This window comes from Streptococcus didelphis DSM 15616 (genome assembly GCF_000380005.1).
In the GTDB taxonomy this organism is placed as follows: Bacteria; Bacillota; Bacilli; order Lactobacillales; family Streptococcaceae; genus Streptococcus; species Streptococcus didelphis.
Window position 1 is genome coordinate 1 of sequence record NZ_KB904201.1, and the last position, 57671, is coordinate 57671.

At 37.1% G+C, this 57671-nt stretch carries 64 protein-coding genes (1 of these 64 running past the window's edge); 3 read left to right on the forward strand and 61 right to left on the reverse strand.

Annotation, left to right across the window (positions count from 1 at the left end; translation table 11 throughout):
* Positions 1 to 634 precede the first annotated feature (634 nt).
* From rplQ to udp, 40 genes are all read right to left on the reverse strand, one after another.
* On the reverse strand, positions 635 to 1021 hold the full coding sequence (gene rplQ, locus A3GU_RS0108900) for a 50S ribosomal protein L17 (RefSeq protein ID WP_003104597.1): 387 nt from the start codon (positions 1019 to 1021) through the stop codon (positions 635 to 637).
* A 14-nt stretch (positions 1022 to 1035) separates the two neighbouring features.
* A complete protein-coding gene (locus A3GU_RS0108905) occupies positions 1036 to 1974 on the reverse strand; it encodes a DNA-directed RNA polymerase subunit alpha (RefSeq protein WP_018367184.1) in 939 nt (312 codons plus the stop codon).
* A 46-nt stretch (positions 1975 to 2020) separates the two neighbouring features.
* The gene (gene rpsK / locus A3GU_RS0108910; protein ID WP_001118387.1) at positions 2021 to 2404 is read right to left on the reverse strand and encodes a 30S ribosomal protein S11; all 384 of its coding nucleotides are present in this window, start codon (positions 2402 to 2404) and stop codon (positions 2021 to 2023) included.
* Between the two features lie 17 nt (positions 2405 to 2421).
* Positions 2422 to 2787, reverse strand: a complete 366-nt coding sequence (gene rpsM / locus A3GU_RS0108915) for a 30S ribosomal protein S13 (protein WP_018367185.1) — start codon at positions 2785 to 2787, stop codon at positions 2422 to 2424.
* 17 nt (positions 2788 to 2804) lie between these two features.
* Positions 2805 to 2921: a 50S ribosomal protein L36 gene (rpmJ, locus tag A3GU_RS10140; protein WP_000868345.1), complete on the reverse strand. Its 117-nt coding sequence runs from the start codon at positions 2919 to 2921 to the stop codon at positions 2805 to 2807.
* Between the two features lie 24 nt (positions 2922 to 2945).
* Entirely contained in the window at positions 2946 to 3164 is a 219-nt protein-coding gene (infA, locus tag A3GU_RS0108920; protein WP_001040189.1) for a translation initiation factor IF-1, read from the reverse strand.
* A 120-nt stretch (positions 3165 to 3284) separates the two neighbouring features.
* On the reverse strand, positions 3285 to 3923 hold the full coding sequence (locus A3GU_RS0108925) for an adenylate kinase (protein ID WP_018367186.1): 639 nt from the start codon (positions 3921 to 3923) through the stop codon (positions 3285 to 3287).
* 139 nt (positions 3924 to 4062) lie between these two features.
* The gene (gene secY, locus A3GU_RS0108930) at positions 4063 to 5367 is read right to left on the reverse strand and encodes a preprotein translocase subunit SecY (RefSeq protein ID WP_018367187.1); all 1305 of its coding nucleotides are present in this window, start codon (positions 5365 to 5367) and stop codon (positions 4063 to 4065) included.
* A 16-nt stretch (positions 5368 to 5383) separates the two neighbouring features.
* A complete protein-coding gene (rplO, locus tag A3GU_RS0108935) occupies positions 5384 to 5824 on the reverse strand; it encodes a 50S ribosomal protein L15 (RefSeq protein ID WP_018367188.1) in 441 nt (146 codons plus the stop codon).
* A gap of 123 nt (positions 5825 to 5947) precedes the next feature.
* Complete coding sequence (rpmD, locus tag A3GU_RS0108940; RefSeq protein WP_018367189.1) at positions 5948 to 6130, reverse strand: 50S ribosomal protein L30; 183 nt, start codon at positions 6128 to 6130, stop codon at positions 5948 to 5950.
* A 14-nt stretch (positions 6131 to 6144) separates the two neighbouring features.
* Complete coding sequence (rpsE, locus tag A3GU_RS0108945; RefSeq protein WP_018367190.1) at positions 6145 to 6639, reverse strand: 30S ribosomal protein S5; 495 nt, start codon at positions 6637 to 6639, stop codon at positions 6145 to 6147.
* Positions 6640 to 6657: 18 nt separating this feature from the next.
* Positions 6658 to 7014 carry a 50S ribosomal protein L18 gene (rplR, locus tag A3GU_RS0108950; RefSeq protein WP_026216505.1) on the reverse strand — a complete coding sequence of 119 codons (357 nt, stop codon included), beginning with the start codon at positions 7012 to 7014 and terminating at the stop codon, positions 6658 to 6660.
* A 96-nt stretch (positions 7015 to 7110) separates the two neighbouring features.
* Positions 7111 to 7647, reverse strand: a complete 537-nt coding sequence (rplF, locus tag A3GU_RS0108955; protein ID WP_018367192.1) for a 50S ribosomal protein L6 — start codon at positions 7645 to 7647, stop codon at positions 7111 to 7113.
* Between the two features lie 281 nt (positions 7648 to 7928).
* Positions 7929 to 8327 (reverse strand): 30S ribosomal protein S8, encoded by a 399-nt coding sequence (gene rpsH / locus A3GU_RS0108960; protein ID WP_018367193.1) that lies wholly within the window; start codon positions 8325 to 8327, stop codon positions 7929 to 7931.
* 206 nt (positions 8328 to 8533) lie between these two features.
* On the reverse strand, positions 8534 to 8719 hold the full coding sequence (locus A3GU_RS0108965; protein WP_018367194.1) for a type Z 30S ribosomal protein S14: 186 nt from the start codon (positions 8717 to 8719) through the stop codon (positions 8534 to 8536).
* Between the two features lie 15 nt (positions 8720 to 8734).
* Entirely contained in the window at positions 8735 to 9277 is a 543-nt protein-coding gene (gene rplE / locus A3GU_RS0108970) for a 50S ribosomal protein L5 (RefSeq protein WP_018367195.1), read from the reverse strand.
* A gap of 23 nt (positions 9278 to 9300) precedes the next feature.
* Positions 9301 to 9606, reverse strand: a complete 306-nt coding sequence (rplX, locus tag A3GU_RS0108975; protein WP_018367196.1) for a 50S ribosomal protein L24 — start codon at positions 9604 to 9606, stop codon at positions 9301 to 9303.
* A gap of 88 nt (positions 9607 to 9694) precedes the next feature.
* A complete protein-coding gene (rplN, locus tag A3GU_RS0108980; protein WP_000615920.1) occupies positions 9695 to 10063 on the reverse strand; it encodes a 50S ribosomal protein L14 in 369 nt (122 codons plus the stop codon).
* Positions 10064 to 10087: 24 nt separating this feature from the next.
* Positions 10088 to 10348, reverse strand: coding sequence for a 30S ribosomal protein S17 (gene rpsQ / locus A3GU_RS0108985; protein WP_018367197.1), 261 nt, complete (start codon positions 10346 to 10348; stop codon positions 10088 to 10090).
* A gap of 27 nt (positions 10349 to 10375) precedes the next feature.
* A complete protein-coding gene (rpmC, locus tag A3GU_RS0108990; protein WP_018367198.1) occupies positions 10376 to 10582 on the reverse strand; it encodes a 50S ribosomal protein L29 in 207 nt (68 codons plus the stop codon).
* Positions 10583 to 10591: 9 nt separating this feature from the next.
* Positions 10592 to 11005, reverse strand: coding sequence for a 50S ribosomal protein L16 (gene rplP, locus A3GU_RS0108995; protein WP_003086024.1), 414 nt, complete (start codon positions 11003 to 11005; stop codon positions 10592 to 10594).
* Positions 11006 to 11008: 3 nt separating this feature from the next.
* Positions 11009 to 11662: a 30S ribosomal protein S3 gene (rpsC, locus tag A3GU_RS0109000; RefSeq protein WP_018367199.1), complete on the reverse strand. Its 654-nt coding sequence runs from the start codon at positions 11660 to 11662 to the stop codon at positions 11009 to 11011.
* Between the two features lie 12 nt (positions 11663 to 11674).
* Positions 11675 to 12019, reverse strand: a complete 345-nt coding sequence (gene rplV / locus A3GU_RS0109005) for a 50S ribosomal protein L22 (protein ID WP_018367200.1) — start codon at positions 12017 to 12019, stop codon at positions 11675 to 11677.
* A gap of 15 nt (positions 12020 to 12034) precedes the next feature.
* The gene (gene rpsS, locus A3GU_RS0109010) at positions 12035 to 12313 is read right to left on the reverse strand and encodes a 30S ribosomal protein S19 (RefSeq protein ID WP_008087547.1); all 279 of its coding nucleotides are present in this window, start codon (positions 12311 to 12313) and stop codon (positions 12035 to 12037) included.
* 93 nt (positions 12314 to 12406) lie between these two features.
* Positions 12407 to 13240, reverse strand: coding sequence for a 50S ribosomal protein L2 (rplB, locus tag A3GU_RS0109015; protein WP_018367201.1), 834 nt, complete (start codon positions 13238 to 13240; stop codon positions 12407 to 12409).
* Positions 13241 to 13257: 17 nt separating this feature from the next.
* Entirely contained in the window at positions 13258 to 13554 is a 297-nt protein-coding gene (locus A3GU_RS0109020; RefSeq protein WP_018367202.1) for a 50S ribosomal protein L23, read from the reverse strand.
* Complete coding sequence (rplD, locus tag A3GU_RS0109025) at positions 13554 to 14177, reverse strand: 50S ribosomal protein L4 (RefSeq protein ID WP_018367203.1); 624 nt, start codon at positions 14175 to 14177, stop codon at positions 13554 to 13556. The genes A3GU_RS0109020 and rplD overlap by 1 nt, the downstream gene beginning before the upstream one ends.
* A gap of 23 nt (positions 14178 to 14200) precedes the next feature.
* Entirely contained in the window at positions 14201 to 14827 is a 627-nt protein-coding gene (gene rplC, locus A3GU_RS0109030; RefSeq protein ID WP_018367204.1) for a 50S ribosomal protein L3, read from the reverse strand.
* 245 nt (positions 14828 to 15072) lie between these two features.
* Positions 15073 to 15381 carry a 30S ribosomal protein S10 gene (gene rpsJ, locus A3GU_RS0109035; RefSeq protein WP_003046044.1) on the reverse strand — a complete coding sequence of 103 codons (309 nt, stop codon included), beginning with the start codon at positions 15379 to 15381 and terminating at the stop codon, positions 15073 to 15075.
* Between the two features lie 202 nt (positions 15382 to 15583).
* A complete protein-coding gene (locus A3GU_RS0109040; RefSeq protein WP_018367205.1) occupies positions 15584 to 16870 on the reverse strand; it encodes an MATE family efflux transporter in 1287 nt (428 codons plus the stop codon).
* 268 nt (positions 16871 to 17138) lie between these two features.
* A complete protein-coding gene (adhP, locus tag A3GU_RS0109045) occupies positions 17139 to 18155 on the reverse strand; it encodes an alcohol dehydrogenase AdhP (RefSeq protein ID WP_018367206.1) in 1017 nt (338 codons plus the stop codon).
* A 200-nt stretch (positions 18156 to 18355) separates the two neighbouring features.
* Complete coding sequence (locus A3GU_RS0109050) at positions 18356 to 19408, reverse strand: zinc-dependent alcohol dehydrogenase family protein (protein WP_018367207.1); 1053 nt, start codon at positions 19406 to 19408, stop codon at positions 18356 to 18358.
* A 285-nt stretch (positions 19409 to 19693) separates the two neighbouring features.
* Positions 19694 to 22336, reverse strand: coding sequence for a bifunctional acetaldehyde-CoA/alcohol dehydrogenase (gene adhE / locus A3GU_RS0109055; RefSeq protein WP_018367208.1), 2643 nt, complete (start codon positions 22334 to 22336; stop codon positions 19694 to 19696).
* Between the two features lie 301 nt (positions 22337 to 22637).
* Positions 22638 to 24416 (reverse strand): acyltransferase family protein, encoded by a 1779-nt coding sequence (locus A3GU_RS0109060; protein ID WP_018367209.1) that lies wholly within the window; start codon positions 24414 to 24416, stop codon positions 22638 to 22640.
* Positions 24413 to 24814 (reverse strand): MORN repeat-containing protein, encoded by a 402-nt coding sequence (locus A3GU_RS0109065; RefSeq protein ID WP_018367210.1) that lies wholly within the window; start codon positions 24812 to 24814, stop codon positions 24413 to 24415. Before A3GU_RS0109065 ends, A3GU_RS0109060 begins: the two co-directional genes overlap by 4 nt.
* Positions 24815 to 24856: 42 nt before the next feature.
* A complete protein-coding gene (locus A3GU_RS0109070; RefSeq protein WP_018367211.1) occupies positions 24857 to 25282 on the reverse strand; it encodes a low molecular weight protein-tyrosine-phosphatase in 426 nt (141 codons plus the stop codon).
* Between the two features lie 264 nt (positions 25283 to 25546).
* The gene (locus tag A3GU_RS0109075) at positions 25547 to 27241 is read right to left on the reverse strand and encodes a phospho-sugar mutase (RefSeq protein ID WP_018367212.1); all 1695 of its coding nucleotides are present in this window, start codon (positions 27239 to 27241) and stop codon (positions 25547 to 25549) included.
* Positions 27242 to 27302: 61 nt separating this feature from the next.
* A complete protein-coding gene (gene deoC / locus A3GU_RS0109080) occupies positions 27303 to 27974 on the reverse strand; it encodes a deoxyribose-phosphate aldolase (RefSeq protein WP_026216506.1) in 672 nt (223 codons plus the stop codon).
* Between the two features lie 30 nt (positions 27975 to 28004).
* On the reverse strand, positions 28005 to 29207 hold the full coding sequence (locus A3GU_RS0109085) for a NupC/NupG family nucleoside CNT transporter (protein WP_018367214.1): 1203 nt from the start codon (positions 29205 to 29207) through the stop codon (positions 28005 to 28007).
* A gap of 9 nt (positions 29208 to 29216) precedes the next feature.
* Positions 29217 to 30005 carry a uridine phosphorylase gene (udp, locus tag A3GU_RS0109090; protein WP_018367215.1) on the reverse strand — a complete coding sequence of 263 codons (789 nt, stop codon included), beginning with the start codon at positions 30003 to 30005 and terminating at the stop codon, positions 29217 to 29219.
* A gap of 246 nt (positions 30006 to 30251) precedes the next feature.
* Between udp and A3GU_RS0109095 the strand changes: the two genes are divergently transcribed.
* Positions 30252 to 31010 (forward strand): GntR family transcriptional regulator, encoded by a 759-nt coding sequence (locus tag A3GU_RS0109095; RefSeq protein WP_018367216.1) that lies wholly within the window; start codon positions 30252 to 30254, stop codon positions 31008 to 31010.
* A gap of 121 nt (positions 31011 to 31131) precedes the next feature.
* On the opposite strand, the gene ruvB is transcribed toward A3GU_RS0109095, so the two are convergent.
* The 7 genes from ruvB to purD all read right to left on the reverse strand — a co-directional run bounded on the left by ruvB (position 31132) and on the right by purD (position 38591).
* Positions 31132 to 32133 (reverse strand): Holliday junction branch migration DNA helicase RuvB, encoded by a 1002-nt coding sequence (ruvB, locus tag A3GU_RS0109100; RefSeq protein ID WP_026216507.1) that lies wholly within the window; start codon positions 32131 to 32133, stop codon positions 31132 to 31134.
* A 253-nt stretch (positions 32134 to 32386) separates the two neighbouring features.
* Positions 32387 to 33289 (reverse strand): helix-turn-helix domain-containing protein, encoded by a 903-nt coding sequence (locus A3GU_RS0109110; RefSeq protein ID WP_018367219.1) that lies wholly within the window; start codon positions 33287 to 33289, stop codon positions 32387 to 32389.
* Between the two features lie 99 nt (positions 33290 to 33388).
* Positions 33389 to 34681: an adenylosuccinate lyase gene (gene purB / locus A3GU_RS0109115; protein ID WP_026216508.1), complete on the reverse strand. Its 1293-nt coding sequence runs from the start codon at positions 34679 to 34681 to the stop codon at positions 33389 to 33391.
* A gap of 160 nt (positions 34682 to 34841) precedes the next feature.
* Positions 34842 to 35711, reverse strand: coding sequence for a hypothetical protein (locus A3GU_RS0109120; protein WP_018367221.1), 870 nt, complete (start codon positions 35709 to 35711; stop codon positions 34842 to 34844).
* A gap of 2 nt (positions 35712 to 35713) precedes the next feature.
* Positions 35714 to 36787: a 5-(carboxyamino)imidazole ribonucleotide synthase gene (purK, locus tag A3GU_RS0109125; RefSeq protein ID WP_018367222.1), complete on the reverse strand. Its 1074-nt coding sequence runs from the start codon at positions 36785 to 36787 to the stop codon at positions 35714 to 35716.
* Complete coding sequence (gene purE / locus A3GU_RS0109130; RefSeq protein ID WP_018367223.1) at positions 36774 to 37262, reverse strand: 5-(carboxyamino)imidazole ribonucleotide mutase; 489 nt, start codon at positions 37260 to 37262, stop codon at positions 36774 to 36776. The genes purK and purE overlap by 14 nt, the downstream gene beginning before the upstream one ends.
* A gap of 66 nt (positions 37263 to 37328) precedes the next feature.
* Entirely contained in the window at positions 37329 to 38591 is a 1263-nt protein-coding gene (gene purD, locus A3GU_RS0109135; protein ID WP_018367224.1) for a phosphoribosylamine--glycine ligase, read from the reverse strand.
* 233 nt (positions 38592 to 38824) lie between these two features.
* Here purD and A3GU_RS0109140 point away from each other — a divergent pair, with 233 nt between their 5' ends.
* Complete coding sequence (locus tag A3GU_RS0109140; RefSeq protein WP_018367225.1) at positions 38825 to 39439, forward strand: hypothetical protein; 615 nt, start codon at positions 38825 to 38827, stop codon at positions 39437 to 39439.
* A gap of 435 nt (positions 39440 to 39874) precedes the next feature.
* Complete coding sequence (gene scrM / locus A3GU_RS0109150) at positions 39875 to 40978, forward strand: peptidoglycan hydrolase ScrM (RefSeq protein WP_018367227.1); 1104 nt, start codon at positions 39875 to 39877, stop codon at positions 40976 to 40978.
* Positions 40979 to 41199: 221 nt separating this feature from the next.
* Here scrM and purH read toward each other — a convergent pair whose 3' ends face one another.
* The 14 genes from purH to A3GU_RS0109220 all read right to left on the reverse strand — a co-directional run.
* Positions 41200 to 42750 carry a bifunctional phosphoribosylaminoimidazolecarboxamide formyltransferase/IMP cyclohydrolase gene (purH, locus tag A3GU_RS0109155; RefSeq protein ID WP_018367228.1) on the reverse strand — a complete coding sequence of 517 codons (1551 nt, stop codon included), beginning with the start codon at positions 42748 to 42750 and terminating at the stop codon, positions 41200 to 41202.
* A gap of 132 nt (positions 42751 to 42882) precedes the next feature.
* A complete protein-coding gene (gene purN, locus A3GU_RS0109160) occupies positions 42883 to 43437 on the reverse strand; it encodes a phosphoribosylglycinamide formyltransferase (protein ID WP_018367229.1) in 555 nt (184 codons plus the stop codon).
* Complete coding sequence (gene purM / locus A3GU_RS0109165) at positions 43434 to 44456, reverse strand: phosphoribosylformylglycinamidine cyclo-ligase (protein WP_018367230.1); 1023 nt, start codon at positions 44454 to 44456, stop codon at positions 43434 to 43436. The genes purN and purM overlap by 4 nt, the downstream gene beginning before the upstream one ends.
* A gap of 62 nt (positions 44457 to 44518) precedes the next feature.
* Entirely contained in the window at positions 44519 to 45973 is a 1455-nt protein-coding gene (gene purF / locus A3GU_RS0109170) for an amidophosphoribosyltransferase (protein ID WP_018367231.1), read from the reverse strand.
* Between the two features lie 30 nt (positions 45974 to 46003).
* Positions 46004 to 49735 (reverse strand): phosphoribosylformylglycinamidine synthase, encoded by a 3732-nt coding sequence (locus A3GU_RS0109175; protein ID WP_018367232.1) that lies wholly within the window; start codon positions 49733 to 49735, stop codon positions 46004 to 46006.
* 63 nt (positions 49736 to 49798) lie between these two features.
* Entirely contained in the window at positions 49799 to 50509 is a 711-nt protein-coding gene (gene purC / locus A3GU_RS0109180; RefSeq protein ID WP_018367233.1) for a phosphoribosylaminoimidazolesuccinocarboxamide synthase, read from the reverse strand.
* Positions 50510 to 50661: 152 nt separating this feature from the next.
* Complete coding sequence (locus A3GU_RS0109185; protein ID WP_018367234.1) at positions 50662 to 50904, reverse strand: acyl carrier protein; 243 nt, start codon at positions 50902 to 50904, stop codon at positions 50662 to 50664.
* Entirely contained in the window at positions 50897 to 51901 is a 1005-nt protein-coding gene (plsX, locus tag A3GU_RS0109190) for a phosphate acyltransferase PlsX (protein WP_018367235.1), read from the reverse strand. Before plsX ends, A3GU_RS0109185 begins: the two co-directional genes overlap by 8 nt.
* A 125-nt stretch (positions 51902 to 52026) precedes the next feature.
* Positions 52027 to 52797 carry a DNA repair protein RecO gene (gene recO / locus A3GU_RS0109195; RefSeq protein WP_018367236.1) on the reverse strand — a complete coding sequence of 257 codons (771 nt, stop codon included), beginning with the start codon at positions 52795 to 52797 and terminating at the stop codon, positions 52027 to 52029.
* Positions 52787 to 53965, reverse strand: coding sequence for a pyridoxal phosphate-dependent aminotransferase (locus tag A3GU_RS0109200; protein WP_018367237.1), 1179 nt, complete (start codon positions 53963 to 53965; stop codon positions 52787 to 52789). The genes recO and A3GU_RS0109200 overlap by 11 nt, the downstream gene beginning before the upstream one ends.
* 172 nt (positions 53966 to 54137) lie before the next feature.
* Positions 54138 to 55097 (reverse strand): ribose-phosphate diphosphokinase, encoded by a 960-nt coding sequence (locus A3GU_RS0109205; RefSeq protein ID WP_018367238.1) that lies wholly within the window; start codon positions 55095 to 55097, stop codon positions 54138 to 54140.
* Between the two features lie 130 nt (positions 55098 to 55227).
* On the reverse strand, positions 55228 to 56460 hold the full coding sequence (pcsB, locus tag A3GU_RS0109210; RefSeq protein ID WP_018367239.1) for a peptidoglycan hydrolase PcsB: 1233 nt from the start codon (positions 56458 to 56460) through the stop codon (positions 55228 to 55230).
* Between the two features lie 95 nt (positions 56461 to 56555).
* Entirely contained in the window at positions 56556 to 57053 is a 498-nt protein-coding gene (mreD, locus tag A3GU_RS09950; RefSeq protein WP_018367240.1) for a rod shape-determining protein MreD, read from the reverse strand.
* Positions 57054 to 57055: 2 nt separating this feature from the next.
* Positions 57056 to 57671, reverse strand: the 3' portion of a protein-coding gene (locus tag A3GU_RS0109220) for a rod shape-determining protein MreC (RefSeq protein WP_018367241.1). Its footprint extends 203 nt past the window's final position; only the last 616 of its 819 coding nucleotides appear in the window; its start codon lies beyond the right edge, outside the window — the gene reads right to left on this strand; the stop codon is at positions 57056 to 57058.

The following is a 57671-nucleotide window of genomic DNA, read 5'->3' on the forward strand; positions in this document are numbered from 1 at the left end:
GTTCGTCTTATTCAGTTCTCAAAGGTCTTCTTCTCTTACGAGACAACTTCTTTATTCTAGCAAATCTTCTGTGACTTGTCAACAGCTTTTTTTTGCTTTATCATCTGTAAAGGAGGAATTCCTTTTCCGACAACTTTATCAGTATAGCGACTTTTTGATCCTTTGTCAATACTTTTTTTGAATTAAATTTCTCAAAACCTAAAATTTATTTAAAATAGGGAAATAAACCATCACAATAGACTCTGTAAAATAAAGGATACCAGTAAATGATAATTTTTCCTCCGTAAGTTGTGTAACTAATACTGGTTCGTATGAGTCAATACCTTTTAAAGCACTCTATTTCTTCATAAAATGCTTTTAGAGCAATTTTATAGATAGGAAGACAAGATAAAGCCTAACTTTTTGATTTCTAAGCTTAAAATGGCCTTTAAGCGATTTTTCTCTTTCTGTATAATGGCAACAAAACGCCTGCTTACGAAGTAATTCTAATCATAGAACTATTTCGTAAACAAGCGTTACTACTAACAATATGATGAGTGTTCCCGCTAGGAAGGATCCTAGCGGTAGACCAGAGCTAGACTAAGAATAACTATAGTTATTCCATCATCATAACACTCAACAAAATTGATAAAAATTAAACTAATTCAATAATTGCCATTGGAGCAGCATCTCCACGGCGTGGTTCTGTTTTAAGAATACGTGTGTATCCACCATTACGTTCAGCATAACGAGGTGCAATTTCAGAGAAAAGTTTTTGAAGAGCTGAAGTTGATGTGTATTTATCAGTAGCTTCATCATAGTTTTCTGATGCAATTTCATTACGTACATAAGCAGCTGCTTGACGACGAGCATGAAGATCACCACGTTTACCTAGTGTAATCATTTTTTCAACTGTTTTACGGATTTCTTTTGCACGTGCTTCAGTAGTTACAATAGATTCGTTGATCAAAAGATCTGTCGTTAAATCACGAAGCATTGCTTTACGTTGTGAGCTAGTGCGTCCTAGTTTACGGTAAGCCATTTTGTCCTCCTATATTATTTATCGTTTTTTAGTCCGAGACCTAGATCAGCAAGTTTTACCTTAACTTCTTCAAGGCTCTTACGTCCTAAGTTACGGACTTTCATCATTTCAGGCTCAGATTTTTCTGTTAAATCAAATACAGTATTAATTCCTGCACGTTTTAAGCAGTTATAAGAGCGTACAGATAAATCAAGTTCCTCAATTGTGCGATCAAGTACTTTTTCATCATTAACTTTCTCTGTCTCTTTCATAACATCTGTTGCCTTAGCAACTTCAGTCAAGTCTGTAAAGAGATTTAAATGTTCGATGAGAACTCGAGCAGATAGACCTAATGCATCTTCAGGAATGATTGTCCCATTTGTCATGATTTCAATGGTTAATTTATCAAAGCCATCGTTACTACCAACACGGGCAGGTTCAACTTGATAATTAACTTTTTTTACTGGCGTATAGATAGAATCAATCGCCAATGTTCCAACAGGTGCATCATCTTTTTTATTACCTTCAGCAGGAACATAGCCACGTTTTTTAGCAACTGTCATAGTCGCTCTTAATGAATGACCTTCTGCGATAGTAAAGAGATAATGATCTGGGTTAACAAGTTCAATGTCGCTATCAGTTAGGATATCTCCAGCTGTAACCTCTGCTGGTCCTTCTACGTCTAGTTCGATCATCTTTTCGTCTTCTACGTAAGATTTTACTGCAAGTCCCTTTAAGTTAAGGATAATTTGCATAACATCTTCACGTACACCTGGGATTGTATCAAATTCGTGTAGTACTCCATCAATCTTAATTGATGTTACTGCCGCACCTGGAAGTGATGACAAGAGTACGCGACGAAGTGAATTACCTAGAGTTGTACCGTAACCACGTTCTAGTGGTTCGATTACAAATCTACCGTAATCTTTATTTTCATCAATTTTTGTTATTATTGGTTTTTCAAACTCAATCATTTTTTCACCCCTCGAAACGAAACTTGTGTACTATTAGTAATTACGATTATACACGACGACGTTTTGGAGGACGAGCACCGTTATGTGGTACAGGAGTCACGTCACGAATTGCAGTTACTTCAAGACCTGCAGCAGCAAGTGCACGAATAGCTGATTCACGACCTGAACCAGGACCTTTTACAGTAACTTCAACAGTTTTTAGTCCGTGTTCTTGTGCAGATTTCGCAGCAGCTTCAGCAGCCATTTGGGCAGCAAAAGGTGTTGATTTACGAGATCCTTTGAAACCAAGAGCACCAGCTGATGACCATGCAAGAGCATTACCGTGAACATCTGTAATCATAACAATAGTGTTATTAAATGTAGCGTGAATATGGGCAACACCAGATTCGATGTTCTTTTTCACACGACGTTTACGTGTTGGTTTAGCCAATTTTTTTACCTCCTATATTATTTTTTCTTACCTGCAATCGCAGTAGCTTTACCTTTGCGAGTACGAGCATTGTTTTTTGTGTTTTGTCCACGGACAGGAAGTCCACGACGGTGACGAATTCCACGGTATGAACCGATTTCCATCAAACGTTTAATGTTCAAGTTTACTTCGCGACGAAGGTCACCTTCAACTTTGATTGAATCGATTTCACGACGGATTGCATCTTCTTGATCTGATGTTAAATCTTTAACACGGATATCTTCTGAGATACCAGCAGCTTTTAAGATTTTTTGTGATGTTGCAAGACCAATTCCGTAAACATAAGTAAGTGAAATTACTACGCGTTTATCATTTGGAATATCAACTCCAGCTATACGAGCCATTTTTTCTCCTTTCTATATTATCCTTGACGTTGTTTGTGTTTTGGATTTGTTGGACAAATCACCATAACACGACCGTTACGACGAATTACTTTACAGTATTCGCAAATTGGTTTAACCGATGGTCTTACCTTCATGTTTAATCCCTCCAATTATTTCGATTATTTAAAGCGGTATGTGATGCGTCCACGTGTTAAGTCATATGGGCTCATTTCTACTGTTACACGATCACCTACTAAAATACGAATGTAATTTTTACGGATTTTTCCTGAAACAGTTGCTAGAATTTGATGTCCATTTTCTAATTCAACAGTAAACATTGCATTTGGCATAGTTTCAACAACCTTACCTTCAATTTCAATCACGTCTTCTTTTGCCACGCAAAAGTACCCCCTAAATTTCGATTTGATGTCCTCTGAATACAGAGGTAACAATTATAAGTCAGACTAGCCTATTATAGCATGTCAATTCAAGTTTCGCAAGCTATTTCTTTATTTTTGTTATAGCTTTACGATAGCTTCTTTAATTTCAGCAAAAACATCTGAAATGTCTTGGTTGCCTTCAATATCACGAACAAGTCCAAGATTACGATAATGTTCTAAGATTGGTTGACCTTGAGCAATGTTAACATCTAAACGACGTTTAACAGTTTCAGGTTTATCATCTTCTCTTTGATAATATTCGTTCTCATCATAATTACCCTTTGGTGGGTTAAATAACTTGTGGAAGGTTTCCCCTGTTTTTTTATTGATAATACGACCACTTAGGCGTTCCACTAGAGAGTCTGGTTGAACATCAATATTGATAACACCATCCAATTTTTGACCTAATTCTTTTAGGGCAGCATCTAGAGCATGGGCTTGATCAATAGTTCTTGGATAGCCATCAAGTAAGAAGCCTTTTTCTTTAACATCAGCTTGCGCTAAGCGTTCTTTGACAATACCATTAGTTACTTCATCAGGTACTAAATCCCCTTTATCAATATATGATTTGGCTAAAAGGCCCATTTCTGTTTTATTAGCCATGGCAGCGCGGAACATATCTCCGGTAGAAATATGAATAACATTGAATTCTTCAACGATTTTTGCGGCCTGTGTCCCTTTTCCTGCACCTGGAAGGCCCATAATTAGTAGGTTCATGTTCGTCTCCTCTTTGACTTTCGTAGATAAAATGAAGCATCTCATTTTTTGATTTTTGTTCTCAACTGATAATAAGAGATGTAAAATTCTTATTATCACCAAAAAACAAAATAGTAGGTTGACACTGTCAACCTATATTCTATTCTGCTGTATTTATAAATCCAATATATTTTCTCTTTAGAAGGTAACCTTCAAGTTGTTTCATTCCTTCAATACCTGTTGAAATCAAGATAAGCAAGCTTGTTCCACCTAAGGCAATACCTGAGGATAGATTAAGAACTTGTTGTGCTGCAATAGGTGCAAGAGATATGAAGGCTAAGAAAATTGACCCAACGGTTGCTAATTTTTTTAGTACCGATGACATATATTGTTCTGTTTCTCGTCCTGGTCTAACGCTTGGAATGTAAGAAGAATTCTTCTGTAAATTTTCAGCTGTTTTCTCAGGATTTACCTGTACAAATGTATAGAAGAAAGAGAACAAGATAATGAGGATAGCGTAAACTACCATTCCGGTTGGAGTTTGATAGTTGAAGACTTCCTGTAATTTTTGTAACCAGGGAATATCTCGACCATTTTGAACAAAAGGTATGATCGTACTTGGGATTGTCGTAATCGAGCTGGCAAAGATAACTGGAATAACTCCAGCTGGATTAACTTTTAAAGGAAGGTATGAACTTGTTGGTGCTCCTTGAACAAGTTTTGTATATTGAATTGGGATTTTGTATTCCGCTTGTTGAACAAATGTTGTAAAGAATACAACTGCCAAGACAGCTAAGATTAAGATACCTACGATGATATAAGAAGTTTGTTTATCGCCGGATGTAATGTTAACAAAATAATCTTCGTGAATTGTTGCAATTGCATTTGGAATAGATGAAATGATACCTGCAAAGATAATCATTGATACGCCATTTCCAAAACCTTTATCTGTGATTTGCTCACCAAGCCAGGTCACAATAACACTTCCTGTTGTAAGCAAAGCGCCGATAAGCAGATAAGTTTTTACATTAGGTGTCTTAACTAAGGCAACACTAGATAATGTATTAAATCCTGCTGTTATTCCTATTGATTGAACAAATGCAAGCCCAAGTGAGATATAACGTGTCGCTTGATTTAACTTACGACGACCAACCTCACCTTGTTTGCCCCATTCAACAAATTTTGGCAGAATATCCATTTGTAACAACTGAACAACAATGGAAGCAGTAATGTAGGGACTAACTCCCATAGAGAAAACTGAGAAGTTTCTCATAGCATTACCACTAACCAGATTCAGCATGTTTAGAAAGGGAAGTTCACTTAATTGCTCTAAGCTTTTTGCATTTACTCCAGGAACTGTGATATGAGTCCCGATTCGAAATACTAGAATAATAAAGATTGTATAGAAAATTTTATTTCTGACATTCTTTATTTTCAGTGCATCTTTAAGTATTTTTAAGAACATAATGAGTTACCCCTCATTAGATGACTTCGATTGAACCACCTTTAGCAGTAATTGCTGCTTCAGCAGATTTTGAGAATTTAGCTGCTTTAACAGTCAACTTTTTAGTCAATTCGCCGTTACCAAGAATTTTAACGCCTGATTTTTCAGCACGAACAATACCAGCGTCTTTAAGAACAACTGGTGTTACTTCTGTACCATCTTCAAAAACGTTTAATTGTTCAAGGTTTACAAGAGCGTACTCTTTAGCGTTGATGTTTGAGAATCCACGTTTTGGCATGCGACGGAACAATGGTGTTTGTCCACCTTCAAAACCTAAACGAACGCCACCACCACTACGTGATTTTTGACCTTTTTGTCCGCGTCCAGATGTTTTACCATTACCTGATGATGAACCACGTCCTACGCGATTACGTACTTTACGTGAGCCTTCAGCAGCTTTTAATTCATGAAGTTTCATTTTTTCTCCTTTTTTGTAAAATGCTAGCGCCTCTATGAGGGGAAAGGGCTCCCCATAGAAACTCGCCTATACATATTATCGATTTTAAGCCGCAAAGTTTTTCCCTTGCGACTTAATAAGTTTTTATTTAACGTCTTCTACAGTAACTAAATGTGAAATTGCTGTAACCATACCACGGATAGCAGCATTATCTTCTTTAACAACTGAAGAATTCAATTTACCAAGTCCAAGAGCTGTAACAGTTTTACGTTGCTCTGGCTTACGTCCGATTGGAGACTTAGTCAAAGTAATTTTAATTTGAGCCATTATAATCCCCTTTCTTATACTAAGTCAGAAACTGAAACGCCACGGAGTGCGGCAACTTCTTCTGCACGTTTAAGTTGTTTTAGTCCTTCAACAGTTGCACGAACAATGTTGATTGGTGTATTAGAACCTAGAGATTTTGAAGTAATATCAGCAATACCTGCTAATTCCACAACGGCACGAACTGCACCACCTGCGGCAACTCCAGAACCTTCTACTGCTGGTTTCAACAATACTTTTGCTCCACCAAAGTTTGTGAAAACTTCATGAGGAATTGTTGTCCCAACCATTGGTACTTCAATCATGCTCTTCTTAGCAGCTTCTACTGCTTTACGAATAGCTTCTGGTACTTCTTGAGCTTTACCAGTTCCGAATCCAACACGACCATTACCATCACCTACAACTACAAGAGCAGCAAAACGAAGACGACGTCCACCTTTTACAACTTTTGTAACACGATTAATTGCAACTACGCGTTCTTCAAGTTCAACTGCATTATCTTTAAATGCCATTATTTTGTGTCCTCCCTATTAGAATTTCAATCCGTTTTCACGAGCTGCATCAGCCAAAGCTTTTACACGTCCGTGATAGAGATATCCACCGCGGTCAAACACCACTTCAGAAATACCTTTAGCCACTGCACGTTCAGCAACAAGTTTACCGACTACAACGGCTTGTTCAGTTTTAGTTCCTTTAGAAACGTCTTTATCAAGAGTTGATGCGCTTGCGAGCGTTACACCCGCTACGTCATCAATTACTTGAGCGTAGATGCCTGTATTAGAACGGAAAATGTTCAAACGTGGGCGTTCTGCAGTTCCAGAGAGTTTACCGCGTACACGACGATGGCGTTTTTGGCGGATTTTATTTTTATCTGGTTTTGAAATCACAATTTTCACCTCTTAATTTTTTAAGTTTATTGAGCAAAAACTAGAAAATAGGTTGAGAGAGTCTCATAGAAAAATCCAATCAACTCTAAGCAACTATTATTTACCAGTTTTACCTTCTTTACGGCGTACAAATTCACCAACGTAACGAATACCTTTACCTTTATATGGTTCTGGTGAACGGAGGCTACGGATGTAAGCAGCAGTTTGGCCAACAACCTCTTTGTTAATACCTTCAACAGCGATAGAAGTTGGATTAGCAACAGTGAAAGTAATTCCTTCTGGAGCTTCCACTTCATCTTGGTGAGATTTACCAACTGAAAGAACTAATTTAGTTCCTTGTAATTGGGCACGGTAACCAACACCGCGCATTTCAAGTTCTTTTTTGAAACCTTCAGAAACACCAACAACCATATTGTTTAGGTTGGCACGACTTGTACCATGGATTGTTTTCATTTCTTTTGAATCGTTTGGACGGCTAAGAGTAATCTCAGTTCCTTCAATTTTGATTTCAATGTTTTTATTGAACTCACGAGTGAGTTCGCCTTTAGGGCCTTTTACAGTAACAACACCATTATTGTTACTAATTTCAACACCTGCAGGCATAGTAATTACTTTATTACCAATACGTGACATGTTTTTTCTCCTGTTAAATTATCAAGCCGCTAGGCGACTAGTTTTCACGGGGTGAACTAAGATACTAAGGGCGAAAAAGGCAAAGTGAAAATAGGAAAGTTTACTATGAAACCAAGGTTTCTAGAAAAATTTTTCTTTTTCACACAGACTTTAGCCCGTGTTCAATTAGTTCATTTACGTTTGCTAGATGATTGTGTTCATATTCGAACACAGCTGAAGAACTACCATCTAAAATAGTTTATCTATTTTAGATTGTTCTTTACGGCTTTTGTATCATAATTTTACCAAACGTAAGCTAGTACTTCTCCACCAACATTTTTTTGGCGAGCTTCTTTATCAGTGATTATACCTTCTGAAGTTGAAATAATAGCAATTCCAAGTCCGTTAAGAACTTTAGGAACATCTTCACGTTTTGTGTAAACACGAAGTCCCGGTTTTGAAATACGTTTTAAGTTAGTAATAACACGTTCGCCATTTTGACCATATTTAAGGAATACACGAATGATACCTTGCTTATCGTCTTCAATAACTTCAACATTTTTTACAAAACCTTCACGTTTAAGGATTTCTGCAATCCCTTTTTTGATGTTTGATGCAGGTACTTCTAACATTTCGTGTTTTACTTGATTAGCATTACGAATACGTGTTAAAAAGTCTGCAATTGGGTCAGTCATAACCATTTTATATTTTCTCCTCTTACTAGTAGTTTGATTACATCACTTGCTAGTTAATGTTACCCGACTGGGCAGCTTGTTCAACTAAGCCAAAAGCTTGTTTGAACACGAGTTGCGGCCTATGTGGCAAAGCTAAACCCTCCTGGAACGTAAGCGTTCTTCGTCAGAGTTTCTAATTTTCACTTTGTCCGCTACGCTCTTTTTATCATTTTTTACCAAGAAGCCTTAACAACACCTGGAATTTGACCCTTGTAAGCCAACTCACGGAAGCAAACACGGCAAAGTTTGAATTTGCGGTAAACTGAATGTGGACGTCCACATTTTTCACAGCGTGTATAAGCTTGCGTAGAGAATTTCGCAGGACGTTTGTTCTTAGCAATCATAGATTTTTTAGCCAATTTATTTACCCCCTATTATTTTGCAAAAGGCATTCCAAGGCCTTTAAGCAATTCACGTGATTCTTCGTCAGTATTTGCAGTAGTGACGATTACAATATCAAGACCACGTACTTTATCAACATCATCGAAGTTGATTTCTGGGAAGATAAGTTGTTCTTTCACACCAAGTGTGTAGTTTCCACGTCCATCAAATGATTTTGTTGGAACACCATGGAAGTCACGAACACGAGGAAGTGAAACGCTAACTAATTTGTCTAAGAATTCGTACATACGTTCGCCACGAAGTGTGACTTTCGCACCGATCGCAACACCTTCACGAAGACGGAAGCCAGCGATAGATTTCTTAGCTTTAGTAATAAGTGGTTTTTGTCCTGAAATAAGCTCTAATTCTGCAGCAGCTTTTTCAAGATTTTTTGCGTTTGATACTGCATCACCAACACCCATGTTAAGAACAATTTTCTCAACTTTTGGCACTGCCATAACTGTTGTATAACTGAATTTCTCTGACAATGCAGGAATTACTTCGTTAGTATATTTTTCTTTTAAACGATTTGCCATTATGCTTCTCCTTTCCTTCGTGATTAATCAAGCACTTCGCCTGATTTTTTGCTGTAACGAACTTTTTTCCCGTCAACAACTTTGTAACCAACACGTCCTGCTACACCATTTTTATCAAGTACTTGTACGTTTGATACATGGATTGGAGCTTCTTTTTCTACGATAGCCCCTTGAGGGTTTTCATTGTTAGGTTTTTGGTGTTTTTTCATCATAGCAACACCTTCAACTACAACTTTGTTAACTTTTGGAAGTGCTTTAAGAACAACAGCTTCAGTGCCTTTGTCCTTACCAGCAATTACGCGAACTTTGTCGCCTTTTTTTACAAACATTCTGGGTTTCTCCTATTAATTTCTTACGCCCTTATGGGCACCCTAGTATTAAAGCTAGGGGACTTAGTTTGTTTAATTTTTTTAAAAATTAAAGTACTTCTGGTGCCAGTGAAACGATCTTCATGTAGCCACCTTCACGTAATTCACGTGCAACTGGTCCGAAGATACGAGTTCCGCGAGGTGTTTTATCATCACGGATAATTACTGCGGCATTATCGTCAAATTTGATGTATGAACCGTCTGGACGACGTGCACCAGTTTTTGTACGAACGATAACTGCTTTCACAACATCACCTTTTTTAACTGCCCCACCAGGAGTAGCTTGTTTTACAGAAGCAACGATTACGTCACCGATGTTAGCGAATTTACGTCCTGAACCACCAAGAACTTTGATAGTCAAGATCTCACGAGCACCGCTATTATCAGCAACTTTCAAGCGAGTTTCTTGTTGAATCATTTCAATTTTCTCCTTTTAGTTTGATTAGATAATAACAGCTTTTTCCAATACTTCTACAAGACGGAAGCGTTTTGTAGCTGATAGTGGACGTGTTTCCATGATACGTACGATATCGCCTTCTTTAGCAATATTTTCTTCATCATGCGCTTTATATTTTTTAGAATAGTTGATACGTTTACCATAGACTGGGTGGTTACGTTTAGTTTCAACTACAACTGTGATTGTTTTTTCCATCTTGTCAGATACGACACGTCCAACAAGGGTTCTACGTTGATTACGTTCCATTATTAGAATTTCTCCTTTCCCAATCTATTATTTCATTTCAGATTGCACAGTTTTAACGCGTGCAATTTGTTTTTTAACTTCGTTTAAACGAGCGCTTTGATCAAGTTGACCTGCTGCGGCTTGAAAACGAAGGTCGAAAAGTTCTTTTTTGAGTTCGTTTTCTTTTTTAGCAAGCTCTTCTTGAGACAAGCCACGAAGCTCAGCAACAAACTTTTTGATTTCTTCAAGTTTCATGTCTTCTCCTTATTCTGCTTCACGTTTTACGAATTTTACTTTAACTGGTAATTTGTGCCCAGCAAGGCGAAATGCTTCACGTGCAACTTCTTCAGAAACACCAGCAATTTCAAACATTACTTTACCACGTTTAACAGGTGATACCCAACCTTCAGGTGCACCTTTACCAGAACCCATACGTACCCCAATAGCTTTAGCTGTATAAGATTTATGAGGGAATATTTTAATCCAAACTTTACCACCACGCTTCATATAACGAGTCATAGCGATACGAGCAGCTTCGATTTGACGGTTTGTAATCCATGAGCTAGTTGTAGCTTGAAGACCATATTCGCCGAATGATACTTCTTTTCCACCTTTTGCTTCACCACGCATTTTCCCACGGAACTCACGACGGTGTTTAACACGTTTAGGTACTAACATATGTTATTTGCCTCCTTTAGTGTTTTTACGAGTTGGAAGAACTTCACCACGATAGATCCAAACTTTAACACCAAGTTTCCCATATGTAGTGTCTGCTTCTTCCCAAGCGTAATCAATATCCGCACGAAGTGTATGAAGAGGAACAGTTCCTTCTGAGTATCCTTCAGCACGAGCGATATCCGCACCATTCAAACGACCAGAAACTTGAGTTTTGATACCTTTAGCTCCTGCACGCATAGTACGTTGAATTGCTTGTTTTTGAGCACGACGGAAAGCAACACGTTGCTCAAGTTGACGAGCAATGTTTTCACCAACAAGGTGTGCATCAAGATCTGGTGATTTGATTTCAATAATGTTGATGTGTACTTGTTTTCCGGTTAATTTGTTAAGTTGAGCACGAAGTGCGTCAACATTTGCTCCACCTTTACCGATAACCATACCTGGTTTAGCAGTATGAAGTGAAACAATAACTTTATTAATAGCACGTTCAATTTCAATTGTTGAAACTGAAGCTTCTGCTAATTCTTTTTGAATGAATTTACGGATTGAAAGATCTTCATGAAGGTAATCCGCGTATTCTTTTTCAGCATACCATTTCGCATCCCAGTCACGGATGATTCCGACACGCATACCAATTGGATGTACTTTTTGACCCACGATTTTACCTCCTTATTTTTCTGATACAACTACAGTTACGTGAGTTGTACGTTTGTTGATTGGTGAAGCTGAACCTTTCGCACGTGGACGGAAACGTTTCATAGTTGGTCCTTCATTTGCGAATGTTTCAGATACTACCAAGTTAGCTTTTTCCAAACCAAGATTGTTTTCTGCATTTGCAATTGCTGAGTTAAGAGTTTTCTCAATAACACGAGCTGCTTTGTTTGGAGTGAATTTTAAGATTGCGATTGCATCAGCAACTTTCTTACCACGGATAAGATCAAGTACTAAACGTGTTTTACGAGGTGAAACACGCACTGTACGAGCCATTGCTTTAGCTGAAGTAATTTCTGCCATTGTGTCCTCCTCCTATTAACGACGTGTTTTCTTGTCGTCAGCTGCGTGACCTTTGTAAGTACGAGTTGGTGCAAATTCACCAAGCTTGTGACCTACCATATCTTCTTGAATGTAAACAGGTACATGTTTACGGCCATCATAAACTGCGATTGTATATCCGATGAAACTTGGGAAGATCGTTGAACGACGTGACCAAGTTTTAATAACTTTTTTCTTTTCGTCTTTAGCTTGAGCTTCAACTTTTTTCATCAAATGCTCATCGACGAAAGGTCCTTTTTTAAGACTACGTCCCATTTTGTAGTATTCTCCTTTAAATAGTGTACCACAACGGCTTGCCTTAATAGACTACCGAGTTGGCGGAAGTTTAATAAGTAATTTTCTAATAGATTATTTATCGTTACGACGACGTACGATAAGTTTATCTGATTTAGCTTTCTTATTACGTGTTTTAAGACCAAGCGCAGGTTTACCCCATGGAGTTGATGGCGCTTTACGTCCAACTGGTGCTTTACCTTCACCACCACCGTGTGGGTGATCGTTAGGGTTCATTACAGAACCACGAACTGTTGGGCGGATACCTTTCCAACGGTTACGTCCTGCTTTACCAATGTTAACAAGTGATTGTTGCTCATTACCAACTGTACCGATAGTTGCACGGCAAGTACCAAGAATCATACGAACTTCACCTGATTGAAGGCGAACAAGAACGTATTTACCTTCTTGACCAAGTACTTGAGCAGAGGCTCCAGCAGCACGAACAAGTTCTCCACCTTTACCAGGCTTCAACTCAATATTATGAACAACTGTACCAACTGGAATGTTTACTAGTGGAAGTGCATTACCAATTTTGATATCTGCATCTGGACCAGAAACAATACGTTGACCTACTTCAAGACCTTTAGGGGCGATGATGTAAGCTTTAACACCGTCTGTGTAATGTACAAGAGCGATATTAGCAGTACGGTTTGGATCATACTCAATAGTTTTAACAACTGCTTCAACAGCATCTTTATCACGTTTGAAATCAATCACACGGTAATGACGTTTGTGTCCACCACCTTGGTGACGAACTGTGATACGACCATTGTTGTTACGACCAGCTTTGTTTTTTAGAGAAACAAGTAATGATTTCTCAGGTGTGCTTGTTGTGATTTCAGCGAAATCCAAAGAAGTCATGTTACGACGGCCATTTGTCGTTGGTTTATAAACTTTAATACCCACGTTATTTCCTCCTTAGATTATTCAGCTTCAGCTGCGAACAACTCGATTGCTTTAGAATCAGCTGTAAGAGTGATGATAGCTTTTTTAGTTTTTGAAGTGAAACCTGTGTAACGACCAACGCGTTTTGCTTTTGGTTTAACGTTCACAGTGCTTACACTTGCAACCTTAACTCCTTCAAAGGCAGCTTCAACAGCTTGTTTGATTAAAAGTTTGTGTGCACGTGTATCAACTTCAAATGTGTATTTCCCTGCTTCAAGAGCAATCATTGATTTTTCTGTGATTACAGGCTTTTTGATTACATCATACAAATTCATTATGCAAGAACCTCCTCAATTGTAGAGATTGCTTCTTTAGTAACAAGAAGTTTATCGCTATTTACAATATCAAGAACACTTGCAGTTGTTGCAGTTGCAACTTTAACGTTTGGAAGGTTACGAGCAGAAAGTGCTGCAAATTCATTACCTTCTTCAACGATAACAAGTACTTTTGAATTGATGCTTAGCGCTGAAAGAACTTTTGCAAATTCAGCAGTTTTTGGTGCTGCAAATGAAAGGCTTTCTACAGCTACAAATTTTTCATCAGCAACTTTTGCTGAATAAACTGATTTCAAAGCAAGGCGACGAACTTTTTGTGGAAGTTTGTATCCATAAGAACGCGGAGTTGGTCCGAAGACAACACCACCACCACGCCATTGTGGTGAACGGATAGAACCTTGACGAGCACGTCCAGTTCCTTTTTGACGCCATGGTTTACGTCCCCCACCTGATACTGCTGAACGATTTTTAACCGCGTGAGTACCTTGGCGTAGACTAGCACGTTGACTAATTACAACATCAAAAACAACTGATTCATTTGGTTCGATACCGAAGATAGCGTCGTTTAATTCAACTGAACTAACTTCTTTACCAGTTTGGTCAAATAGTTTTACGTTTGCCATTTTAACTGTTTTCTCCTTTCTTATTATTTAGCAGCTTTAACTGCTGATTTGATAGTGATAAGAGATTTCTTAGCACCTGGTACGTTACCTTTGATTAAGATAGCGTTTTTTTCTGGAATAACTTGTACAATTTCAAGATTTTGAATTGTTACGCGGTTACCACCCATACGGCCTGCCAAGTGTTTGTTTTTGAAAACACGGTTAGGCGCAACAGGTCCCATTGAACCTGGACGACGGTGGTAACGAGAACCATGGGCCATAGGGCCGCGTGATTGTCCATGGCGTTTGATTACCCCTTGGAAACCTTTACCTTTTGAAGTACCCGTTACATCAACGATATCTCCAGCTGCGAAAGTTTCAACAGTAATTTCTGAACCAACTTCTAAGCCTTCAATGTTTTTAAATTCACGGATGAAGCGCTTAGGAGCTGTATTAGCTTTAGCTAAATGGCCTTTGGCAGGTTTGTTACTCAAGATTTCACGTTTGTCGTCAAAACCAACTTGAACTGCTTCATAACCATCTGTTTCAACAGTTTTAACTTGAAGCACAACGTTTGGAGTTGCTTCGATGACAGTAACAGGGATAAATTCACCAGATTCAGTGAAGATTTGAGTCATTCCCACTTTTTTCCCTAAGATTCCTTTTGTCATGAGAAAATATTTCCTTTTCTTAATTTTTTCAAAAAGTTTTTTATGAGCGTTTTTCGTGCTCAAAAAAGTTTTTTACGAGCGTTTTTTGTGCTCCAAACAAGATACAAAGAGCGTCAAACTCAAAATGAAAATAGGAAATCTGACACAGAAACTTCAGTTTCGAGGAAGATTTATCTTTTTCACGTAGAGTTTAGCTCGTGTTCAATTTTCATTAAACACCAACTGTACTTGCAAAATCTCACCGATTAAAGCTTGATTTCTACGTTTACACCACTTGGTAAATCCAATTTCATAAGAGCGTCTACAGTCTTTTGAGTTGGGTTCACAATGTCAATAAGACGTTTGTGAGTACGCATTTCAAATTGTTCGCGAGAATCTTTATATTTATGAGTCGCACGAATAATTGTGTAAAGACTACGTTCTGTTGGAAGTGGAACCGGTCCAGCTACTGTTGCACCTGTACGTGTTGCAGTCTCAACGATTTTTTCTGCCGCTGTATCAAGTGTACGGTGTTCATACGCTTTCAAACGGATACGGATTTTTTTATTTGCCATCTTTTCTCCTCTCGTCTATTTACGATAATAGGCTAGCTCCTCGAGAAAAACCAACACCTCTTGCGTGGCAATGCAACCGAGTGTGTCGCAACCTCTCGTATCATAGCTACAGCTGTAATTTTTACAGCACCATATTATAATAGCAAAATTAACAACTCTTTGCAAGGAATTTTTGAAAAAAACTAAAAAGAGCTCCCGGTTTTTATGGGAAAACTCTTTCATATTTTTTGTAAAGATAACCGAGTATAGCCCATCTGCTTAAATTATCCAAGGCAGTTGCAAGCCAGACACCGCTAAGCCCAGCATTAAGTATGATTCCTAAAAAGTAACCCACCAGGATTCTTACTAGCCACATACCAATAGTTGTCGCATAAAAAGGTAAACGAGTATTTCCCAACCCCTGCCATAAGGCTGTATAAATTAAGGTCCCTGCTGTCGCTGGAGCACTCAGTAAAGAAAACAAAAGGACAACCATACTAGACTCTTGCGCCAGCTTATCGGACGTAAAAAAAGGAAGCACGTAAGGTCCTACAACATAAGTAAACAAACCAAGGCCAAGCATCAAGAGACAACTTAAGCAAAAGGTTTCCTTGATTAACCTTGGCACTTCTTTGTCACGCCCACTCCCGATAAAACTAGCAACCAAGATAACCGTTGCTGTCGAAAGCCCCAGCCCCGGCATATAATTAAATTGCGTCAAGGTCTCACCAATAGCATTTCCAGCTAAAACCTTAGTCCCAAAATTAACAATAATAATGAGAATTAAGACATCTCCTATTCTCATCATTAATCGTTCCCCTGCAGCAGGCAAAGAAAGCTTCCAGATATCCCTATCCACATGAAAGTTCATTTCTTGGAAAGCTTCTTTGATAGGAAGGCGACTAGCTAAAACCAAGATTCCTATCATCCGAGAAATAACCGTGGACCAAGCCACCCCCATAATGCCAAAATCTAAGAGATAAATAGAAAGAGCAGATAAAAAAGCATTCAAAACATTGGCCAAGAGACTGACTTGCATGGGTAATTTTGCATTACCTTGAGCCCTAAGAATCGCACCAAGAGTAGTCAACAAACCTAAACTAATAATCATACCTCCAACAACCCTAAAATAATGATTCCCCATTTGAGCCAATTGTGGAGAAGCTCCTAAACTTAAAAGGGTAATTTCCCCAAATAAAAGAGTTATCATACCTAAGACGACAGATACCAAGATAGTTAGCCAAATAGCATCCGCTATATATTTCAACAATTTAGTTCTGTCTTTTTCTCCCACACTCCTAGCCACCAAGCTCGAAATAGCTGCGCTAAGTGCCACAAACAGAGCCTGGTAGACGGTGATAATATTGTTTGCCATAGCAACACCAGATACTGCAAGTAGCGAAATCTGTGCAACCAAATAATTGTCAATTACCCCCATTAACATCTGTAAGATATTTTCTGCCATAGCTGGAAGAGCAAGATTTAATATTTTTCTTCTATAGAATAACATTTTTAATACCACGCTTTAATAATGAGAAATATTACCTAGTCTGTAAAAATCAGTAGCGTCTGACCTTTTTTCTAGGCTCTTATTTATTGTAACACAATTCTTCTTAGCTTTGATAAGAAGCCTAAAAAAGCACCAATTCAACTAGAATCAGTGCTTTAAGGTAAATTTACTTTAGCCAACGAGAGTCCCAGCCAGCTATATGAATCCAAATTAGGGCAAGTACTTCATAAACAGCTTCTTTCATCGTTTATTTTCCTTTTATCATTCCTTACTTAGTGAAATCTAGAACCTTACGACCTTGAATAAGACCTTTTTCCATTTCATCAAATACCTGAGGTGCAGTGTCAACTGGCACTGTTTCTACTACTGGGACAACCAAACCTTCTGCTCCAAAAGCAAAAGCTTCTTCTAAATCTTTACGTGTTCCCACAAGAGATCCTACTACCCTAATGCCATCAAGTACTGTCTTCACAATAGAAAGTTCCATGTATTCAGATGGCAACCCTACAGCAACTACTGTTCCACCTGCTCGTACACTATCAATTGCTTGGTTAAAGGCTACTTTAGAAACAGCGGTTACAACTGCTCCATGACAACCACCTGTTTTTTCTTGAATATAAGCTGCCACATCTTCAATTTCTTTGCCATTAACTGTAATATCAGCCCCGACTTCCTTAGCCAATTCAAGCTTATCGTTATTAATATCAACAGCTACGACATGGGCATTAAATACTTTTTTAGCATACTGAACAGCAAGGTTACCCAGTCCTCCAGCTCCGAAAATAACAATCCATTGCCCTGGGGCTGCACCTGCTTCTTTGATAGCTTTATAAGTTGTTACACCTGCACAAGTAATTGAAGAAGCTTGAGCTGGATCAAGATTTTCAGGTACCTTTACAGCATAGTCAGCGGTTACAATGGCATATTCACTCATCCCACCATCTACTGAATAGCCAGCATTCTTGACAGAACGGCAAAGGGTTTCACGACCTGTTGTACAATATTCACAGTGACCACAGCCTTCAAAGAACCAAGCAATAGAAACACGATCACCAACTTTGAGTGAATCTACACCTTGGCCTATCTCTTCAACAATCCCTATCCCTTCATGCCCCAAGATACGACCTGGAACTTGTCCAAAATCTCCATGAGCCACGTGTAAATCGGTATGGCAGACACCACAATATTCAACTTTTACTAAAGCTTCTCCATGTCCAGGAGAAGGTACTTCATGGTCAACAATTTCAACACCTGAACTTTTTTGATTTACAACTACAGCTTTCATAAACTTCCTCCAATTATTCTAAGCTAAAATACAATTTGTAATCGTTTACAAATAGATTGTATATCTTATCACAAACCTTGTCAATAGCTTTCGCTGCTTTTTTTGGAAAGTTTCTGAAAATATACTTAACTGGTTAATTATCAGTTTCAAAAAAGGCCCTTCTTACTTGAAAGGTACCTTTTTCTTATTTAATAGTTTTTTCATGTTGTAATATTATTTTCAATAATAACCTTAAGAGCATTGTGATCAGCAGCATGCTTAAAGATATCGTAAGCTTTTTCAATTTCTGATAATTTAAAGTGGTGAGTAACCATTTGTGTAGCATCAATCTTGCCAGATTTCAAGACATTTATTAACATTTCTGTAGTGTTAGCATTGACCAAGCCTGTGGATAGAGAGATGTTTTTTATCCAAAGTTCTTGTAAATCCAAACTTACAGGTTTTCCATGGACACCAACATTGGAAACATGTCCCCCTATTGCTATAATCTTTTGACAGATATCAAAGGTTGCCGGATAACCCACACATTCAATAGCAACATCCACTCCTCTATTATCTGTTAAAGCATTAATCTTTTCTTTTATATCATCGAGATTCGCTGAGCAGATTGTTTCTGTAGCGCCAAATCGTTTTGCTGCTTCTAAACGCGCTTCTGATAAATCCACTACAATTAATTGGGCTGGGGAATAAAATTGCGCTGTTAATAAAGCTGCAAGCCCAATCGGACCTGCCCCTACAATACAAACGTTATCTCCTGGTTTAATCTTGGCAGACTGGACACCAATCTCATAAGAAGTAGGAAAAATATCTGATAACATAACTAGAGCATCATCTTCAATAGTAGCTGGTGCATGGTAAAGACTTCCGTCTGCCTGTGGAATACGAATATACTCTGCTTGGGTTCCATCGATAAGGTGTCCAAGAATCCAACCACCTTTCTCACAATGAGCAGGCAAACCTTTCTTACAATAATAGCAGGTATTACAAGCAGTAATACAGGACATAATAACCTTATCACCTACTTTAAAATTAGATACCGCAGAACCAACTTCTTCTACAATTCCAATACCTTCATGACCTAGAATTGTACCATAGGTAGTTTCTGGAACATCTCCGCCTAATATATGTAAATCTGTACCACATATGGTAGTTTTCAATAAACGAACCACAGCATCTGTAGAAGAAGTGAGCTCAGGTTTGGCTTTTTCGCTTAAAGACAATTTTCCTGGAGCCACAAATGTAGCAGCTTTCATAGAAATACCTCCAAAATGATAAATTAAAATAATAAATGAAATCGTTTACACATAGATTGTATATCTTTTCACAAAGGCTGTCAATAGCTTTTGCCGATTTTTTTGGAAATTTTCTGAAAATATACTTAGCCAGTTAAATAACCTGCCATTAAAGACAGCTTATAACTTTCTCGAAGTTTTAAAAATCCTAGAAAGTTAAAAAAAGACTGACAGATCAGCTAATATAGCTTTCTTGCCAGTCTTTGGATTAAATGGAGGCTGTCCTTAAATTTGTATCACAGACTATTATTTACGACGTCCAGGACGAGCTTGATAACCATAATAAGCATCTTCAATGATTTCTTGCATATGATCAACCATTGGTAAACGAGGATTTGCTGGTGAACATTGATCTTCATAAGCCAGGTAGGCTAATTCCCGTGAATGTTCTCTCCATTCTTTTTCATCAATACCTTGATCACGGAAATTCATCTTGATTCCCAATCGAGTTCCGAGATCATATACTGCTTTAGCATAAGACTCAACCGCTTCTTCTGGTGTTGAAGCTGGTAAACCTAACAGTTTTGCAATATCTTGGTATTTTTCATCTGCACGGTAATAGTTATATTTCGGCCATGTCGCTGTTTTAGCTGGACGTGTTCCATTATAGCGAATAACATATGGTAACAAGATGGCATTGGTACGACCATGAATCGTATGGAATTGTGCTCCAATTTTGTGGGCCATCGAGTGGGAAATACCTAGGAAAGCATTGGCAAAAGCCATTCCAGCCATAGTTGATGCATTATGCATTTTTTCACGTGATTCAAAATCAGCTTCTTTAACAGATTTTTCCAAGTAATCAAAAACAATCTTAATGGCTTGCAGAGCCATTCCATCTGTGAAATCATTAGCCATTTGAGACACATAGGCTTCTGTCGCATGGGTTAAAACGTCCATACCTGTATCAGCTGCGATAAATCCAGGAACAGTAAGTACCAAAGCTGGGTCAACTATAGCAACTGTAGGTGTTAATGAATAGTCAGCAATTGGATATTTACGGTTGTTAGCTTTATCAGAAATAACTGCAAAAGGTGTTACTTCAGAACCTGTACCAGATGTTGTCGGAATAGCAACAAATTTAGTTTTCTTCCCAAGTTCTGGGAATTTGAAGGCACGCTTACGAATGTCCATGAATTTTTGAACAAGGTCATGAAAGTCTACTTCTGGTTGCTCATAGAAGAGCCACATAACCTTAGCAGCATCCATTGGTGAACCACCACCCAATGCAATAATAGTATCTGGCTGGAAGCTCCGCATAAGCTCAGTACCCTTCATAACTGTTGTAATGTCTGGATCTGGTTCAACTTCAGCAAAAATTTGGTAAGTTACCTTGTTACGACGAAGATGCAATTGTTCTATGATACGATCCAAGAATCCAAGTTCAACCATGGAATTATCAGTAACAATCATAACACGTTCAACATCACGACATTTTTGTAGATATTGAATCGAATCACGCTCGAAGTATGTTTTTGAAGGAACTTTAAACCATTGCATATTATTTCTACGTCTTCCTACTTTTTTGATATTCAAGAGATTAACAGCACTAACATTGTCACCTACTGAGTTACGGCCATAAGAACCGCAGCCCAAAGTTAGTGACGGTAAGAAAGCATTGTATACATCACCAATACCACCAAAGGTTGATGGTGAATTCCAAATAACACGGATAGCACGAATACGTTGACCAAATTCTTTAGCTAACTCAGAGTCATTAGTGTGAATGGCTGCTGAGTGACCAAGTCCATTAAATTCAACCATTTGACGCGCTTTTTCAACACCATCTTCACGAGACTCTGATTTCAAGACTGCAATAACAGGAGACAATTTTTCCCGTGTTAAAGGCTCTTTTTCAGAAACTTCTTTACATTCAGCTGCAAGAATATTTGTTCCTTCTGGAACAGTAAAACCAGCTTGCTCTGCAATCCAACTTGCTGGTTTTCCAACAATATTAGGATTAAGTTTAGCTCCTGCACAATTCTTCCCATTTGCCTTTACTCCAAAGCAAAATTCTTCTAGAAGAGCTTTTTCTTTTTTATTTACAAAATAAGTGTGATATGACTTTAATTCTGCAACAAATGAGTCATAGATTTCTTTATCAATAATAACGGCTTGTTCAGAAGCACAGACCATTCCATTGTCAAATGATTTAGACATCACAATATCATGCGCAGCTTGACGAATATTAGCAGATTTTTCAACATAAGCAGGTACATTACCAGCACCTACTCCAAGAGCAGGTTTTCCACATGAATAAGCTGCTTTAACCATTGCATTACCACCAGTGGCAAGAATAGTTGCAATACCATCATGATTCATTAAAGCATTTGTTGCTTCAAGAGATGGACTTTCCACCCACTGAACACAGTTTTCAGGAGCCCCAGCAGCTACAGCCGCATCACGGATAATTTGCGCAGCATGTGCAGATGATTCTTGAGCTGAAGGATGAAAGGCAAAGATAATTGGGTTACGTGTTTTTAATGAAATCAAGGACTTAAAGATTGCTGTGGAAGTTGGATTAGTTGTTGGAGTAATTCCACAAATAACACCGACTGGCTCTGCTATCAAGGTCAAGCCTGTCACATCATCTTCTTCAATAACACCAACTGTTTTTTGATGACGCATATTATTAACAACATGTTCACAGGCAAAGAGGTTTTTGGTCGCCTTATCTTCAAAGACACCTCTACCTGTTTCATCATAAGCATGCTTAGCAAGTTCACCATGAGCATCAAGTGCTGCCACTGAAGCCTTAGCTACAATATAATCTACCTGTTCTTGATTTAATTGACGCATTGCTTCAAGTGCTACCAATCCTTTTTGGACCAGCTGGTCAATTGTAGCTGCTACACTTGATGGTTCATCAGTTTTTATTCCCTTACTCATTCGAGACTCCTTTTATTTGTTAAAAGCTTCACAATTTTTAGTTACAAGATTATTATATCATTTTTTATAAGTTTGTAAATAGTTTCACAAGCATTTTGTGAACTTTTTTTCAATCTTTTTCTAACTTTCGTGAAACCTTGAAACATAAGGATTTCCAGCTTTTGGAAATTTCTTGAAAAACCTTTTTCTATCTATTCTTAAATATCTAAAAAGGCTCAGCACTTAAGCCAAACCTTTTCTAATTTATTTTTACAAGTAAATCATATCTTTAATAAGAGATTGACTGATTACAACTAAAGGCTTACTTAGCTTTTTGCTTAGCAATACGTGTAACGGCATCTTTAATAGTATTTACATAAAGGTCGGCTCCCTTAGTATCTGAATCACTATAATGTACACCGTCGCTACCATACCAAATATCAGGATTTTCTAAAGCCACTTTATACCAGTCTGCAACTGTGATATAGGAATATTTCTTAGCTAATTTCAATTCATAGTCTCTTACTTTTGCAATAGAAGAAAGGTCCTTAGCATTATAAGGAGAGACTAGGACAAGCCGATTACCTTTTGGAAGATCATCAACAAATTTCTGAAGAGCTTCTTGATAATTATCTAGAGAATTAACACCCACCGCTAAAACTGTTGTCTTAGAAAGAGAATGATTCTTAATGTGATTATCAAAAATATCATAAGCTATACTGAAATTTCGACTAACAGCGGCATCTAATTGTGCTGTCGGCATAATCTTAGAAAATGCTGCATTTGAACGCAAGGCTACAGAATCTCCAATAATGCTAACATCACTCAAGGCATTAGCATCACCTGCTGCCAGAGTATGTGTTCTATTGATATTTGCTTGCCCTTGTTGTAAGGTTCCAACCAATAATTCCTTTTCAAATTTGCCTACGTTTGGAGCCCCAGCACTTCGTGCAATAGTGACCGTTAACAAAGCAAGACCAGCTACAATTATCCATTTTGTATAGGGTTTTAAGTCAAGAGCTAAGCCAAACAATTCTGGTTTCTTACCTGCAATAAAGGGCTCGATGACATAATAAGACAGTGAAGCAAAAATAGCAGAGAAGAGCACGGTTAGAAGAACCGCTAACCAGTTAGGCATTAACTGACTAAAAATAATGTAGAAAGGCCAATGGAAAAGATAAACACCATAACTTATATCGGCAATGTAGGTGATAATAAATGGCTCTTCCCAGTCTGGTGTTTGTTCATGAAGAACCCTTGCAGAATAAATCATAACTGCTGTAAACAAGCTAGCCAAAACAAAGCCAAACAGATAAGTCATGATATGATTAAAATCAAGCGACAAGGTAAGAAGAAACAAGAGTATAAAAGATCCTACCATAAAGGCTATCACATATTTTCTTGGCCAGAGTCGGCTATTTTTTTGAAGCCTTACGGTTGTATCTTTAATTCCTGATATGGTTGCAAACATTGACCCAATAAAGAAAGGAAAAATGTGCGAAAGACTTGAGAAGTAAATCAAGGAGAAATTACTTACAAAAAATGCTCTGACAAACATGCTTAGAAAACTTACAGCAAAAATAATGTTTGAAATAATAAATAATAAGCCTCGGAACTGCTTATCAGTATAGTCTCTTTTAGCGAGGAACCACACTAACAGACCCCATAGTAAGTAAAAATGAACTTCAATGGCCAAACTCCATGTATGAACAAACAAATGAGGAATAAATTGACTCTCATAACTACTTCCCGTTAAAATCTCATAAAAATTAGTGGTAAAACCAATACTTGCTGCAATTTGCTGGCCAAGGCTAGCCACAAAGTCACTCTTAACCAAGTAGGTAAAAGGTATTATGATTAAAACCATTAACACTAAAGGTGGAACTATACGATAAAAACGCCTTCTATAAAAGCCAATAAGATCTATCTTATCATTTTTAGCATATTCATCTATTAACAAGGCTGTAATTAGAAAACCAGAAAAGGTAAAAAAGATATCAACACCAATAAAACCACCTGGAAAGCTATTCTTAAAAAAATGATAGAGTAAAACTAACAAAAGTCCTGTTACTCTAATGAACGAAAACCATTTTATTCTCATTTTTGATAAATCCCCTGCTTAAAGGTTCCTTTATAAACCTTATTATCTTTTGCTTTTAACACACCTTTACCATCAGCTTGACCTTCTTTGAACTGACCCTTATAAGACCAGCCGGTGCTTGCCTTGAAGTAACCTTCGCCATCAAAATAGCCATTTTTAAAATGCCCCTGATAAGTATCCCCATTCTCATAGACCAATTTCCCCTGACCATTCATGCGATGATTAACAACATAACCGGTATATTTTAGTTTCCCTTGATTATAGATTAGAGCTCTATGCGACCTGGTATTTATTGTCAAGACTGACAGACCGCAAACAAAAATAATAATAATCGAAAGGATTTCTATCTTTTCTCTTGTTATATTCAACTTTTGAATAAAGTCATTTAGCTTTTTCATCATTATTCTCTTCTATGTTTTTATTTTTTATTGGTTAAAAACTTAACTTATAATAGAAGCCCAGTTCTTACAACCTACTTGAACCAACTGATAAGTTTCTTCAAAATCTCCTGTATACCAAGGATCAGGAACTCCACCTTCTATGAAAAGGTGTATTTTACTATCCCATCTACCTTTTGAAAGTGCCAGCAAGTCCTTAACATTTTCCTTGTCCATACCAATAAGATAGTCAAAAGCTTCCAAGTCTCTTTCTGTAATTTGAAGCGATCGCTTCTTTTTATCATAATCAATCGCATATTTTGTTAAGATTTTCTGAGTTCCTGGATGAATAGGATTCCCATGTTCCCAATTAGAAGTTCCTCTACTTTCCACAGCAATATCTTCTCCAGCAAGCATTGTCTTCATAACAAATTCTGCCATTGTGCTTCTACAAATGTTACCTAAACATACAAAACAAACTTTCTTCATGAAAAAACTCCTTCATTCTATTATAACAAAATATTACCATCTAAGGGAAAAATGGTCCCGTAATTTTCTCACATTTTAAAATTTGGTTACAAAACTATTTTTTAGGTAACTATATTCTAGTTAGTCACTAAAATTTATAGATTTTTTGAGAAGATCTCTAAGTTTATTTTGTAAAACTTAAACTTTTCTAAAATTAAAAAAGCCTTTATCAGTTCATAATGAGCTGACAAAAGCTTTTTGAAAATGACTGTAATAAAATAAAGGTTAGTCGACTTTTTCAATTCTTGCATAACAAGTATCTTCAATAAGATCTAATTTATCAATACTATCTTGTAAGCTATTACCAATAGTGTAAATATATATCTTAATTTTTGGTTCTGTTCCTGAAGGACGTAGAGCAAACCATGACCCATCATTAAAGTAATATTTCAAGCAGTTTTGTTTAGGGAAATCAAGATAGCCTTCTTTAAAGTCAATAGTATCTTTAAGTGTTAATTCTCCCATAGTATCAATTGGTTTATTTCGGAAGTCTTCCATAATGCGACCAATCCGTTCTTGACCTTCAATACCTTCTAGTTCAAGGGCAAATTGTCTTTCATTATAGTAGCCAAATTCTTTATAAATAGCTTCTAAAACATCTAGCAAGCTTTGACCTTTTGCTTTATAATAAGCTGCCATTTCAACAACCATCATGGCTGCGCTGACACCGTCTTTATCTCTAACAAAGGTTCCGTAGCAAAAACCAATACTTTCTTCATATCCAAAAACATATGTATGCTCTTTTGTGAGTTCATATTCATTAGCTCTACCACAGATATTCTTAAAGCCAGTTAGGGTTTCAACAGTTTCAACACCATATTTTTGGGCAATAACTTTTGATAGGTCCCCTGTAACAATTGATTTTACTAAGACAGGATTTGCTGGTAAATCATTTAATTCAGCTCTTTGAGAGAAAATATAGTAAGAAAGTAAGGCTCCGATTTTATTGCCATTAATGAAAACATAATCTCCATTAGAATCTTTAACTTCTAAAGCAAGACGGTCACTGTCTGGGTCAGTTGCAATTAAAATATCGGCATCTTTTTCTTTACCAAGTTTTTCAGAATAGGCAAAGGTCTTAGGAAATTCTGGATTAGGATACCCTACAGTTGTGAAATCTGGATCAGGTTTTTCTTGCTCTGCGACAACAAAAATGTTTTTAAAGCCTCGTCTGTCTAGGATATCTCTAACAGGGAGATTACCAACACCATTAAGTGGCGTGTAGACAACACGAATAGATTTATCAATATCCTTATCATTGATGCTTAAAGAAAGTACTTCTTGTTTATAATCTTCTTCAATCTTATCATCAATATACTGTGTCAAACCCTTTTCAATTGCTTCTTCAAAAGGAATTTGTTTGATATCTTGGAAGTTCTCAATCTTATCCATATGATCAGAGATTTGACTAGCAATATCATCAAGGATTTGTGAGCCTTCTTTCCAATAAGCTTTATAACCATTATACTCTTGAGGGTTATGGCTAGCTGTCACCATAACACCAGAAATACAATTTAAAGCTCTCACAGCATAAGAACACATTGGTGTAGGACGAATTCCTTTATAAACATAGGATTTGATTCCATTTGCTGCCATGATAGAACAGGTTAATTCAGCAAATTCTTTTGACTTATATCGCACATCATAACAAACTGCAATACCTCTATCAATAGCTTCTTGCCCATGATCAATAATAGTATAAGCTAAAGCTTGCGCAGCTTTACCAACCATATAAATATTCATACGATTAGTTCCAGCTCCAAGTTTTCCTCTAAGGCCAGCAGTTCCAAATTCCAGACCCTTATAAAATCTGTCTTGAATTTCGGCATCATTATCTTGGATAGCTAATAAATCACTTCGGGTTTCTTCATTGAAATGGTCATTTTGTAACCATTGTTCATATACTTCTTTATAATTCATTCCACTTATCCTTTTCTAAATATAGAATAATTACTCCTATCAGGTTACTTAATACTTATTCTTAATAACTATTTTCTTCAGCAGCTTCATTTTTTATAAGTTTAATAATGCGGCTTGTTCCCAAACGAGATGCTCCAAGTTCAATGAACTTTTCGGCATCTTCCAAGGAAGAAATACCACCTGCAGCTTTGATTTTGACATCTTTCCCAACATGCTTAGCCATTATTTCAACATCTTTAAAAGTTGCTCCTCCTGTTGAAAATCCAGTTGAAGTTTTAATAAAATCAGCACCAGAGCGTGTCACTACACCACATAATTCAATAAGTTCTTCCTCGCTTAACTGACATGTTTCAACAATGACTTTTAAGATGTGGTTTTGACAAGCAGCCTTAATCTGACGGATTTCTTCTTCAATCGCATCAAAATGACCATTTTTAACATCAGTTAAATTAATAACCATATCAATTTCATCAGCCCCATTTGCAATAGCATCTTTTGTTTCAAATACTTTACTTGCACTTGTGCTGTAACCATTTGGAAAACCAATAACAGTACAGATAGCTAATTTACCAGAAACGTAGTCTGCTGCCTTTTTAACATAAGAAGCTGGAATACAAGCTGACGCTGTATGATAATACATGGCATCATCTAAAATAACTTTGATTTCTGGCCAAGTTGCTGTTGTTGTCAACAAGGTATGGTCAACTGTTTTTAAAATATCTTCTTTTTTCATCATTTTTTATTCTTCTTTTTCTATTTAAGTTTAAAACAAAGTGACAATCCCTACAAGCATAGCACTTAACATACTTACAGCGATACCACCAAGCATAGCTCTAAATACTAATCTTGCTAAAACACCACGTTTTTCTGGACATAAAACAGCAATCCCTGAAACACAAATTCCAAGACTTGATAAATTAGCAAAACCACAAAGTGAAATAGTTGCTACCAAGGCTGTACGATAGTCAAGAGATTTAATAATTTGTCCTAAATGTTGAAAGGCTACAAACTCATTTAAAATCAATTTGCTTCCTAGTAGGTTTCCTTCAAGTAAGATATTTTTACCTTCAAAGCCCATCAAGAAACCAAATGGCGCAAACACATATGAGAAAATTTGTTCCAGTTTAAGTCCAAACACTCCTAAAATCATATTAGCCAAGGCTACTAAACCAACAAAGGCAATTAAGCTTGCTCCGATAGAAAATGCCATTTGGGCCCCAGTGCTAGCACCCTCAGCAATAGCATCTATTACGTTTGCATTCTTCCCTTTATTGTCCATTTTAACATCTTCAATTTCTTGGAAGGCTTCTGTTTGTGGTAGTAAAACCTTAGCTACAAGAATACTTCCAATTGGTACCATAGTTGAAGCAATTAGCAAGTATTGCATAGGGATTCCAAGTGCAATATAGCCTCCTAAAATAGACACTGACATACTACCCATACCTGAAACAAGGACAACCATAACTTCACTGTCTGTCATACGTTTTAAGTATTTACTAACAAGAATTGGACTGTCAGTTTGTCCTAAAAACATATTAGCAACTGCTACAAAACTTTCAACCTCAGATGTCTTCATTAATTTTCCGACACCCTTACCAATCCATTTAACGACAAAACCTAAAACACCGATATAATATAGTAAGCTAACCAAGGCAGATAGGAAAACAATATTTCCTAGTGTTTGAATAGCAAAAATAAAACCTGTTGGTGCTCCATGATCAGCAAGAGAACCAAAAACAAAGTTTAGTCCTGCCTGGCCACAATTGATAACATTGGTCACTCCGTCAGAGACAACACTAACTACTTTTTGCCCTAATGGTATTCTAACTAATACCAGAGCAATAATCAACTGAACGACTAAAGCTTTAGCAATTAATTTAAAAGAAACTGCTTTACGATTAAAAGAAATCAAATATAAGAGAGCAATAATACTAATTATTCCAAGTAGACTGTAAATAAATTGCATGCTTTTTTCCTAACCTTTTTGTTTTTCTTTATCAGCCTCAATAAGTGTACGAAGAGCTTCAATTGCTACTTTAATTGCTGATTCAGTATCATGACACATTGGATTGTCTAAGCCTTTTGCGTTTCTTTCTTGATTACCTACTACTAAGAAATCTGAACCACAGCGTACTCCCAAATGGCTAGCTGCTACAAAAAGAGCTGCTGACTCCATTTCTGAGGCTTTTGTTCCAAGACGTTTCCACGCTTCCCATTTATTAACAAGTTCATAACTTACTGGCATGCGTTCTGGTTCATGTTGACCATAGAAGGCATCTTTACATTGTACTACTCCTGCGTGATTAGTGTAGCCCAATTTATTAGCCGCAGCTACAAGAGCATTGGTTACTTCTAGGTCAGCTACAGCTGGAAATTCTATTGGAGCATACTCTTTACTTGTACCTTCCATACGGATAGCACCAGTAGCAACTACAATATCTCCACCCTTAACATCCAAATCAATACCACCACAAGTTCCTACACGAACAAAGGTATCTGCTCCACAAAGAACAAGCTCTTCCATAGCAATAGATGCTGATGGACCACCAATACCAGTAGAAGTGACACTAACTTTTTCACCATTTAGGGTTCCTGTATAAGTAACGTACTCTCTACTATCTGCAACAAGCACAGGATTATCAAAATGTTGCGCAATTTTTTCACAACGTTTTGGATCACCTGGCATAATAACGTAGCGACCTACATCACCTGGACGAATTTGTAAATGATACTGTAATCCAACTTCACCTGAATAGTTTTGCATAGTAAGTTCCTCCTTTGAACTTGTCTAAAATTTTATACACTTGTATAATAGCATGTCTATTTATTTTTGTAAACGCTTTTTTAATAAATATTTTTTGATAAAACCATTTAATTCAACTTTCCGACAAATATTTCTCATCTATTATTGGGACTAAAAGGGTTAGTATTTTTAGAAAAAAAGAAAAGTAAAACGCTTGCACTTTAGACAAGATTCCATTAAACTAATCTTGTTGATGAGGTAGATGAAATGACAAAAAACGATTTATCAAGAAAATTAAAAAAACTAAAACATGTTCAAGTCTATAATGAAATTTTTCGTTTAATACAAGATGGCATCTATAAACCAGGGATGCAATTACCTTCTGAGCCCGAACTAGCCGAGCAACTAAAGGTCAGTCGTATGACCTTAAGAAAGTCACTAGCTCTACTGCAAGAAGACCATCTTGTTAAGAACATCCGTGGGAAAGGGAATTTTATTCAAAAATATCCAGAGAACCCTCTTAATCAGGGACTAGAAATCCTTCAACATCCTATTAAAGCCTGTTTAACCACAAGTATCCAAGAGGTTGAAACAGAATTTCGTATTGAAGTTCCCACTGTTGCAATCACCTCTTCCTTAAAAAGAGAAAGCCCTGTAGTTGTTATTGCAGACAGGTGGTACCACACTGCTGAGCAAACCATCGCCTACACCTTATCCTTAATTCCTATTGAAGTCATTTCAGAATTCAATGTCAACCTCAATCAAGAAGAGAGCTTAAGAGATTTTCTAGAAACAAGTATTTACCAAAAAGAAAATGCTGACTATGCGCTCAACCAAATCTCCTATACTAAAACAGGCAACTTTACAGCTACTAAGTACATTTTATCTAAGACAAACAATTTTATTCTCATCCAAGAAAATATTTATAAGGGCCAGCAAATGCTTATCAACAATAAGCACTATATTCCTATTGAATATTTTGATTTAAAAATAAAATCTAAAACCATAGGGAAAAATTATCCCTAAACTTTTTTCTTATACATAAAAGGTTCAACTTTCGATGTTGAACCTTTTATGTAGTTTACCAAATACTTATATTATAAACAATGCTAATAAGTGTCAATGATAAGAATTCCTAAGCTTAGTCTTAGTTGCTATCCTTTAAAGGATAATGGAGATGTTGATATGCTTTTGCAGTAGCTACTCTTCCTGTTCGTGTCCTCATAATAAACCCTTTTTGGATAAGATAGGGTTCATACATATCCTCAACAGTATCTCTTTCTTCAGCAATATTAACAGAAAGTGTTCCTAAGCCAACAGGGCCACCATTATACATCTCAATCATGGTTCTGAGGATTTTTTGGTCGACATAATCTAAACCTTCACGATCAACATCCAACATTTCTAGCGCCTTATTGGTTATAGCAGTCGTAATAATACCATCTCCCATAATTTGAGCATAGTCTCGAACCCTCTTTAAAAGTCTGTTAGCAATACGTGGCGTTCCACGACTACGACGCGCTAGTTCATGGGCTGCTTCATGGATAATTTCCATCTCAAAAATGGTAGCTGTTCGCTCGACAATTTCTGTTAGGTCATCTACTTGATAATACTCCATGTGTCCAGTAATACCAAATCTTGCCCTTAAAGGATTAGACAACATACCCGCACGAGTTGTAGCTCCTATTAAGGTAAAGGGAGGCAAATCTAAGTGAACACTCCTGCTCGTATCTCCTGAGCCAATCATAATATCAATATAGAAATCTTCCATGGCACTATAAAGAACCTCTTCCACAGCCATTGGTAAGCGATGTATCTCATCTATGAAAAGCACATCTCCTGGTTCGAGATCATTTAAGATGGCTACTAAATCACCGGACTTTTCAATAGCTGGGCCTGAAGTTTGCTTCAAGTTCACCCCAAGTTCATTTGCAATAACAAAAGCCATTGTTGTTTTTCCAAGTCCCGGTGGTCCAAATAGCAAGACATGGTCTAGGGACTCATCCCTCATCTTTGCAGCTTCAATAAAAATAGCTAACTGATCCTTAACCTTATCTTGTCCAATATATTCTTTTAAATACTGAGGGCGTAATGTTCTTTCAACAAGTTCTTCATCCCCCATTAAATCCTTATCTAAAATTCTAGTCATAGACTTATTATAGCATAAGTTTACTGTCACACATTATAAAGTAAACAGACTAACTTTTTGTAAAACTAAGAAATGCTTATTTGTCACTTTTACTTATAACCACCACCATTCATTTGATGTAGCCATGAGGCCTGCCATGCTTAAAATGGACAATAAAATAGACAATTTTTTTTGTGTTAATTTTTTCATTAACCTACCTCCTTTTATATGGCCATTATAAGCAAAATCAGATAAAACCAAAATGACATTAATGTCACTTTTTGTCTTTTTTCCATTCCATTTTTATATTTTCTTTTAAATGCTTATCCCCCATCAACAAAGCAAAATGAATAGCCTTTTTATAACAGGACTTTGCCTTATCGTAATTTTTCTTATAATAAAGATTGTACTTCCACTCCATTAGGTGTAAAATGGGCAATCTTTGAAAATCATCAATCTTCAACATTATTTTTTTACTTGCTTTTATAGTCTTTGATACCTGAGACCAATTACCCAACTGAATAGCCATTGAACAAAAAGTAATCATTAATTGGTTCATTAAAAATAGGTCTTCTGTTTCTAAATGATCAATTTGTTCTAGAGCCCTATTAAATAATGTATAGTAAAATTTCTCATCATACCAATCCTTAGAATACTTTGACGCTCGGCAACAAACCAAGTATAGATTCATTAATATTAAATCATTTGCAAAATAGTTTTGTTTCTTTTTCAATTGTTCAAGGCAGCCATTAATAAGACTATAGCCATAATTGGTGTTTTTACTAAGTGTTACATCTATCGAAGCCTGTAAGCAATCAATAAAAAAGCGTTCTACTTCAGGAAGTTTATCATAATAATTGTCGAAAATTTCTGAAAATTGTTTATACTGTTGAGATAACTTATTTTCATCTGTATAGGTGGGAGTTCTTAATATTTTATACTTTAATTCTTTGTATCTTTTGGGTAATTCTACTTCTTTAGATCCAATTAAAGTAGAAATACTAATATCTAATTTTTCGGCTATATAAAATACACTAGTAAGGTTAGGAATGGATTGGCCGTTTTCAATTCGGGCTAATTGTCTAACAGATAATCGGCTTTGGTCTTGGCAAAAGTCTTCACGGGTTAAATTGCGTTTACAGCGTAGCTCTTTTATTTTTTTTCCAAAATCCTTCACTTTTTACTCCTATACTAATTTTCGCACTATAACATTATTTTAATTATATAAGTATTATATTATAAAATCCGTAAAATAAAAAAGGCTTTTTAGCCTTTTTTACAGTCCCAAACGATTAAATATATCATCTACACGCTTTGTATAATAAGTTGGATTAAAGAGTTGGTCAATTTCGTCTTGGGTCAAACGAGATGTCACTGCTTCATCTGCTTCTAAGAGTGCTTTAAAGTCTACCTGATTATCCCATGAGTGAGCCGTCTTGGGTTGAACGAGATCATAGGCTTCTTCTCTGGTCATTCCTTTTTCGATAAGCGTCAGCATTACACGTTGGCTGTAGATGAGACCAAAGGTCGAATCCATATTGCGCAGCATATTATCCGGAAAAACAGTAAGATTTTTTACGATATTGCCAAAACGGTTGAGCATGTAGTTGATTAAAATGGTTGTATCAGGTGTAATAATCCGCTCAGCTGAAGAATGGGAAATATCACGTTCATGCCAAAGTGCTACGTTTTCAAAAGCAGTCACCATGTGTCCACGAACCACACGCGCAAGACCTGTCATATTTTCAGAGCCAATAGGGTTACGTTTATGAGGCATCGCAGAGCTGCCTTTTTGGCCTTTGGCGAAGAATTCTTCTACTTCCCGTTGTTCTGATTTTTGAAGGCCACGGATTTCAGTTGCCATACGTTCAATGGAGGTGGCAATGCTTGCTAAAACAGCAAAATACTCTGCATGTAAATCTCGAGGAAGAACCTGTGTTGAAATTTCTTGAGGACGAATGCCAAGTTTTTCGCAAACATATTCTTCCACAAAGGGGGGAATATTAGCAAAATTACCTACCGCACCAGAGATTTTCCCAGCCTCAACGCCAGCCGCCGCATGTTCAAAACGCTCTTGATTACGTTTCATTTCGCTGTACCAAGTTGCCAGCTTAAGCCCAAAAGTTGTCGGTTCAGCATGGACACCGTGGGTACGACCCATCATGATGGTCAATTTGTGCTCTTTAGCTTTTTCAGCCACAATGTTAGTAAAGTTTTCAAGGTCACGACGGATAATGTCGTTGGCTTGCTTGTAAAGGTAACCATAGGCCGTATCAACAACGTCTGTTGAAGTCAAGCCATAGTGAACCCACTTACGTTCTTCACCAAGCGTTTCAGAAACAGCGCGGGTGAAAGCTACCACGTCATGACGCGTTTCCTTTTCAATCTCAAGAATGCGGTCCACATCAAAATCGGCATTAGCACGAATCTTAGCCACATCCTCTTTCGGAATCTCACCAAGCTCAGCCCAAGCCTCATCGGCCAAAATCTCAACCTCTAACCAAGCACGGTACTTATTTTCCTCACTCCAAATTTCCGCCATCTCAGGACGGGAATATCTGTCTAACATAATTTATGATATTAAGGGCGTTAAGCGAACACAGTCAAAATAGGAAACTGACCGACGACGTTTGCGTCTAGGTCATGTTTATCTTTTTAACACCGTTCGTAGCCCGTATTCAATTCCGTGAATACGATACCCTCTTCCTTTCTTTGTTTACTTTTTTAATTTAATAACCTAATATTCCTGATATAAGGTTTGCAAGAGTCGCAGAAATTGCTGATTTCAGAAATGGAAGATCAAAAATTCTTTCATTATTCTTAACAATTTTCTCAAACTGTTCTTCATTCTTATTTTTGCTTGCTTCTTGCAATTCCTCTAATACCATATTCATCTGATGAGAAAATATTTGTGTAGAGATAATATTTGTAATTTCCTGATGCACTTGTTCCCATGGAATTTGGACTTCTGTTTTATAAGAAACATCTGAAGCAACTGAATTTTCTATAATACTACTTCTATTTATGGCATCACCTTTAATTGAAAATGTACTTCCTTCTCCAAAATGTGAGCCAACTACATTATCATTACCACTCACATCTGTTTTATTAACAACCTTCTTTTGATTTATTTCTTGAGTTCCAGAACCATTATTAATATTTTGATTTTTGATATCAATATTTACAACTTGAAATCCATCATTAAAGGACTGCCTAATAATATCAAAAACCCTATTCCTAAATTCTTTACCCTTAAAAAAAAGATAATAATTTTTGCTTGAACCTAAGTTAAACTCTATATAGAATTTTTCTGAAAGATGTTTTTGATATTTATTATATATACTATATCCCCAAAATAATAAAATTACCAATGGGATTACCTTAGGAATAAAATCAATAAATAATGCTAATATCATCACTAACATCATTAATATTTCACTAAATTTCAACCTAAAAACTAATTCTGAACTACTCATCATAGAAATATTTTTAATTTGAATAGCATCATTTTTCATTAAAATAGTATTATTTTTTATGCTTAATTTATCTGTTTTAAGCGTTTTGTCATCATCATTAAAAATATCAAAATTCATTTTCATTCCTAAAACTCCTCTACCTCATCAGCTTCCACGGCCAAGACCGTGACGTGTCCCATTTTGCGGTTATGTTTCGCTTCTAGTTTACCATAAAGGTGGAGATGGGCGCTAGGGTTTTCTTGGATATAGGCTTGTGCTTTTTCCATATGCTGGCCCAAGACATTGAGCATAATAGCGGGAGCATGCAAGGTAATGGCTGGCAGCGGCAAACCAAGTACACCCAGGATATGTGTGTCGAACTGGGAGAAATCACAAGCTTCAATAGAATAGTGACCGGAATTATGGGGACGTGGAGCAATTTCATTGACTATAATCTCATCTTGACTGGCAAACATTTCCACACAGAGGGTTCCTGCCAAGTTCAGCTGCCGAGCAATCTCCAAGGCCATGGCTTTGGCCTTTTTGGCTAACTCCTCAGAAATCCTAGCAGGAACAATAGTTTTGGACAAAATATTGTTGTGGTGCACATTTTCTTGAACTGGAAAGACAGTAAAGTCTTTTTGATTGCCTGAAACAATGACTGACACTTCCAAGTCAAAAGCCACTAATTCTTCCAAGACACAGTCAGCAGAAGCCACTAATTCTCTAGCGGCAGCCAGGTCAGCATTTGATGCAATGGCCACTTGTCCATGCCCATCGTAACCTCCTGTCGCCGTTTTCAAGACATATTTTTTAGATAAATCAAGCCCTTCCAAATCGTCAGCACTCTTAACAACCTTATATGGTGCGACAGTGACTTTGGCTTTATTGGCCAAAAAGTCCTTTTCAAAAATCCGATTCTGAGAAATCCGAAGCAAGTCTGTCCCTTGGGGCAGTTGACCTTTCTTGACAACAGCATCCAGTCCATCAGCATCCACATTTTCAAATTCATAGGTTAGAATATCGCAGCGCTCTGCTAGTTCTTTGAGTGCAGCCACATCGTCATATGGCGCCACAATCAGCTCACTAACTCCCCCTGCTGGACAATCTGCCGACGGGTCTAGCGTAATTATTTTATAGCCCATATAAATAGCTGAGATTGCTATCATTTGACCCAGTTGGCCACCACCAATAATACCAATGGTTTTATTTGAGTTCATCGGTCATGGCCTCCGCAATTTTTCCTTGTTCCACTTGGAAATCAGCTAATGCTTGTGCAATTTGGGAATCTTCAATAGCCAGAATGCGTAATGCTGTTAAAGCCGCATTAGTTGCACCTGCTTCGCCAATTGCCATAGCTGCGACAGGAACACCTCCTGGCATCTGCACAATAGAATAGAGAGAATCAAGTCCAGAAAGAGCACGTGATTTGACAGGCACACCAATGACCGGTAGCGTTGTTTTGGCTGCTACCATACCTGGCAAGTGGGCTGCACCGCCAGCACCAGCAATAATGATTTTGATGCCACGTCCACGCGCTTCCTCAGCATGTTTAAACATGAGATCTGGTGTTCTGTGGGCTGAGATTACTTTTTTCTCAAAGGGAATTTGGAATTTCTCTAAAATCTCTGCTGCTTTTTGCATGGTTGCCCAGTCGGAACTGGAGCCCATGATAATGGATACAGTTGCTTGCATTTTCTCTCCTTTTTTAATACTATCTAGATCCTCAAACTATTCATTAAATAATGATTTCTTTTAATACTATTTCAAGGCCTTCCTTCCAATATCCGTTCTGTAAAAGAGTCCTGTGGTATCTTGTTTTTCCAGTTCTTGGTAAATTCTGGTCTGCGCAGCTTTGACGGTATCTGCTGTGGTGACCAGCATGTAAACCCGTCCGCCGTGTGATAGCAGTGCTTGGCCATTCTCAGAAAAACGGGCCCCAGCATAGTAGCTAGTAATGTCATCTGAAGTTTTTGCAGGTAAGGGAACACCTTTGTCATAGGCTAAGGGATATCCTTCTGAAGCAACTACAACTCCAAGGGTGACGCCTTGGTCTATCCATCTTATTTCTGGTTCTTTTTCTTCCAAGATGTCTGTAATATTTTGAGCAAAATCCGAACTTAAACGAGGTAAAATAACCTGAGTTTCTGGATCACCAAAGCGCGCGTTAAACTCGATAACCTTTGGTCCATCCGCCGTCAAAATCAGCCCAGCATAAAGCACACCGAGGTAGGGACGACCTTCCTTAATCATGCCTTCAAGAACTGGTTTAATGATGGTTTCGACCGAAGCGTCCACCACGCTTTGAGGAAGATGAGGAACCGGTGCATATGCCCCCATACCACCAGTATTTGGACCCTTATCACCATCAAAAGCCCTCTTATGGTCTTGAGCTGTAGGCATAAGATAGAATTTGTCACCATTAACAAACGCAAAAAGCGAAAATTCTTCTCCTTCAAGAAACTCCTCAATAACCACACGCACCCCGGAGTCTCCCAATTTATTATCAATAAGCATCTCATGGGCTGCCTGAATTGCCTCTTGGACTGTCATAGCTACTACAACGCCCTTTCCTAGGGCCAAGCCATCAGCCTTAATAACAATAGGAGCCCCTTGCTTTTCAATATAAGCTTTAGCTTCTTCAAAATGTGAGAATGTGCCATAGGCTGCTGTGGGAATCCTGTACTGGGACATGAGTGATTTAGCAAAATCTTTTGACCACTCAAGCTCCGCTGCCAAACGTGTCGGACCAAAAATCTTAAGTCCAACCTGTCTGAATTCATCGACGATTCCTGCTGCTAGCGCATCATCAGGACCAACAAAAGTCCAGGCAACCTTATTCTTTTTAGCAAACTCTATAAGCCTTGAATGTTCGGAAATAGTTATATCAACACAAACCAAGCCATCAAGCGTCATCCCGTCATTTCCCGGTGCTACAAAAACCGACTCTACAACTTCTGAATCTAATAACTTCTTAGCAATCGCATGCTCACGACCACCAGAACCAATAACTAAAATTTTCATTTTCACTCCAATAACGAATTTTATAATATTATTATAACATAAATGTTCGTTAAAAATAAAAATATAGCGGATGTTAGATAATTATCAATAATATGCTTTTAGTTTTTCGAATAATGGTGTAAGGAGGTAACTAATCTTATAAAGCATCTCTGGTAAGGAGGGATATAAAACGGAAACTATAATTTAGAATGCTTTATTTAACATCTAACCATTTATTTTGAAAGGAAGTTACTATGAAAAAAATTATTAAATCAACATCTATAATTCTATTTTCTTCACTATTAATGAACACGTCTATTCCTACAGTATTAGCAGATCAAACAAATCATTCACACTTTAATCACTTAACAAGCGCTTCAAAATCAATTAATGTTTCAGACCTTGAAGGAAATATCAGTGTTCCCAAAATTGATCCAAGCATGTTAAATAGTGCAAAACAATTGGAAGATTATTTTTATATTAAACATGATGGTTCCATTGGGTTAAAGGGAAATTTTAAAGAAGTAGCTCGTCTTCTTAAGATTTCTGAAAAAGACGCAAAATTATATTTTGAGGCTGTAAATGACCTCCCTAATACTTTCTACAAAGGTGCTGTTGGCCTTCGCTTCAATCTAGGTCCAAAAGTAAGAGGAATGTCTGGTTGGGCCGCAGGAACCTTTGCTGCTGGTTATGCCGGATGGTATCTTAAGCAATTTGCTGTTAATCCCGCAACAGCTGGCTTTGCAGCCCTTATCTCTGGTGCAATTGGATGGTCTGTAAAGACTGCTGTTGAAAATCACAGATCAACAACTTTAGCTGTCGTCTATATTCCAGGAGTAGAATTGGTTTATACTGTTAATGTCCCATAATAATGCTATCTGACATTTTTGCTATTTACTATGTATTTTCTTTTTGCTATTATTAATAAAATTTATAAGAAGGAAGCTGATTATGACTACCGATAAGAAAAAACGAAAATACTTATTTTATTTGACCTTATTTTTTTCACTAATGTTTAGCCTTGCAATATACTTTGAATGGAATATTCTTGTTGACTTCATTTGGTTCACTTTTATTTCATCTTTAGCTATGCTTCTTTATCATCAAAAATAAGGAAATTTTCTGCTCTCTTAGTTAGACTTAAACAAGCATCTGTTACTAATAACGTAAAGAGCCCTGAAATCACTAATGGACTTCCTCCATTAAGAGATTTTGGGGCTTTTTTCTTTCTTACTTCTGGCATTCACGACATTAAGGATTATTTTTTTCCTTCTTTTTCGAATAGTTAATTACAGGAGGTCGCAATGAAAAAAATTAAGATTTTCATCTTGATAGGATTAACCCTATCATTCATCATTAATCCCATTTCTAAATGGACGTATCCTTCAATTATCACTCCCACAACTGTTCACGCAGAAGTTCATGGAGATGACTATCCCAGCCAGTGGAAACAAGGTTGGGGGGCTGATTATTGGGGCATGTATTTAAGGCAATGCACATCTTTTGTAGCCTTCAGATTAAGTAAGATCAATGGTTTTACCTTACCAGCAGGCTATGGGAATGCTGATACTTGGGGACATATAGCAAGGCAACAAGGCTATCGTGTTGATAAAAAAGCAACCGTGGGCTCTGTTGCTTGGTTTGATAAGAATATTAATAATGCGCACAGTCTTTATGGTCATGTTGCCTGGGTTGCAGAAGTAAATGGTGACCAAGTCATTCTGGAAGAATACAATTATAATGCTGGACAAGGCCCCGAAAAATATCATAAAAGGCAAATTCATAAAAATCAGGTGAGTGGCTTTATTCATTTTAAAGATCTCAATCAGGATAGTAACCCGACATCTTCTCATCAGCTTAGCCAGACAAAGCTTTTACCAAATAAAGGAAGCTATTATTTTAAAAAGTCACTGCCTATAAAAGCAAAGCCTATTCTAAAAGAAAAAGATATTACTTATTATCAAACAGGTCAAATAGTCTATTACGATCAAACCTTAATCGATGATGGTTATCAGTGGATTTCTTACATTGGTTATTCTGGTAATCGTCGCTATATTCCTATTGAAAAAATAAGGGAAAGTAAAAAGCCAGAAACTTTCCATGCTGGCCAAGAAGTCACTTTTACTGGACCCTTTCAAGTTAGTCAAAATCACGGCTGGATGATTTCTAGTAATCAGTTAGCGGGTGGTCCTGCCAGTCAACTGAATTGGCTTGACCCTGGACCAGCCCTAGAAACCACCAAAAATGGTCAAAAATCAGGAGACCAAGTACTTTTACCAGGAGATTATTTTACCATCCCTGGAAAATATAAAATACTCCAAGTGCATCAAACTAGCAAAGGACTCCTCATCCAAATTGGTCAGCGCCAAACCTGGGTAAGTATGGATCAAGTAAAAGCAGTACAATAACCATTTCACCTTATCCCTGACTTACAACTTTTTCTACTAATATAAGAAAAAAACTAGCCGAAGCTAGTTTTTCAAGGGTTTAGGAGGTTATGAAAAGGGAAATTTAGGACTTCCTATTTCTAGGATGACTATAGTATAACTTGCTTTTCTTAAGCCACTCTTAAAAATAACTTATAAAAAACTTAAAAACTTCCCAAGTGTCATTTTGGGAAGACTTACCTTTAATGTCTAAAGTGTCTAACACCTGTAAATACCATACTTATCCCATGCTTATTAGCAGCGTCAATGGAATCCTGATCACGAACAGACCCTCCTGGTTGAATGATAGCTTTAATACCAGCTGCTGCAATTTCTTCAATATTATCTGCAAAAGGGAAGAAGGCATCACTAGCAAGAGCAGCTCCTTCAAGTCTACCCTTAGCCTGATCAATGGCAAGGCGAACAGAAGCCACACGATTAGTTTGTCCAGGTCCAACGCCAAGTGTCATATGATTATTAGCAATTAAAATCCCATTTGACTTAACGTACTTGATGGCGCGCCAAGCAAATTCCAAGGCTTCTTTTTCGTTTGAAGTCGGTTGACGGTCTGTCACCACCTCCCAAGAGTCTGCTTTTTCCTCAATACTATCTTGATTTTGTACCAGCATGCCACCAAGAACACCCGTATATTCAGCTTCACGTTCAGAAGCATCCTGCCCTTCAAATGGCAATGCTAAGATACGAAGGTTTTTCTTTTTACTTGTCAGAATCGCTAGCGCTTCATCAGAATAGCTTGGTGCAATGATGATTTCTAGGAAGATAGGGTGCATCTTCTCAGCTGTCGCTTTGTCAACTTCTCTGTTAAGAACAACAATTCCACCAAAGATAGAAACAGCATCGGCTTCGTAGGCATAATCCCAAGCTTTTTCAATGGTATCAGCTTGGCCAATGCCACAAGGATTCATGTGTTTTAGGGCTACAACAGTTGGACAATTTTTGAAGTCACGAATAATTCTGATAGCAGCGTCTGCATCACGAATGTTGTTGAAAGATAATTCTTTGCCATTTAATTGTTTAGCTGAAGCAATAGAATAATATGTTGGTATTGCTTTTTGATAGAAATCAGCCCCTTGTTGTGGATTTTCACCGTAACGCATTTCTTGTTTTAAATCATAAGTTAAGGTCAGTTTTTCTGGTTTACTTTCACCAACCTGTGCAGTGAAGTATTCAGCAATTAAGGCATCATAGGCTGCCGTGTGGCGAAAGACTTTTGCAGCTAAGGCTTGACGTTTTTCATAACTTGTTTCACCAGGCTCCGTTAATTCTGCTAGGACACCAGAGTAGTCAGATGGGTCAACGACAACTGTCACACTAGCATGGTTTTTGGCTGCCGAGCGCAGCATTGAGGGCCCACCAATATCAATATTTTCAACTGCTGAAGCATAAGTCACATCTGGTTTTAAAATAGTTTCTTTGAAAGGATAGAGGTTAACCACAACCAAATCGATCAATTCAATCTGATTTTCCTTGGCTGCTTGAAGATGCGTATTCAAGTCACGACGTGCCAAGAGTCCACCATGAATCTTAGGATGAAGCGTCTTCACGCGCCCGTCCATCATCTCTGGAAATCCTGTTACATCATCAATAGCAATTGTTCCAATTCCTGCTTGTTCCAGAACTATCTTAGTCCCACCAGTTGAAATGATATCCCAACCTAAGTTTTTCAATGCTTGGGCAAAATCAACAATGCCTTCTTTATCTGAAACTGAAATTAGTGCGCGTTTACTTCCCATTACAATACCAAGAATGCCAAAGAAACTAAAGCAAGTCACTGTTTAAAAGAGTTAAGGAGATTAATAACGTCTTTTTATTAGTACTATACTTAAGCTTCTTTGTCATTCCTTTCCTTTCTTTTTTCAAAATACTTACTTTTCTTCTGCCCCTAGATCTCTTAAAACCTCTGGGTATAAATGATACTCTGCCTCATGAATACGATTCTCAAAGCTGTCAATAGTGTCCTCTTTTAGACGAGGAACCCGGACTTGTTTGATAATTTTGCCGGTATCAACACCACTGTTCACCCAATGGATAGTCACTCCTGTTTCTGTGACTCCAGCCTTCCAAGCGTCTTCAATTCCATGAGCACCTGGAAATTCTGGTAAATAGGCTGGATGAATGTTAATGATTTTCCCTTGATAAGCTTCTAATAACGTTGGTCCAATAATTTTCATATAACCTGCTAGACAGATTAAATCTATATTATGCTGATCTAGCAAGGCAATGAGAGCTTCTTCATAGGCTTTTTTATTCTTAAATTCCTGCAACTCAAAGCTATAGGAATCAATCTTCAAAGCGCCGGCTCTTTTTAGTACATGAGCTTGTCTCTTATCTGAAAAAACAAAGGCAAGCTTAAACTGCTCTGCAATGACCTGAAAATTAGAACCATTACCCGAAGCAAATACAGCTATTTTCTTAGTCATTTGATAATAACACTCTTATCTTCTTTTTTAACGATACGGCCGATTTCATAAACTGGCTCATCTAAGAGTTCTTTAACACGCGCCACATGTTCTGGTTTGACAGCCACTACCATGCCAATACCCATATTGAAAATTTCGAACATTTCTTCATGCCTAATTTGACCATATGTTTCTAAAGCTTTGAAAATTGGCAAAACAGGCACTTTTGCTTCATCAATTTCAGCTGCTAAATCATCCGCAAACATGCGAGGAATATTTTCAATAAAGCCTCCACCCGTAATATGGGCGATGCCCTCAACCAACTTTTCTTTAAGTAATGGAAGAACAGCTTTAACATAGATGCGAGTTGGTTCTAAGAGAACGTCTTTTAAAGCTTTACCTTCAAGTTCAGGTAAAAGGACTTGGCCTTCATAGTCAGCAAAAATACGACGAACAAGGGAGTAACCATTTGAATGAATGCCACTAGAGGCAAGGCCTAAAAGAATATCACCTTCTGTAACTTTTGTTCCGTCAATAATCTCAGATTTTTCGGCAACTCCAACTGCAAATCCTGCTAAATCATAGTCGTCTTGACCATACATCCCAGGCATTTCGGCAGTTTCACCACCGATAAGAGCAGCTCCTGCTTGTACACAGCCTTCAGCAACTCCTGCAACCACTTGCTCTAATTTTGCTGGTTCATTTTTACCAGTGGCGATATAATCTAGAAAATAAAGAGGCTCTGCACCTGCAGCAATAATATCATTGACACACATAGCCACACAATCTTGGCCAATAGTGTCATGTTTATCATACTTGATAGCAAGCATTAGCTTAGTTCCTACGCCATCAGTACCAGAAATCAAAACAGGTTCCTTGACACCAGTTTTTGTAAGATCAAACATGCCACCAAAGCCACCAAGAGCTCCCATAACGCCTGCACGCTGCGTTCTATCCACATGTTTTTTAATCCGTTCTACAACTTCATAACCTGCTTCAACATCAACACCAGACTGGGCATATGCATTTTTTTCTGTCATTTGATTTTTCCTTTTCATTTACCTATTAATCATCTTTTGAATAGGGAATCCGTAGCTATCAATTAGCGAACTTTATCAATAAAGAAGCTTGTTCTTTCTTCTAGGCTACGCTGATACTCTTCTTGGTAATCATAAAGAGGGGTGGGATATTCCCCATCAAAATAAGCTGTACACAGTCCACCATGAGGAGCATCTGTTTCAAGTCCTATAGCTTCTACCATTGCATCTAGAGAGAGATAGGTTAAACTATCAGCTCCAATAATCTCACACACCTCTTCTATATTATGGTTGGCCGAAATCAATTCTCTTCTTGTTTGAATATCAATTCCATAAAAACAGGGGTATTTCAATTCTGGACTAGCAATTGCCACATGAACTTCCTTGGCTCCTGCTGCCCTCAATAAGCTGACAATTCTCCTAGAGGTTGTGCCTCTTACAATAGAATCATCAACCATTACTACACGTTTTCCTTTGACAACACCTGATACTGCTGAGAGTTTCATCCGAACCCCTTGTTCACGTAACTCCTGAGTTGGTTGGATAAAGGTTCTCTGCGTGTATTGATTCTTTACCAAGCCCATTTCATTTGGTAAACAGGATTCTTCTGCAAAGCCCATAGCTGCTGATAAGGAGGAGTTAGGCACTCCTACCACAATATCTGCATCATGTTGGAATGCCTGCGCCAGCTTTTTTCCCATATTTTTACGAGCAGTGTGAACATTCACCCCATAAATAGTGGAATCGGGACGTGCGAAATAAACATATTCCATAGAACAAATAGCTAATTGTGTATCCTTAGTATAAGTGTCATAAGTAACCCCACTATCATCTATAATAATAATTTCACCTGGCTTAACATCTCTTATCCATTTGGCACCAATCACCTCAAAAGCGCATGTTTCACTTGATACCACCCAAGCTCCATTTGGTAATTGGCCAAGAGATAGTGGTCTAAAGCCATTAGGGTCTAAGGCCGCAATCAATTTATCTTCTGTCATCAGTAGGTAAGCAAAACCACCTTTGACTGTATTTAAGGCTTCTTTTACCTTCCCTAAAAATTCTGGATGATGACTTCTTCTAATTAAGTGCATGAGAATTTCTGTATCAGAAGAGGCATTAAAAATAGCACCATCTTTTTCTAATTCCTTCTTCAAAGAAAGAGCATTGGTGAGGTTGCCATTGTGGCAAAGCCCAAACTGACCATCTGTAAAATGATAAAGAAAGGGTTGAATATTGGTAATGGAGGCTCTACCAGCTGTAGCATATCTGACATGTCCAATAGCAGCATTTCCTTTTAATTTGTCTAAATCTGATTGATTTTTAAAGACATCTGATAAAAGTCCCGTATCGCGGTGCTGACGTAAATAACCAGCATCATTAGCAACTATTCCAGCTCCTTCTTGCCCCCTGTGCTGAAGGCTGTGTAGTCCAAAATAGCTTACTTGAGCAGCTTGAGGATGGCCCCAAATCCCAAATACACCACACTCTTCATTCAGAGATTTCACTTCATATGTCATTTTTACCTCTATCTAATTAAGAGCAGAGCTCTAATCACTAGTTCCTTTGAAATAATTTACAGCTGATGCAAATAAAGATTGTTCCTTATTACCTGGAATATTCTTAAATAAACCTTCTTCATATCTTTCAGAGTGCCCCATCTTGCCCAGAATTTGGCCATTTTTACTGGTAATGCCTTCAATAGCATAAAATGAACCATTAGGATTAAAGTTTGAATCCATACTTGCTTTGCCTTGGAAATCAACATATTGACTAAAAATTTGGCCATTGTCCCGTAAATGTTTAAACTCTTTTTCTGTTACAACAAATTTTCCTTCTCCATGAGATACAGCTATGGTATGGATATCTCCTACTGATAAAGCAGAAAGCCAAGGTGAATTAAGGTTAACTATGCGGGTATTAACCATTTTAGCTACGTGTTGGTTAGCATCATTGTAGAATAAGGTAGGACTATCTGCAGTTAAACTATCAAAATGTCCATAAGGTAACAAGCCGGATTTTACTAAGGCCTGGAAGCCATTGCAGATTCCTATAATAAGCCCACCTTTTTCAAGAAAGGTGTCAATTGCCCTTCTAACCTTAGCATTCAATAAGATATTAACAATGAATTTAGCTGAACCATCAGGTTCATCTGCTGCAGAAAAACCTCCAGCTAAGAAAATAATCTGTGCTTGTTCTATATTGTCAACCATTGTGGCAACAGAATCTTGGATAGACTTTTCATCTAATGTTATAAAAGGAACTAGGTTGACCTGTGCTCCTTCTTTTTCAAAAGCTTTTGCGGAATCATATTCAGAATTGGTCCCAGGAAAAACTGGAATATAGACTTTTGGCTTTTCTATTGTGTGACTGTTTCTGATTACTTCTGTGTTAGTTATCTGAGGAACAGGGGCAAGTTTTGTTGACTGTTTGAATTCTGTGGGATAAATAGCTGCTAATTTTCCTTCGAATGCTTCAAGAAGCTCTGCGCCAGTAAGTTCAAGCTGGTTAATTTTGAGTGTAAATTCAGTCTGTGTTTGACCAATTTTTTGGGCGCCAGCTATTTCTTCCTTAGAAGTAAAGATAAAACCTCCTAATTCTGAACTTAAACTCGTTTCTAAATCTAGAAGCTCAACCTCTGCTCCTATCTGATTCCCAAAAGTCATTAGAGCTAAGCTTTCTACTATCCCACCATACTTAATAGCTGATGCTGCTGTGATGCTATACTGAAATTGAAGAGCTTGGAAGGTTTTTAAATTTTCTTTTATCTCTATAAAATTAATATCTTCTTCAATAGGCCGGCCTGGTAAATAATAAATATTTTCACCAGCCTCTTTAAATTCTGGTGATAAGCTATTATCTGTATTAAGTGTGGTAACTCCAAAAGCTACCAACGTTGGAGGGACTTTTAACTCTTCAAAGGTCCCTGACATGGAATCTTTTCCTCCAATTGCAGGTAGTCCTAGTTGCATTTGAGCTTCAATAGAACCCAGTAAGGCTGAAACAGGTTGACCAAAGTGTTCTGCTTTTTTATCCATTCTCTGGAAATATTCTTGGTAAGAAAAACGTGCTTTTTCCCAGTTAGCACCTGTCGCAACCAAGCGAGCACTTGCTTCAATGACAGCATATGCTGCCCCATGGTAAGGTGACCATTCTGCAATATAAGGATTATAACCTTGAGCTATGGCTGAAGCTGTTTTGGTAAAGCCCTTTTGTACTGGAATTTTTTGGACAGAACATTCTGCAGGCGTCATTTGATAAATTCCCCCAAGAGGGCTGTTAACTGTTGAACGTCCTACTGAACTATCAAAAAGGGTTTGAAGGCCTTTTTGAGAAGAATGGTTCAACTCTGCAAGCAGAGAAAGGGTATCTTCTTTTAGAGTTTTCAGAGAAGTTAGCTTATTCTTAGGAAATGGTTCTCCCTGATCTACCACTTTAACATCTACAGAGAGTCGCACCCCATTTGTATCTAAAAAAGAGCGTTCCAAATCAACAATTGTTTGACCCTTCCATTTCATAACCAAATTTGGCTTTTCGGTCACTTGTGCCACAAGAACAGCATTAATATTTTCTTTATAGGCTGCCTTAATAAAATTATCAGCATCTTCAGCTGCAATAACTACTGCCATACGTTCTTGAGACTCAGAGATAGCAATTTCTGTCCCATTTAGTCCCCGATATTTAAGAGGAACCTTGTCTAAATTAATATCAAGTCCATCAGCTAATTCTCCAATAGCCACACAAACACCACCTGCTCCAAAATCATTTGCCTTCTTAATTAAGGATGTTACCTTCTTATCCCTAAAAAGACGTTGCAGTTTTCGCTCCTCAATAGCATTTCCCTTTTGAACTTCAGCTCCAGCAGTTTTAACTGACTTAATTGTCTGTACTTTAGATGAGCCTGTTGCACCACCAATACCATCACGGCCTGTTTTTCCTCCTAGCATAATAACCAGGTCTCCTGGCTGAGGTTTTTCACGCACAACATTTTCTTTAGGTGCTGCCCCTACTACAGCTCCTAATTCCATTCGTTTAGCCACAAAGCCTGGATGGAAATACTCTTTCACATACGTAGTTGCTAAACCAATTTGATTACCATAGGAAGAATAACCCTGAGCTGCAGACTTTGAAATGACCTCTTGAGGAAGTTTTCCTTGACGGGTCTGCCAAATAGGCTGAGTAATATCCCCTGCTCCCGAAATGCGTATAGCTTGATAAACATAAGAACGACCTGATAAAGGATCACGAATCGCACCACCAATACAGGTTGCTGCACCACCAAATGGCTCTATTTCAGTAGGGTGGTTGTGGGTTTCGTTTTTAAACATTAAAAGCCAAGCTTCTTTATTTCCGTCTACATCAACTTCTATCTCAACAGAGCAGGCATTAATTTCATCAGAAATTTCCACATCATTTAAACGCCCCTGCTTTCCTTCATAACGCCCAAATATAGTAGCCATGTCCATCAAAGTTTGTGGCTTATCTAAACGCCCAAGCTCTTCACGCATCCTTAGGTATTTCTCATAAGTAGATTGCAATTGTTTTTGGAAGGAAGAAGCTGAAAAATCAATTTCTTTTAATTCTGTTTCAAAAGTCGTATGACGACAATGATCAGACCAATAAGTATCTAGAACCTTTAATTCTGTTTCAGTAGGCACGCGCCCAATGGACTTAAAATAATCCTGGATAAAAAGCAAGTCTTCCACTTCCATAGCTAGCCCAGTTTCTGACTTATATTCCTTAAATTGCTGAGCTGAAAAATTCTCAAAGAAGTCCAGATTAGCAATAGCAGTGTTTGATTCTGACAATTTTTCTTGGCTAATAGCAGAGCTGATATCCTTAAAACGCGAATCAACGGGATTAAGCAAGTAATCCTTAATAGCCTCCAGTTCAGCTCTGTCCATATCCTTATTTAAAAGATAAAGCTGGCCAGTAAATACTTCTACCTGAGCATCTGCTCCTAATAACAACAAAGCTTCTTTTGAACTAGCAGCTCGCTGATCAAACTGGCCAGGAAGGGCTTCTATTGCAAAAAAAGCATGCTTTTCAAGTTCTAATACTAAGTCTTCCTGAAAAAGAATAGTATCTGTCACTTGTTCTGAAAAAACATGCTTTATTGCTTTTTCAAGGAGACTATCCTTTATATTAAAGACATCATAAACTTGAATTATCCTTAAAGAGGTTACTGTTTTTAACTGTAGATGAGTCTTTAATTCAGAAAGAAGAGAGTCTGCCTTGGTCTGAAAATCTAATTTTTTCTCAATAAAAATACGCTTATCCATCTCATTTATACCTTATCTATTATCTTTTTACCTTGCATTACAGCTTATTTATAGGATTGCTTACTAACTTAGTTTTTCTAGTTTCTCAAACACAAGTTGATAAACATCTATCAGATTTCCTAGATTCCTACGGAAAACATCTTTATCTAAATGATTTCCTTCCGCATCCCATAAACGGCAATTATCAGGTGAAAACTCATCTGCTAAAATGATATTACCATTTGCATCAAAGCCAAATTCCAACTTAAAATCAATTAGTTGCAAATCAAGCTCATGAAACCAAGTTGATAATAAGAGGTTTATTCTGCGAGTTTCATATTTAATATAGGCAATTTGCTGCTGATCAAGAAGATTTAGAAAATCAATATGTTCTTCATTTATAAAAGGATCATCAAGCGCATCATTTTTGTAGTAAAATTCAATAATGGGTTTTCCCAACTCTAAACCTTCAGCTATACCAAAGCGTTTTGAAAAAGAGCCAGCACTTTTATTTCTTAAGACAACTTCTAAAGGAATAATCTTCACTTTATGATTTAGCTGTTCTCTATCTGAAATTTGTCTAATAAAATGAGTCTCTATTCCTGCTTCATTTAATTTTTTAAAAATAAGAGAAGATATCTTATTAGTTAAAATACCCTTTCCCTCTATATTTTCTTTCTTAGCTCCATTAAGCATACTTGCTTGATCTTTATAAAAAGACCTAATAACATTCTCTGTTTCTGTAGCATAAATATCTTTGGCTTTTCCTGAATATAAGAGTTCTTCGTTTCGCAAAATGTTCGCCTTTCTGCTTCTTTTTTTATAAATGATAACATATATAATTTTTTAAAACAAGAAAAGTTCACATTATAGATAAAAATAGTAATAAATGTTCGTTTTTATACTACAAAAAAAGGAGCCTGCGCTCCTCACTCTTATTCAAATAACTATTTTAATGCTCTTAGTAAATAATCACATAAATCACCAAAAGTATTCAAATTTTCGACATCTTCATCAGGAATAGATAAATGAAAACTATCTTCAATGTTAATAATAAACTCCGTTAACTCAATAGAATCAACATCTAAATCATCTTGTAATGATGTTTCTTCTGTGATTAGAGTTGCTTTAGTAGGATCTTGTTCCTTAATGAGTTCAATTAATTTTGCTAAAATATCTTCTTTAGTCATTATTACTCTCCCTAGAAAATTCTTCTACTAGCTGGCCTACCACATCTGTTTCTAGCATTGTTCGGATTTGCTTAATGGTATAAAAAATAGCTTTAGCATTACTAGATCCATGTGATTTGACAACAGGTGCTTTAAGTCCAAATAAAACAGCTCCACCAGCACTAGAATAATCCAAAGATTCTTTTAAGTCATATAAGCTATTCTTTAATAGCAGAGCACCTAATTTTGCTTTTATGCCACCAGATGTAATTGCTCCTTTTAACTGACTCATTATAGTTATAGCTGTGCCTTCAATTGATTTTAGAACAGCGTTTCCCGTGAAACCATCGGCAACAACCACATCACAGACACCTGACATAAGATCACGCGCTTCCACATTTCCCACAAAATGAAGTCTTTCATCAGCTACTAATAAAGCATAGGTCTCTTTGCGAAGACTATCTCCCTTAGTTTCCTCTGTGCCATTATTTAGAAGGCCCACACGTGGTTTAGCAATGTTACGAACATTTTTAGCATAAAAAGAACCTAAGGTGGCATATTGATGCAAGTGTTGGGCAGAGTTTTCTGCATTAGCACCTAAGTCTAACATATCAAAGCCCAGCTTATTATTAGTTGGTAAGGTAGACATTAATCCTGGACGTTCAACACCCTTAATCCGCCCTACAACAAACAAACCTGCAGCCAATAAAGCACCTGTATTTCCAGCTGAAAGAACTGCATCTGCTCGCCCTTCCTTAACAGCACGTGCTGCTAATACCATAGAGGCTTCCTTTTTACGACGAATAGCTTTAGCAGGCTCATCATCTGAATTTATTTTTTCATCTGTATGAATGATTGAAACACGTTCTGTAGCAGTTAAATAGTTCTTAATTTTAGCTTGATCTCCATATAACTGGATTTCAATATCAGAAAAGGCCTCAATAGCTTGATTAACCCCCTCAACTATAGCTTTAGGGGCATTATCACCACCCATAGCATCCACTGCAATTTTTTTCATTTTTATTTGCCTCCTTCGGGAAATAGCAAAGCTAACTTCTCGTAATAACTGTTATTATAGCATGTTTTTTTAAGATTATCAGTTCGAAAATAAAGCCATAAAAAGAGTCTAGAATAGAAAATTCCTTAAGTCTTATCCTGAATTTTCATAAGATCACCCCAGCTGTTTAGGTTATCAATAAAAGACTTACTCTTTAAATGGATTCCCACATAATCATTATAAAGCTCATCGATAAATTGACGTAACTTCTGTTTCATATCCACACTCAAGTTAATATTTCTCAATTCAGAAAATTGAATCACTTGAAACTGATCCAATAAATAAATAAGATTGGGATCTAAATGATTACGATGCTGATCTTCATGGTAATGCTGAGGACATAGCAAGCCTGAATATTTATGGGAAAAATCAAAGGGTAGACCTACACGATGGCAAAAAGAGCACTCATGAAAATTTAAATGTATTCCAAATCGATCTAGGAGCTGAATTTCAAAAATATTTGTTAAAACCTCATAATCTAGACCTTCTTCTATTAAGTCTAAGGTCTTTTTTAAGAAAACAAATAGCTGTGGGTCCGGTTCATCATCAACTATAGCAACATCAGCCAAGGCTAAAATATAGCTTGCATAAGCTAAACGAAAAATATCTTGATTGATATGCCTATACGTTTCAACTGCATTATAATCTTCAATATAAGATAAACCAGTTTTATTTAATTTTAAGATAAAATCAGCACTCGTTAAGGGCTGAATTACAGAAGCCAGTTTGGACTTTCCTGCATGTTTAATAAAAAACATTTTTTTGCCAGCTTTTTCTGTAAAAATTTTTACTAATTTATCATTTTCCCTATAGTTCCTATTATAAAGAACAATCCCCATAGATGTTTTAATGTCCATAATTTTTCATAAATATTCTTAGACGTTTCATTGCTTCTTGAATAGTTTCCATACTTGCAGCATAGGAAATCCTTATATAACCTTCACCATATTTACCAAAGCCAATTCCTGGAATAAAAGCTACTGATTTTTGCTTAGCTAAATCTTGACAGAAGGCAAAAGAATCCTCATGCCCAAAACCTTCTGGAATTTTAGCAAAGATATAAAAAGCACCTTCAGGTTTAATAATAGAAAAGCCCATTTCGGTCATTTCTCTAATAAGATAATCTCGTCGCAATAAGTATTCCTTTTTCATGGGTAGAGCATCATCTTTTCCATTTCTCAAGGCTTCTACACCAGCAATCTGAGCCATGGTCGTTGTTGCTGTTACTAAGTATTGATGACTTTTTATTAATTGCGCTGCCAATTCTTTTTTAGTAAAGATAAAACCAATCCGCCAGCCAGTCATGGCATGTGATTTTGATAAACCATTAATTAAGATAGTTTGATTTGGAAGAAACTCAGCTATGGAAACATGTCTTTCATCCCTATAAGTGAGTTCCGAATAAACTTCATCACTAATAACAAAGATATTGTACTTTTCAATAACTTTCGCAAATGATTTAATTTGTTGCCTAGAATAGGTTACGCCAGTTGGATTAGTAGGGTAATTTAATAAGACAGCCTTTAACTTGTCTCCTTGTTCAATAATAGCCTCTTCCAAGGCTTCTGCTGTTAAAACATACTGATTAGGAGTTGTATTAATCTCAACAATCTCTGCCCCAACTATAGTCACAATAGGTTCATAGCCTGGATATGCAGGGGCTGGTAATAATACCTTATCTCCTTCTTCCAATATAGCTAATAAAGAAGCTGATAGGGCTTCTGTAGCCCCAACAGTTACAGCAATTTCCTCATTAGGATCATAATCTAAATTATATTTTTCCTTTACAAACTCAGAAGCTGCCTGCCTTAGGGATAAAAGACCACTCATGCCTGTATAGTGAGATTGATTAGCATCAATAGCTGCCTTGGCTGCCTCTTTTATATGATCTGGAGTTGCAAAATCTGGTTCTCCTAAAGTTAATTTAAGAACTCCAGGAATATCTGAAATAGATTGATCAAACTGTCTGATAAGAGATGCTTCAACCTTATTCAAGTGTTTATTAAATCTTTTGCTTAAATCCATGTATATCCCCCTAAAAAAATAATACCTCTATTATACCTAAAATGATAAACAATTGCATTGGATTACTACCTGCTCCTAGAGATAATTTTTTATATAAAAAAAGCCACAGTAAACTAAGCTAAGGATGACTTTTTCACCAACCTTAACGAGGTTTACTGCAACTAACTTTTTATTAATCTACTTCAAACAATGGAGATAAAGGACGTTTTTCATGGATTCTAATAATGGCTTCTGCTATTAATTCAGCAATAGAAATTTGCTCAATTTTATCAATTAAACGATTTTCAGGTAGGTAAATGGTATCTAAAACAATCAATTTTTTAATAGCTGACTTTTGAATATTTTCCAAGGCAGGGCCTGATAAAACGGGATGTGTACATGATGCATAAACTTCTGTTGCACCTGCTTCTGCTAATGCGTCAGCCGCGTGACAAATTGTACCTGCAGTATCTATCATATCATCAATTAAAATACATTTTTTACCAGAAACATTTCCTATGATATTCATCACTTCACTGGTATTCATTTTGTTAACATTACGACGTTTATCAATAATGGCAATTGGTGTACGGAGGAATTGTGCTAATTTACGTGCACGTGTTACACCACCGTGGTCAGGACTAACAACCACCACATCATCTCCAACAAGACCATTACGATCAAAATAGTTAGCAATTAGTGGGGCTCCCATTAGGTGATCAACTGGAATATCAAAAAAGCCTTGTATCTGTGCCGCATGAAGGTCAACAGTTAAGACGCGATTAACCCCAGCAACTTCAAGCATGTTTGCTACTAATTTAGAAGTAATTGGTTCACGTGAACGTGCCTTTCTATCTTGTCTTGCATAACCATAATAAGGCATAACAACACTTATTGTTTCTGCACTAGCACGCTTTAAAGCATCAACCATAATCAGTATTTCCATTAAATTATCATTAACAGGTGAACTAGTTGATTGCAAAATAAAAACATGGTGCCCACGAATAGATTCTTCAATGTTAACTTGAATTTCACCATCCGAGAATTGACGAACAGTAGATTTTCCAAGCTCTACTCCCATTGATGAGGCCACTTTTTCTGCTAGCTCTTTGTTTGAAGATAAAGCAAACAATTTCAAATCCGAATAAGACATTTTTTCCTCCAAAGTTTTAATCCTCTACCATTTTAAACTTTTTTAAGCAATTTTTCAATCTAAATAAAATGATAAGGCTTCAATTATTAACAAAAAGAGATAAGGCTGACCTTATCTCTATAATTATTTTTTAGTTTGGATAGATGTATGAAACACCACTTGGAGTGAACCAACCACGGTAGTTTCCAATTGATTGATTACCGTTGTAGTTTGCTTCCATAACTTGGATTTGTCCACCTTGAACGCCAGTTACATAGGCAACGTGTCCGTAACCACCATCATTCCATACGACAACAGAACCTACTGTTGGTGTAGAACCTACGCGGAAACCTGCAGCTGCTGCACTATATGCCCATTGTCCACCGTTACCCCAATAGTTACCAACCCAAGGAGCTAGTGATTTAACTCCCCATGTACATTGTCCGACTGGATAAGTACTTGCTGAACCATAAGATGCTTGTGGAGTTATAGTAGTTGCTGTAGGCGCTGCTGCGGGTGCAGGAGCTGACTGTGCTGCTACTGGTGCTACAATTGCTGAAGGTGCTGGTGTTGCTTCTGGAGCTACTGAACTTGGTGCAGGTTGCATTTGTTGAATTTCTGCTTGAGCTTTTGCTACTGACTCAGCTTGTGCTTGAGCTTTTGCTTTTGCTTCTTCTTGAGCTCTTTGAGCTGCTTCTGCTGCTGCCTTAGCTGCTGCTTCTGCTGCTGCTTTTTGACTTAATAATTTATCTTTTTCTTCTTGAGCACTTGTCATTTGAGCTGAAAGATCAAGTTTAGCTACTTCTAACTCTGCTTGTTGAGTTTCTAATGAAACTTTGTTTGAAGCAAGAGTTTCCATGTTAGCAGCAACTTTGTTAATTGCTTCTTGATTTTCAGTTTGTTTTTGTTCAAGTGCAGCTTTATCTTCTTTTTGTTGTTCTAAAATCTTTGCATTAGCTGTTACAACTTCACGAATTGCGAAGACACGATTAACAGCATCTGAGATTGATTTAGAATTCAAAAGTGTGTTGAAATAATTTGCTGTCGTATTACCTTTTTGAGTACTACGAGCTTGATTATTCAACACTTCGCTACGAGCAATAATTTTAGCTGAAAGTAATTGAATTTCTTTTTCTAGTTCTGAAGACTTTGCTGCAAGTTCTTCATTTTCTTTTGACAGGCTATCTTGTTGTGTTTGCAAAGAACCAATTTGGTTTTGTAAACTATTGACTTTGCTTTGTGCAGCTTGTTGTTCTGCAGTTAGATTTGAAATAATTGCATCTTGTGTATTAATCTTAGCATTCAAATCGTCTGCGTTAACCGCTGTAGCTGCTCCAAGGGTTACACCACTTACAAGAACGGCTGATAAAATTCTCTTTTTCATTTTTAAAAAACTACTCCTTTTCGATAAGACATCTTATATTCTACCAGAAAAAAAGGCAAATAATATTACGCATTTGTTACATTTGTGTGTAATAATCAATAAAAAACCTGCTTACAATGCTTGTTGAAAATGATAAATATCACTAAATTTAATAATAAAGCAGGTAAAAAATGATAAGTCACAAAGAAAGACCAGGAAATTGGGGTAAAGTGGTAGTTTGTAGCTAGCAAAAAGGAGATACCCACAAAAAATGATAGAAAAACTGTAAACAAGAGAAAATCCTGCCACTTAGACCTTTTATTCTTAACAAACTTATCCACAAGTAAGAGTAATAGTGTTGCTATAGGCAAAGCCAAGGCTGTTATTCCTAAAAAGTCTAAATAATAGTAATCATAAATCATACCAAAGAAAAGCGCAGCTATTAAGGCAAGGAAAAAGTGGCTTCGTCGGCAAAAATAGAAAAAGACAATTACAAATAAATAAGTTCTTAACTCAAGTCTAGTAAAAAAAAGAGTTCTAATAAAATCTGTCAAATGAGCATCTAGAAGGAATATTACAAATAAACTAATAAATAAAAGTATGCGTTTCATCATGTCTACTCTCTTCCTAATACATAAACATAGTTAATGTGTGAAAAATCTGCACTTAATTTTATAAAGATTTTCCTTTTGAGTTTGTCGTCTGAGTTCTCTATTTTAACCACCTTACCAAGGGGAATATCTGCGGCAGTCTCGCCATCAAGGCCGCTTGTATAGGCTTCTGATCCTACAGAAATAGCATCATTTGAATTATATTCACTTGAATACATGACTTGTTTTTCACTGTTGTAAGATTTTAAATTCCCATAAATAGTTGTAGACTTATCCACAATTTTTATTGGAATATCAAAAACTTTTCCACTTGTTAATAAGTCTACATGGGCACTTGTTTTAGAGAAATTAGTTACTCTTCCAATGAGAGAATCCTGACTTGCTACAAGCATGTTCTTTCTGATTTTTTCCTTACTAGGAGTAGCAATTACAATAGCATCTGTCCAAGAACTCGGTGTTCTTGTTAGTATTTTTGTAACTATTTGTTTTGGAGCTGAAAAATTAATCTTAAGCAAGGCTTTTAATTCCTTATTCTCCTTTTGATAGTGTTTAAGACTAGCCTTATCTTTTTTACTATCTTTTAGCTCTTTCTCTAGTTGGTTATTCTTTTGATAGGTGTGA

Excerpts from the sequence above, each read along its gene's own strand:
- rplQ (WP_003104597.1), bottom strand. The coding sequence starts at position 1,021 with ATGGCTTACCGTAAACTAGGACGCACTAGCTCACAACGTAAAGCAATG.
- A3GU_RS0108905 (WP_018367184.1), bottom strand. The coding sequence starts at position 1,974 with ATGATTGAGTTTGAAAAACCAATAATAACAAAAATTGATGAAAATAAA.
- rpsM (WP_018367185.1), bottom strand. The coding sequence starts at position 2,787 with ATGGCTCGTATAGCTGGAGTTGATATTCCAAATGATAAACGCGTAGTA.
- rpmJ (WP_000868345.1), bottom strand. The coding sequence starts at position 2,921 with ATGAAGGTAAGACCATCGGTTAAACCAATTTGCGAATACTGTAAAGTA.
- A3GU_RS0108925 (WP_018367186.1), bottom strand. The coding sequence starts at position 3,923 with ATGAACCTACTAATTATGGGCCTTCCAGGTGCAGGAAAAGGGACACAG.
- secY (WP_018367187.1), bottom strand. The coding sequence starts at position 5,367 with ATGTTCTTAAAAATACTTAAAGATGCACTGAAAATAAAGAATGTCAGA.
- rplO (WP_018367188.1), bottom strand. The coding sequence starts at position 5,824 with ATGAAACTTCATGAATTAAAAGCTGCTGAAGGCTCACGTAAAGTACGT.
- rpmD (WP_018367189.1), bottom strand. The coding sequence starts at position 6,130 with ATGGCTCAAATTAAAATTACTTTGACTAAGTCTCCAATCGGACGTAAG.
- rpsE (WP_018367190.1), bottom strand. The coding sequence starts at position 6,639 with ATGGCATTTAAAGATAATGCAGTTGAACTTGAAGAACGCGTAGTTGCA.
- rplF (WP_018367192.1), bottom strand. The coding sequence starts at position 7,647 with ATGTCACGTATTGGTAATAAAGTAATTACTATGCCTGCAGGTGTTGAA.
- rpsH (WP_018367193.1), bottom strand. The coding sequence starts at position 8,327 with ATGGTTATGACTGACCCAATTGCAGACTTTTTAACACGTATTCGTAAT.
- rplE (WP_018367195.1), bottom strand. The coding sequence starts at position 9,277 with ATGGCAAATCGTTTAAAAGAAAAATATACTAACGAAGTAATTCCTGCA.
- rplX (WP_018367196.1), bottom strand. The coding sequence starts at position 9,606 with ATGTTTGTAAAAAAAGGCGACAAAGTTCGCGTAATTGCTGGTAAGGAC.
- rplN (WP_000615920.1), bottom strand. The coding sequence starts at position 10,063 with ATGATTCAACAAGAAACTCGCTTGAAAGTTGCTGATAATAGCGGTGCT.
- rpsQ (WP_018367197.1), bottom strand. The coding sequence starts at position 10,348 with ATGGAACGTAATCAACGTAGAACCCTTGTTGGACGTGTCGTATCTGAC.
- rpmC (WP_018367198.1), bottom strand. The coding sequence starts at position 10,582 with ATGAAACTTGAAGAAATCAAAAAGTTTGTTGCTGAGCTTCGTGGCTTG.
- rplP (WP_003086024.1), bottom strand. The coding sequence starts at position 11,005 with ATGTTAGTACCTAAACGTGTTAAACACCGTCGTGAGTTCCGTGGGAAA.
- rplV (WP_018367200.1), bottom strand. The coding sequence starts at position 12,019 with ATGGCAGAAATTACTTCAGCTAAAGCAATGGCTCGTACAGTGCGTGTT.
- rpsS (WP_008087547.1), bottom strand. The coding sequence starts at position 12,313 with ATGGGACGTAGTCTTAAAAAAGGACCTTTCGTCGATGAGCATTTGATG.
- A3GU_RS0109020 (WP_018367202.1), bottom strand. The coding sequence starts at position 13,554 with ATGAATTTGTATGATGTAATCAAAAAGCCTGTAATCACAGAAAAATCA.
- rplD (WP_018367203.1), bottom strand. The coding sequence starts at position 14,177 with ATGGCAAACGTAAAACTATTTGACCAAACTGGTAAAGAAGTTAGTTCA.
- rplC (WP_018367204.1), bottom strand. The coding sequence starts at position 14,827 with ATGACAAAAGGAATCTTAGGGAAAAAAGTGGGAATGACTCAAATCTTC.
- rpsJ (WP_003046044.1), bottom strand. The coding sequence starts at position 15,381 with ATGGCAAATAAAAAAATCCGTATCCGTTTGAAAGCGTATGAACACCGT.
- A3GU_RS0109040 (WP_018367205.1), bottom strand. The coding sequence starts at position 16,870 with ATGTTATTCTATAGAAGAAAAATATTAAATCTTGCTCTTCCAGCTATG.
- adhP (WP_018367206.1), bottom strand. The coding sequence starts at position 18,155 with ATGAAAGCTGTAGTTGTAAATCAAAAAAGTTCAGGTGTTGAAATTGTT.
- A3GU_RS0109050 (WP_018367207.1), bottom strand. The coding sequence starts at position 19,408 with ATGAAAGCTGCTACATTTGTGGCTCCAGGAAAATTGTCTTTAAGCGAA.
- adhE (WP_018367208.1), bottom strand. The coding sequence starts at position 22,336 with ATGAGTAAGGGAATAAAAACTGATGAACCATCAAGTGTAGCAGCTACA.
- A3GU_RS0109060 (WP_018367209.1), bottom strand. The coding sequence starts at position 24,416 with ATGAGAATAAAATGGTTTTCGTTCATTAGAGTAACAGGACTTTTGTTA.
- A3GU_RS0109065 (WP_018367210.1), bottom strand. The coding sequence starts at position 24,814 with ATGAAAAAGCTAAATGACTTTATTCAAAAGTTGAATATAACAAGAGAA.
- A3GU_RS0109070 (WP_018367211.1), bottom strand. The coding sequence starts at position 25,282 with ATGAAGAAAGTTTGTTTTGTATGTTTAGGTAACATTTGTAGAAGCACA.
- A3GU_RS0109075 (WP_018367212.1), bottom strand. The coding sequence starts at position 27,241 with ATGAATTATAAAGAAGTATATGAACAATGGTTACAAAATGACCATTTC.
- deoC (WP_026216506.1), bottom strand. The coding sequence starts at position 27,974 with ATGAAAAAAGAAGATATTTTAAAAACAGTTGACCATACCTTGTTGACA.
- A3GU_RS0109085 (WP_018367214.1), bottom strand. The coding sequence starts at position 29,207 with ATGCAATTTATTTACAGTCTACTTGGAATAATTAGTATTATTGCTCTC.
- udp (WP_018367215.1), bottom strand. The coding sequence starts at position 30,005 with ATGCAAAACTATTCAGGTGAAGTTGGATTACAGTATCATTTACAAATT.
- A3GU_RS0109095 (WP_018367216.1), top strand. The coding sequence starts at position 30,252 with ATGACAAAAAACGATTTATCAAGAAAATTAAAAAAACTAAAACATGTT.
- ruvB (WP_026216507.1), bottom strand. The coding sequence starts at position 32,133 with ATGACTAGAATTTTAGATAAGGATTTAATGGGGGATGAAGAACTTGTT.
- purB (WP_026216508.1), bottom strand. The coding sequence starts at position 34,681 with ATGTTAGACAGATATTCCCGTCCTGAGATGGCGGAAATTTGGAGTGAG.
- A3GU_RS0109120 (WP_018367221.1), bottom strand. The coding sequence starts at position 35,711 with ATGAAAATGAATTTTGATATTTTTAATGATGATGACAAAACGCTTAAA.
- purK (WP_018367222.1), bottom strand. The coding sequence starts at position 36,787 with ATGAACTCAAATAAAACCATTGGTATTATTGGTGGTGGCCAACTGGGT.
- purE (WP_018367223.1), bottom strand. The coding sequence starts at position 37,262 with ATGCAAGCAACTGTATCCATTATCATGGGCTCCAGTTCCGACTGGGCA.
- purD (WP_018367224.1), bottom strand. The coding sequence starts at position 38,591 with ATGAAAATTTTAGTTATTGGTTCTGGTGGTCGTGAGCATGCGATTGCT.
- A3GU_RS0109140 (WP_018367225.1), top strand. The coding sequence starts at position 38,825 with ATGAAAAAAATTATTAAATCAACATCTATAATTCTATTTTCTTCACTA.
- scrM (WP_018367227.1), top strand. The coding sequence starts at position 39,875 with ATGAAAAAAATTAAGATTTTCATCTTGATAGGATTAACCCTATCATTC.
- purH (WP_018367228.1), bottom strand. The coding sequence starts at position 42,750 with ATGGGAAGTAAACGCGCACTAATTTCAGTTTCAGATAAAGAAGGCATT.
- purN (WP_018367229.1), bottom strand. The coding sequence starts at position 43,437 with ATGACTAAGAAAATAGCTGTATTTGCTTCGGGTAATGGTTCTAATTTT.
- purM (WP_018367230.1), bottom strand. The coding sequence starts at position 44,456 with ATGACAGAAAAAAATGCATATGCCCAGTCTGGTGTTGATGTTGAAGCA.
- purF (WP_018367231.1), bottom strand. The coding sequence starts at position 45,973 with ATGACATATGAAGTGAAATCTCTGAATGAAGAGTGTGGTGTATTTGGG.
- A3GU_RS0109175 (WP_018367232.1), bottom strand. The coding sequence starts at position 49,735 with ATGGATAAGCGTATTTTTATTGAGAAAAAATTAGATTTTCAGACCAAG.
- A3GU_RS0109185 (WP_018367234.1), bottom strand. The coding sequence starts at position 50,904 with ATGACTAAAGAAGATATTTTAGCAAAATTAATTGAACTCATTAAGGAA.
- plsX (WP_018367235.1), bottom strand. The coding sequence starts at position 51,901 with ATGAAAAAAATTGCAGTGGATGCTATGGGTGGTGATAATGCCCCTAAA.
- recO (WP_018367236.1), bottom strand. The coding sequence starts at position 52,797 with ATGGACATTAAAACATCTATGGGGATTGTTCTTTATAATAGGAACTAT.
- A3GU_RS0109200 (WP_018367237.1), bottom strand. The coding sequence starts at position 53,965 with ATGGATTTAAGCAAAAGATTTAATAAACACTTGAATAAGGTTGAAGCA.
- A3GU_RS0109205 (WP_018367238.1), bottom strand. The coding sequence starts at position 55,097 with ATGTCTTATTCGGATTTGAAATTGTTTGCTTTATCTTCAAACAAAGAG.
- pcsB (WP_018367239.1), bottom strand. The coding sequence starts at position 56,460 with ATGAAAAAGAGAATTTTATCAGCCGTTCTTGTAAGTGGTGTAACCCTT.
- mreD (WP_018367240.1), bottom strand. The coding sequence starts at position 57,053 with ATGATGAAACGCATACTTTTATTTATTAGTTTATTTGTAATATTCCTT.